The sequence below is a fragment of the Acidovorax sp. GW823-FHT02H02 genome (assembly GCF_058797075.1).
Genome location: NZ_JBXAJH010000016.1, coordinates 56842 through 113948, shown reverse-complemented (window position 1 = coordinate 113948; position 57107 = coordinate 56842). Strand labels below are relative to the sequence as shown.

Genomic DNA, 57107 nt, shown 5'->3' with positions numbered 1-57107 from the left:
CATCACCAAGGGCTCGCCGTTCGAGGCTTTCATGGTCAAGAACGGCATCGACGCAACAGCCGTCGAGGGCATGAAAGAGCCCTACGGCGTGCCCATGAAGCTGTCGGTGCACCACCCCGATGTGAACGTGCCCGTGCTCTGGTGGCGCAGCGTGGGCTCCACCCACACGGCCTACGCCATGGAGACGCTGATCGACGAAGTGGCCCGGGCGGCAAAGCAAGACCCCGTGGCCTACCGCCTGGCCCTGATGGGCGACAAGCACCCGCGCCACAAGGCAGCGCTGCAACTGGCCGTGGCCCAGTCGGGCTATGGCAAGAAAAAGCTGGCCGCCGGCCGCGCCTGGGGCGTGGCGGTGCACGAGTCGTTCAGTTCCGTGGTGGCCTATGTGGTCGAGGCCTCGGTGAAAGACGGCACACCCAAATTGCACAGCATTACCGCCGGCGTGCACTGCAACCTGGCGGTCAACCCGAAAAGCGTGGAAGCCCAGGTGCAAGGCGCCGCGCTGATGGGCCTGGGCATGTGCCTGCCGGGCGCCGCCATCACCCTCAAGGACGGTGTGGTGGAACAGAGCAACTTTGGCGACTACGCCGTGCCGCGCATCACCGACATGCCACAGGTGACCGTGCACATCGTGCCCAGCGCCGACCCACCCACCGGCATGGGTGAACCCGGCCTGCCACCGCTGGCGCCGGCGTTTGCCAACGCCATTGCCCAGATCACGGGCAAGACGCCGCGCGAGCTGCCGTTCAAGCTGGCGTGATGGCAGGAGAAAACCGCCCCCCCTCCGTTGCGCAGCCCGTGGTGCTGGTACTGGCCTCGGGTCGGGGCGAGCGCTTTGCCGCATCGGGCGGCGTCGTGCACAAGCTGCGCGCACCGCTGGCGGGGCGAACGGTGCTGGAGCACACGCTGGCCGCCGTGCACGCCAGTGGCTTGCCCTGGCATCTGGAGGATGCAGGCCACCCCGGCATGGGTGATTCGATTGCCGCAGCGGTGCGCGCCACGGCAGGTGCCCCCGGCTGGCTGGTGCTGCCCGGGGATCTGCCGCTGGTCCAGCCCGACACCCTGCGCGCAATCGCCGCCGCCCTGGCGGACTGCGCCGTGGCGGTGCCGGTGCACCAGGGTGAGCGCGGCCACCCCGTGGGTTTTGCGGCGCCATGCCTGTCCGGGCTGCTGGCCCTGGCGGGCGAGCAGGGCGCCGCGAGCGTGGTGCGCCAGCAGGCACAGCAGGGCATGGTGCGGTGGATGGATGTGGAAGACGTGGGCGCGGTGACCGACGTGGACACCGTGCAGGACTTGGAGCGCGCCGCGCAGTTGCTGGCAGCGCGCCCGTAGCGGTGCGTTTACTTTGCCGTGATCACGGCGCAGGCCAGGCGCGGACCTGCATTGCCGGTGGGCTGGGTCTGGTAGTCATCGGGGTCGCGGTGCACGATCAGGCCCTTGCCGACGATGTCGTTGGCGCTGCTGCCCACGCGTATCGTGCGCGATTCAAAGCGGAACGTCGCCACGCCATCGGCATCGGCCTTGAGGCTGGGCAGGTCACCCGTGTGGTGCTCGCCCATGCCATGGTGGCCGTGCGGCTTGCCGCCCGGGTTGAAGTGGCCGCCGGTGCCCATGCCGTCGCCGCTGGAGCAGTCGCCTTTTTCATGAATATGAAAACCATGTTCGGCGCCCGGCTTGAGGCCTTTGATGGTGCCCGACACTTTGACCACCTCGCCCGACTGGACAAACGTCACCGTGCCGGCTGCGGTGTTGCCGCGCGTGGGTTGGAGTTGGGCGGTGGCGCTCGGACCCGCGGAATAGGCGGCGCAGCCCGCCAAAGAGGCCACCAGGGCGGCCGATATAAAAACGGTTTGCAAGGACATGCCTGAGACTCCTGAAGAAGGTTGACGGTAAGCACCGGCACTCACAGGCTGGGGTACCTGCCACAGGCGCCGCCAGCCAGCGCCATCGTGCCCCGTGGCGCATTCTCCATCTGGCGGTAAAGAACTACAACTGCCATCCCCGGCGGATGCAACGGCGCCAGAGCCCCTTATCGAGGGAGGCCTGGGTTCAGCACCGACGGTGTGTCAGTGCAATCAGACGGGCCAGGGCCTGGTCCTGGATGCCATGCCGGAGCAACTCGTCATGGGTGGTCTGCGCATAGTCGCGCGTGGTGCCAAAGCGCCCGCTGGCCTGCTCGAAAATGCGGCGGTATTCGTGGTCGGGCAGCACGCCGGTGTGATTGGGGCTCTTGCGCGACAGGGTGAAGGCGAGGGCGCGCACAGGGCCGTGCGGGGTCTGGCAGGCCAGCCAGCGCGGGTCGTACACGGCGGTGACCATCTCGCGCTGCCACAGGTTGGTCAGGACCTGCGGGGCATGCGCCTTGTCCACACGGAATACCATGCCCCGGCAGCTACCGCCCGAGAGCATGCCAAACACCAGGCCCGGGCATTCGGGCGTGCCCCGGTTGACGCGGCTCCACATCTTGAGTGCGCGGTGCCAGCCGTGCACCTTGGCGGCTCTGCGCTCTGCGTAGTCAAAATCCGGGCGCCAGATGAGCGAGCCATAGCCAAACACCCACAGATCCTCGTGGCCACCCCAGTCCATCAGGGCGCGCTCCAGCATGGGTGCCGGATCTCGCAGGGGGGCGGGCAGATTCGTCATGCGTTCACTCTACAATTCAAGGCTTTGTTTCAACAGGCCGGGTGCGCCGCCTTGCGGGTTGCGCGCCACTGGCACCACCATTTTTACGAGGATTTCCCATGTCTGACGACGACAGCCAAGAACGTTTTGCCCTCGGTTTCCTGATTGCGCTGATTGCACTGCTGATTTCCGTGGTCGTGGGCACCGTGGTGGTCAAGCGCGTGGGCGGCTCGACAGCACCCAAGCCCGCTGCAACCGCAATAGCTAGCAACGCGCCAGCAGCACCTGCCGCTGACGCAGCGGCCACCGACGGCGCCAGCGTGCGCGTGGAAAACGGCGTGGTGAAGTTCTACTTTGCCAGCGCCAAGGCCGACCTGGCCACGGGTGCCAACGAAGCCCTGGCCGATGTGGTCAAGGGTGTGTCCGAAGGCAAGACGGCTGTGGTTTCGGGATTCCACGATGCCACGGGCGATGCCGCACTGAATGTCGAGCTGGCCAAGCAACGCGCCTTTGCCGTGCGCGACGCGCTCAAGGCCCTGGGCGTGGCGGAAGACAAGATCGAACTGAAGAAGCCCGAGGAAACCACCGCCAGCGGCAGCAACGCCGAAGCCCGTCGTGTGGAAGTGGCACTGAGCGCCCAGTGACCGAGCGCTTGCGTTGAAAAAAACCCGGCATTGCCGGGTTTTTTTATGGATAAAAATGCCGCTATCTTTTATGGGTAAAGCGCTACCAGCTATTTATTTGATAGTGAAGGATTAGCGCAAACCAGCGCCGCCCGTGCCCTCGGCGCGCTGGATCAGCTCAATCTTGTAGCCATCGGGGTCCGTTACAAACGCGATCACCGTGGTGCCGCCCTTGACCGGGCCTGCTTCGCGCGTCACGTTGCCGCCCGAGGCCTTGATCTTCTCGCACGCGGCATAGGCATCCGGAACGCCCAGTGCGATGTGGCCGTAGGCCGTACCCATCTCGTAGCTTTCCACGCCCCAGTTGTAGGTCAGCTCGATCTCGGCCTGGCCGGGATTGCCGCCCTCGAAGCCCAGAAACGCCAGCGAGTATTTGTACTCGGGGTTCTCGGACTGGCGCAGCAGTTGCATGCCCAGCACCTGGGTGTAGAAATCAATCGAGCGTTGAAGGTTGCCAACGCGCAGCATGGTGTGGAGGAATTTCATGCCTTCGATTGTGCCGGCAAGTCGAAAACGAGGCAGGTGGTGGTGGCGTGGGCGTAAAGCGTGCCGTCGGGCCCCACCAGGCGCGCTTCGGCCGTGGCCAACTGGCGGCCCGCGTGGATCACGCGGCCCTCGGCGCGCACGCGCTGCACCTTGGGTGTGATGGCCTTGACCAGGTTGATGCCCAGCTCGGCCGTGGTGTAGCCACGCCCGGGCTCCATGCGCGTGTGCACGGCGCAGCCCAGGGCCGAATCGAGCAGGGTGGCAAACCAGCCCCCGTGCACGGTGCCCATGGGGTTGAAGTGCTCCACGCGGGGCGTGCCCTGGAAGGTGGCCGTACCTTCGCCCACGTCCACGATCAAAAAGTCCAGCGTCTTGGCAATGGCGGCATAGGGCAGTTCGCCACGCAGCATGGCTTGCATTTGCTGCAGGCCGGTCAGGTGGGCAATCTGGTCACGGCGGGCCACACCCGGGCCGGGGCCTGCATCCAGTGTGGCAAGGATGTCGCGCTCCTGCGCGAGCCAGTGTTCAAGGTGGTTGTGCTGGGTCATGGGGTGTACGGGCCGGTGGTGTGGTTGAAACACATGAGTTGCATATGCAATTATTGCAGATACAATGAAATCCATGCAAGCCGAACCATCGCCCCTGGCCCCCGTGCTGCCGCAGGGCTGCACCAACTTCAAGCTGCGCCAGCTGATGCGCCGCGTGGCCAACCACTACGACGCCGAAATGGCCCAATGCGGGCTCAAGACCACGCAGTATTCGCTGCTGTCGCACGTGCTCAAGCTGGGCCCGATCCGCCCGGGCGACCTGGCGGTGGCTATGAAGATGGACGCCTCGACGTTGACGCGCAACCTGCGCCCGCTGGTGGATGCCGGTTGGGTCACGCTGGAAGCGGGCGCCGATGCCCGCAGCCGCCTGGCCCACATCACCGACACCGGCCGCGACAAACGCGCCGAGGCGCAGCGCCACTGGAAGGCCGCACAACTCGCGCTGAATGAAACACTGGGCGTGGAGCGCGTGATGGCATTGCATGCGCTGGTGGACGAATCCATGGATCTGCTGGCGGCGTTACCCGTACAAGCGCATGGCCATGCTGACTGATGCGTGCCAGGCCTGTTCTCCTGCAACGGGGTCTGTCCTGTGACTGACGGCCTCACCCCCCGCACCCGCATGCTGTTGGAGGCGCCAATTGCGCCCACGCTGCTGCGACTGGCGGCACCCAATGTGCTGGTGATGCTGGCACAGGCGGGCGTCGGGCTCATCGAAACCTACTTTGTCGGCCAACTGGGCACCGACGCACTGGCGGGCATGGCGCTGGTGTTTCCGGTGGTCATGCTGATGCAGATGACCTCCGCCGGGGCCATGGGCGGCGGCATTGCGTCGGCCATTGCCCGCGCTTTGGGCGCCCGGCGGCGTGACGATGCCGATGCGCTGGTGCTGCATGCGCTGGCCATAGCGGCGGTTTTCTCGCTGGTCTTCACGGTGGGCGTGGTGGGAGGAGGGCGCTGGCTCTACACCCGCATGGGCGGCACGGGTGGCGCGCTGGATGCGGCACTGGTCTATTCCAGCTGGGTGTTTGCCGGTGCGTTTCTGGTGTGGCTGTTCAACACGCTGTCTGCCGTGATCCGGGGCACGGGCAACATGGCCGTGCCTGCCTATGTCACGGTGCTGGGTGCCTTCGTGCTGGTGCCGCTGTCGCCGCTGTTCATCTTTGGCTGGGGCCCCATGCCCGGCCTGGGCATCGCCGGCGGGGCCATCGCGCTGATGGCGTACTACCTGGTCGGCAGCGTGGTGCTGGCGGTGTACCTGTGGTCGCCGCGCAGCCTGCTGCGGCCGTCGTTGGCGCACATCCGGTTTCGCTGGGTCTTGTTCAAGGACATCCTGCGGGTCGGGCTGGTGGGCATGGTCTCTACCGTCGCCACCAACCTGGCGATTGGCGTCACCACCGCGCTGGTGGGCGGCTTTGGCACGGTAGCCATTGCGGGCTACGGCACGGCGTCCCGGCTGGAATATCTCCTGGTGCCACTGGTCTTTGGCCTGGGTGCACCGCTGGTGGCCATGGTGGGTACCTGCATCGGCGCGGGCCAGCGCGAGCGGGCGCTACGCGCCACCTGGATCGGCGCAGCCATGGCGTTTGTGATGGCCGAGGCGATTGGCCTGTGGGCGGCAACGTTTCCCAACGCGTGGTTGTCGCTGTTTAACAACGAGCCGGCCATGCTGGAGGCGGGTGCGCTGTATCTGCGCACCGTGGGCCCTGTCTATGGATTTTTTGGCCTGGGCCTGGTTCTGTACTTTGCCTCGCAAGGGGCAGGGCGCCTCCTCTGGCCCGTCATCGGCAACATCGTGCGCCTGGCTGTTGCGGTGACCGGCGGCTGGCTGGCGCTGCACTGGGGCGGCGGTTTGGCGGCGGTGTTCGCCGCTCAAGCCGCAGCGCTGGTGCTGTACGGCGCGGTCAACGCCTGGGCGATTGCGGGCGGCGCATGGTTTGGCCCGGTGGGCTGGCCGCGCATTCAAACCGGAACGGTGTAGTTCAGCGTCATGCGCCCACCGTCCACGGTCACGATCTCGCCGGTCACATAGCTGGCGGCATCGCTGGCCAGCCAGGCCACCACATCGGCAATCTCCGATGGCTCGCCCAGCCGCTTCATGGGCGTGCGGCTCATGATCTTGTGTTTGGCCTCGTCGCTGGTCAGAACGGCCTTGGCGGCCAGCTCGGTGGCGATGGTGCCGGGCGCCACGGCGTTCACGCGGATGTTCTTGTCGGCCAGCGCCAGCGCCATCACGCGTGTGAGCTGGTTCACGCCGCCCTTGCTCACGTTGTAGCTGGCAATATTAGGAATGGTCAGCACACCGTTGACCGAGCTCATGTTGACGATGGAGCCACCGCCACAACCGTCATTTTGTGCCGCCATGGCCCGCGCCACCGCCTGACCGACCAGGAACGAGCCCTTGAGGTTGACCCGCAGCACGGCATCAAAGTCGGCCTCGGTCACGTCCAGGAAGTCCGCAGCGCGGAAGATACCCGCATTGTTCACCAGCACGTCGATGCGGCCATGGGCCGCCAGAGTCTGGGCCACCAGGGCGTGCACCTGGGCCTTGTCACCCACATCGCAATGTACATACAGCGCGCCCAGTTCCTGCGCCAGCGCCTGTCCGCGCGCATCGTCCACATCCACAATCACCGGCTTGGCGCCTTCGATCGCAAAACGGCGGACGCAGGCCTCGCCAATGCCTTGTGCGCCGCCAGTGACGATGCAAACCCGACCTTGGTGGCCGAAATGGATGGTGGATGCAGAGGGAGTTGCCGGTGCAGGAATGGTCATGGCTTGGATGGTAGCGGTTTGCGCTAGCCCAGCCCGCCAGGCCTCACCGGTAGCTCCATCCGGTTCAGCAGCCGCAGCAGCCGATAGGCCGTGTACGGGATGTCGTGCCGGCCGGTTTCCCAGTTATGTAATGTCCGCTGGCTGATGTGTGAAGATTCTTCGCGCAGGTGGCCTGATTCCAGCCGAGGTTTCTGTACAGGGTGACGAAGCGGGAGGCAAGCTGGGCGCGGGTGTCCGGGTCAAACCGCCTTGCCCCGATGCGCTGCGCGACTAGATACGATGTATATTATGTTAACTAACAAAATTCACATCCATCCAACTAATCCTGTCACCCGGCATCCGCTGAAGGGAAAATGTCACGTCGGCCGAGCCCTAGGCGGTAGCCGGGCGACAGAAAGTAGGTACGAAAAACGGCTGAAGTGCGACACCATCGAGGTGCAGGCGCCCTCTTTCATGTTTGGATCTCATTTCTATCGGGCCCGCCATCACCTCAGAACCATTTTTGCCTACCCGGATGCCACGGGCGAGTAGTTGCTTGTGCATGCGAGGCCTATTGCATCAAGCGCGCCTTCTTCGAAGTTCCACTTGCTTGACGATCGCGTAAAGCGCAGGGATCACGGCCAGCGTCAGTACGGTCGAGGAAATCATGCCACCGACCATCGGTGCGGCAATGCGGCTCATCACTTCCGAGCCGGTGCCAGTCCCCCACATGATGGGCAGCAGGCCCGCCATGATGGCAACGACTGTCATCATCTTGGGACGAACCCGCTCGACTGCGCCTTCCATGATGGCCTCATAGAGATCTGCCACGCCAGGCTCCTTGTTGTCGGCACGCCGCCGGGTCTGAATCTCTTCCCAAGCATGGTCGAGATAGATCAGCATGATGACACCCGTCTCCGCCGCCACCCCAGCCAACGCGATGAAACCCACCGCGACGGCCACCGACATGTTGTAGCCCAGCCACCACATGAGCCAGATACCGCCCACCAAGGCAAACGGCACCGACAACATGACGATCAAGGTTTCGGTCAACCGCTTGAAGTTCAGGTACAGGAGCAGGAAGATGATCAGCAAGGTGACCGGAATGACCACCTTCATTTTCTGCACCGCGCGCTCCATGGACTCGAACTGGCCGCTCCATGTGGCGTAGTAGCCGGGCGGGAATTTGACCTGCTCGTTCACTGCTTTGCGCGCCTCGGCGACGTAGCCACCGACGTCACGCTCTCGGATGTCCACAAAGATGTAGGCTGACAGCAATCCATTTTCGGTACGGATGCCCGGCGCGCCCTTGGCCACCTCCACGCGCGCGACCTGGCCCAGCGGCACCATGGCTCCATCCATGGTCGGCACCAGGACCTCGCGAGCGATCTGCTGCGGATCGGATCGCAGTTCGCGCGGGTAGCGCACCGTCACACCAAAACGCTCTCGCCCTTCCACCGTGGTAGTGACCATGTCCCCGCCGAGTGCCGTACCAATGACTTCCTGCAGATCACCCACTGCCAGCCCGTAGCGCGCCAGCTGCGTGCGGTCAGGCTCGATATTGAGATAGAAACCGCCTGTGATCCGCTCCGCGAATGCCGAGGTTGTGCCTGGCACCGCTTTCACTACGGTTTCGATCTCCCGCGCCAGGCGTTCCATTTCGTTCAAGTCCTTGCCGAAGACCTTGATGCCAATGGGCGTGCGGATACCGGTGGACAGCATGTCGATGCGCGCCTTGATGGGCATGGTCCAGGCATTGGAGACGCCCGGAAACTGCAGCGCCTTGTCCATCTCGGCGATCAATTTGTCGGTGGTCATGCCAGACCGCCAGGCTGACTCAGGCTTGAGATTGATGACCGTCTCGAACATTTCCGTCGGGGCGGGGTCGGTGGCCGTGTTGGCTCGCCCTGCCTTGCCGTAGACCGATTCCACCTCCGGAAAGCTTTTGATGATCTTGTTTTGCGTTTGCAGCAACTCGGCGGCTTTGGTGATCGACATTCCAGGCAGCGAAGCGGGCATGTAAAGCAAGGTGCCTTCATTGAGTGTAGGCATGAACTCCGACCCTAGCTTGCTGGCCGGATAGAACGACACCCCCAGCACCATCAGGGCAAGAGCAATGGTCACCTTCTTCCAGCGCATCACACCGCCGATGATGGGTCGGTAGGCCCAGATCAAGAATCGGTTCACCGGGTTACGTGACTCCGGCATGATGCGCCCGCGAATGAAAATCATCATGAGCACCGGTACCAGCGTCACCGACAGCAGCGCCGCGCCCGCCATCGAGAAGGTCTTGGTGAAAGCCAGCGGCGAGAACATGCGTCCCTCCTGTGATTCCAGCGTGAACACGGGAAGAAACGACACGGTGATGATGAGCAGCGAGAAGAACAGTGCCGGGCCGACCTCCTTGCAAGCGGTGATCATGGCTTGCGCTCGCTGCTTGTCGTCGTGCCCGGGCGGGAGTCTCTCCAAATGCTTATGGGCGTTCTCGATCATGACGATGGCCGCATCCACCATGGCACCGATCGCAATGGCGATACCGCCCAGGCTCATCAGGTTGGAATTCATGCCCAACAGGCGCATCGCGATGATGGAAATCAGCACACCCACGGGCAACATCAAGATAGCCACGAGGGCTGATCGAATGTGCATCAAAAAGACCATGCAGACCAAGGCAACGATCAGGCTTTCCTCCAGCAGCGTTCGCTTGAGCGTATCGATGGCCCGATAAATCAGGTCGGATCGGTCGTACACCGCCTGGATACTGACACCTTGCGGCAGCCCTGCCGAAATTTCTGTGATCTTCTCCTTCAGGTTATGAATGACCTCCAGGGCGTTCTGGCCATAGCGGGCCATGGCGATGCCCGAGACCACCTCACCCTCCCCATTGAGTTCGGTAAGACCGCGCCGTTCGTCGGGAGCGATTTCGACGCGGGCAATGTCTCGAATCAATACGGGCGTACCCTTTTCGGCCTTGATGACCAGATTTTCAATGTCCGCTACGCCACGCAAATAGCCTTTGCCGCGCACCATGTATTCCGTCTCGGCCATCTCAACGACGCGGCCGCCGACGTCACGATTGGAATCGCGAATAACCTGTGATACCTTGGCCAACGGAATGCCATAAGCCCGAAGCTTCACCGGATCGACGGTGACCTGGTAGGTTTGGACAAAACCACCAATGGATGCCACCTCGGCAACGCCATGTGCCTTGGTCAGCTGATAGCGCAGGTACCAATCTTGCAATGTGCGCAACTCGGCCAGGGTCTTGTCCTTGGCAAGCAACGCGTACTGGTAGACCCAACCCACGCCAGTGGCGTCAGGGCCGATTTGCGGCGTGACGCCCTTGGGCATTCGGCTGGATGCGAAGTTGAGGTATTCCAGCACGCGCGAACGTGCCCAATAGATGTCTGTGCCATCCTCGAAGATGATGTAAACGAAGGACGCTCCAAAGTACGAAAAACCTCGCACCACTTTGGACTTGGGTACCGACAGCATGGATGTGGTCAACGGATAGGTGACCTGGTCCTCGACCACCTGGGGCGCTTGTCCAGGGTATTCGGTGTAGACGATGACCTGCACGTCGGACAAGTCCGGCAGCGCGTCCAGCGGTGTTCGCAGTACCGCGAACACCCCCCCGGCAATGACAAAAAGGGTGGCCAGCAGTACCAGGAAGCGGTTGTTTCCCGACCAGTCAATGATCTTCGCGAGCATGGTGTTCCCTGACGGTCAGTTATGGCCGGTGTGCGCATTGGCCGCCGCGTTGCCCACGGGTTTCACGGAGGTGATCACCCATTCGCCCTGCCCACGCTCCACAAACTCGAAGGCGACCAATGCGCCAGGCTTCATGCCCGCCAGCAACCCGTTGTTGGAGACCTTGAACTCCATCGACATCGCGGGCCATTTGAGGGTAGGTATGGGGCCATGGGCAATGGTGACCATGCCGGCCTTGGTATCCAACTCATCCACCCTGCCCTCACCCTGGTGCCCGACGGAGGCAGCAGGCTTGCCCGCATCCGGGGTGCCTTGTGCGTCCGGCTTGGTCCCATGTGAGGAGTGCCCAAAGCCCCCCACGGCCGCCTTGAGGTTGCTTTCTGCATCGATCAGGAAATTGGCAGCGATTACCACCTGCTCTCCCTCGCGTACGCCTTCGATGACTTCAATGCGGTCGTCGCTGCGTGCGCCCACTTTGACATCGCGGGGTTCGAATCGGCCTTCCTTGAGCTGCACCAGGACGATCTGGCGCGTGCCGCTGTCAATCACGGCCGAAGTCGGCACTGTCAACACAGTGCCCTTGCTGGCGGTCGGAAGTTCCACCTGGGCAAACATGCCCGGTTTGAGCAAGCCACCCGTGTTCAACAAATCGACGCGCACCTGCACCGTTCGGGTTTCAGGCTTCAGGGTGGGGTACACATAACTGACTGCCCCCTGGAACACCTTGTCTGGGTAGGCATTGATCTGCACCCTGGCTTTGCCCCCCAACTTGACCAATCCGATGTCTTGCTCGAAAACATCCGCGATCACCCAGACCGAGGACAGGTTTGCAACCTGGTAGAGCATTTCACCCGGCATGAAACGCATGCCTTGGACGGCCTTCTTGTCGGTGATGATCCCAGCCACCGGGGAGCGGAATGTCAGCGTGCGGCGGGATTCGCCAGATTTGGCCAAGGCCTTGACTTGCTCGTCCGAAATGTCCCAATTGCGAAGCCGCGCCAGGCTGGAGTCAGCCAGCTCACGCATGCCACGCTGTGCCTCACCCGAGGCATCCTTCAACGCATCGACGCCCTGTGCTGCAATGGCGTACTCGCGTTGAGCGGACACCAGTTCGGGACTATAGACTTCGAACAGCGGCTGCCCCTTGCTCACAGCCTGTCCTGTGACGTTGACATGCAGACGCTCGACGTAACCCTCAAATTTGGCAGCGATGGTGAAGGTCTGGCGCTCGTCTGGTTCGATGCGTCCGGCAGATCGCACCACCTTGTCCAGTGAACGCAGAATGGCCTCCTCGGTGCGAACGCCGAGTTTCTGAATCTTTTCGGTACTGATGCGAATCTGGTTGGAACTGGTTTGGGCTTCTTCCTGCTCTCCCTCGTAGACCGGGATGTAATCCATCCCCATCGGATCTTTTTTCGGTGTGGGAGAAGTGTCGGGCAGCCCCATCGGGTTACGGTAGAAAAGCACCCTGCGCTCCTTCTTGGCGGAAACATCAGAAGCGCCCGGCGACGCAGTCTGGTCACCACTGCGGACTTCGGATGGGCGCTGCCCCATCCAATAGCCACCGCCCGCCGCCAACCCCGCGGCGACGATAGCCAAGAGCACGCCTGCCTTGAACCCTGTTGTCATTGTTCTTCCCCCACGATGCTTTCAATGCTGGCAAGCCGCTTCTGTGCGTCTACTCCGGCTTTGATCTGATTCAATTTGGTTTGGCGAATTTGGCGCTGCGCATCCAGCAAGGTTGCAAAATCCACCTTGCCCGTCTGGTATCCGGCCAGCGCCGAGCGGAAGGTCAACTCGGATTGCGGCAAGAGGCTGTCCGTCGTCAACGCCAGCGAACGCCGGGCAGACTCGAAACCTGCCACGTTGGCGTAAAGGTCTGCCAAGACCTGGTTCGTGACAACTTCCTGGCGTGAGCGCGCAGCGGCCAACATCGCCTCGGACTCCCGCTCCTGGGCGCGCCGCGCGTCTTGCTGCAGGGGAATGTTCACCTCGACCATCAATTCCCACTCTTTGACCGATCCCCGGTACTGAATCGGAGAGATGCCGACGTTGAAGTCGGGATAGCGGTTCTTGTAGGCCAACTCGCGGCTCTTCTCGGCAGCCCTGATCTGGGACTCTTCCGTGCGCAGCAGCGGATTGTTCATCCGGGCGCGCACCTCCAGGGCCGCGAAGCTGACTTGCTCCAGCGGCGGCAATGCACGGATCTGCTCGGGTGCCGCCAAAGACTCCGAAGTCGGACGCCCCACGAGAGCATTCAGTCGGGCCTGGAGCTGGCGGCGCTCCGCGTCCAGTGCAATCAGTTCGTTGCGCATGGTGGACTGCTCCACCTGCGCACGGATCACGTCCTGTTGCGCAGCAAGCCCGCCCGCGTAGCGGACCTGGGCAACCTTTTCCAGCCGCGCCATCAGGTCCAATATTTCGCGCGACAAACGTTCGTTCTGATCCAGGTAATAGAGCTCGGCATACGTTGTCTTGATCTTGCCGGCCAGTTCAATCCAGGTGCCTGCTGCACGGCTTCTCGCGGCTTCTGCTTGCGACTGAGCCACCTCGCGCTTCAGACCGCGTTTACCCATCCAGGGCAGATCCTGCATCAGCAGGTAGCGGGTACTTCCCACGCGCCCTGGCAGCAGGGTGGGGTTTTGTGCCCCCATGCGCGTGATGTCACGCAATTCGGTTCGGAACTTGGGGTCCGGCAAGGCGCCCGCAGGCACGACGCGTTCTGCTGCCGCATCCGCATCAAAACGCATACTGGCGACTTCGGGGTTTCGCTCCCTGGCCGCTTGCAGCAACCCTTCGACACTCGACCCCAGCTTGACCTCTTGCGCGTAAACCATCGGGCTCAGCACAAGAGACACCAGTACCACACCCAACGACAGGCGATTCCTCACAGGCATCATGACCGCCCCCTGGGTGCACGCAAGGCAACATTCAACCGGTCAATGACTTCGGCCCAGTCCGCATCTTCCAGAAGTTCTTCGCGCAAAAGCGTCGCCTGCGCTGGCGTCCAGAACGGCGCATCGGCCAGCAGCACATCGGTCGGAAGTGGTGAATGCGCCTTCAGGAACGCCCCAATGCCGGCCTCGCCCGTGCGCAAGCCGAGCTGGGCAAACAGTTCAGAGAAACGATGAAATGACTTTTCCATAGCGGTGATCCCTATTGTTCAAACACAAGAATTCGGAAAACGTGGCTGGTGAGGCTCACGAAAGCGTCACGCTCAACGCCAATACGACCGCTCCGCACGCCATCGCGCCCAGGTAGCCGAGAACAACCGATTTACCGACCTGCGCCCCACCCGTCGTCCAGGCGATGCCAGCCTTGGTCACCATGTTTGCCAACGTCGCGAGACCGAGCGCCGTGACGGTGGCCACCGTTGACAATCCCCCGGCACCATGCAGCCGAGCGAGCGAGATCAAGATCGCGTCCACGTCCGCCAGGCCAGAAACCGCCGACAACACATAGAGGCCGCTGGTGTCCAGCCACTGCTTTGCCGCGGGCACCAGGACACTCATGACAGCAAGCAACACACCAAAGCCGAGCGCAGTGCCAAGGTCGAATGGCGCCATCGCGCCGATAGCGCCCTCCCCCACTGCGGTACGGTCCAGTTTGCGCCACCGCCATAGCGCAATACACAGCAGCACCACGCCAGTGACTGCCAGGGCGCTGCCGAAGGTGGACACCAACTTCGGCTGGATGACGCCCAGCAGAACGACCATGCGAAAAAACATGACGCCGCACGAGGCCAACGTGCCAGCAGCCGCCGCGCCGGCCAGCGAAGGCTGCTCGCGTGCATAGCGGGCCAAGGCCAATGTGGCGGCCGTGGAAGAGGCCAGCCCTCCCAGAATCCCGGTCCACAGCACACCCCTTTGCGCGCCGGTGATCCGCATGGCAAAGTGGCCCGTCAGCGACAGGCCCGCAATCAGGATGACGGCCCACCACAGCTGGTACGGATTGAGCGCGCCATAGGGCCCCAGGACCGTATTGGGCAGGTAAGGCAGGATGACCATGGACAACACCAGCAGTTGTAGCGATGCCGTCAACTCGCGGTGATCGATCAAGCGCAACCAACCGTGCAAGGTCGGCTTAAGGTCCAGCAACACAGCGCCAATCACCGCTGCCGACAACGCCAAGGTGATGTGGCCGTGTGCCGCAAAGGCGCCCAGGACCAAAGTGAGCAGCATCGCCACCGGGGTGGTTGCGCTCAGGTTGCCAGTCAGTTTGGCATTTCGGGCGTAGGACACCGTCAGCAGCAAGGAGAGTCCGAGCAGCGCACCCAGCAAAGGCCAGGCGCCGAAAACTGGCTGCAGATGCCCAAGCACACCACCGAGCAGTCCGGTCAGGGCAAAGGTGCGCAGACCGGCAACCCGCCCTCCCTCCGGCAATTCGCGGTCGTGCCAGCCGCGTTCCAGGCCAATCACCAGACCGACAGCAAGCGCGGCGACCAGGCCTGAAGCGTCAGGTGGTAGTTCGTAGCCATTCATCGACGCTCTCCGTGGATGACCTGCATAGCCCCCTGCAGCATATTTCGCACGCCAGGCATCACGACCGCCCCACAGGGAAAGTGCAAGTCGACATTCAACTGATCCACCACTTCGGTCCAATCTGTGTCCAACATAATTTCCTCACGCAGCACCCTACCCTCGCCCACTGAAATCCAGGATGTTGCGCTTCCAATCTGAATCCGCCCGCCTTGTGCGAATGCACGTTGTGTATTTTGCGAGCCGACGGCTAACGGAAAGGTGTTTCAAAAATTACATTCCTGTCAGGAATTTCTGGGACGGGACCCAGGGGCCCATGATGAACATTGGCGCGTTTGAGGGCCCGATGGGTTGTTCCACCAACGGACAGGAGCACCCGTCAAGGCAACAAGGCCGGTGTCCGCAAGTCACCGGTTTCGCCACTGTTCTCCCCTGTGCCAAACGCAGTCGCATCAAGGGCGAACTCCACGTCGATTCGGGAAAGACGGTCAAAAAGCGCCATGTTCTGGTGGTTTTCAACACGCTCGAACAGGAGCACCTCGATCGGGCGCCACATCGCCACCCAGCCAACAATCAACAGGCCTTCGCTGATGGCAACAAGCACTTTGCTGTTGCCAGGATGAACCAACAAGGCACGTGCAAGCAGGGTCGTCCCCAGAACGGTGAGTCCCGTGAACAGAAAGCGCATGCCCTGTCGCATCCTTCGTCGATATCGGCGCCTGCACTGCGCATGCTGCGCCTGGAAATGTGTGTGGATCGCTCGCGTGATTTCGATTTCGTACTCTTTAATGGACACCGGGACATGAACCACAAGCCGAAGCGGTTCATCCGGACCGTGCTCACCCGCACAGTCGACGATATAGTTTTCAACGGCATGGCTCAGTGCCTTCTCATGGAGCGGCGAAGGGTCCAGAGAGTCGTAAAGCTGCGTGATTCGCTGAATTCGAATGTCGATGACCGTCATTCTTATGGGCTCCAAGGTTGGCTTGCGGGGAGCTTTCTCAGGCTGACTTCTCTAACCTGCTCCGGGCATCCGTACGCAGGTCGCAGTATCGGCAGTACCACAGATGCTCAGGGCTCAGTCCGCTTTGTTGCGCCCTGTACCACCGTCTCCGGTTTTGCCCATCGTCCCCGGGACGCTCAAGAACAAATCAGGACTTTGAAACATCAGACGAAACGCTTGCTCGATCGCAGCGTCGCGGCCTTCGCGAAGTCGTCCCAGCGCCTGGGTTACTTGTTCCGCAGCTTTACGCTCACGCTCGATCAATGGGTGATGCGGCGCCAGCGGTTGTCGGCTCCTGGCGAGCGGCTCGGCCAGCATGCTGACCGCTCTCATCCAGGGGTTGAATGCTTCTGAAAACACATACCTGCTGCTGCGCATCGGATGGAGCCACTTGAGCATTTCGGCTGTCCAGGGTGTAGCGAACGATTGCACCCAGGGACTGACGAATGCCCGGTAAAGCGCCTCGTTGAATGTCGAGATCTGTTTCACACGCTCAAAGGCTTCTTGCGGGTAGTCGGTTTTCAGGTCTTCCACATCACGGGTTTCGAAGCGGATGCGGTAGGACGGCTTATGACAGTCCGGGTCACCCGACGGGTTGTCTATCTTCATTTCGTAAAGGCCCGGTGCCAGCGCTTCAATGTCGGCCAGGCTCTCCAGGATGGCCCGGTGCTCCAGACGAGCGACTCCGGCCGACACAAAAATGCCGAGATGGCCGACGTGCGGGTTCGTGAGGTAGACAATGCGCTGCCCGGCCCGCTGGAGATCATCGGTGTCTTGGTAGACAGCCGGAATCCATCCAAGCGCCTGGCGCGGTGGCGTGATGTTGTCGCCGTAGGAAGCAAAGATGACGATGGGATTCCTGATCCGCCTCAGGTCCGCAGTGCAACCCTGGCAAATCTGGAAAAGGCCCGATTCCAGCTGGTTGCCGATGAACAGGTTCTCAACGATCGCGAGGATCTCTTCCCGGCTCAGGAAATAAAAACCGTTCCACCAGCGTTCAAAGTCCAGAAAGCGTCCCTGCTCAGTGTCAACGTTGGTGAAGAGTTGGGCGTACTTCTCCCAAATCGCCTTTTCTGGCTTGAGGTTCTCGAAATTCTGCGCCAGCCAAGCCCCGTCGAAACGGCCATTGCCCAGGTCAGCCGTCAGATGCGCCAACCAGCTGCCGCCCAGGAGCCCCCCGGAAAGACGCATCGGATTGACACCGGACTCGCCAGCCCAATACGACAAAGGCGAGCCATTGAGTACCACCGGTCCGACCAGACCAGCGCAGTCGGCGGACAGCAGTGTCACCGCCCACCCGGCCTGACAGTTGCCGTAGAGCACAGGAGGCTTGCCAGGATGGCGTTGGGCCACTTCTTCGACGAAACGCCGCAGCACATGCAACACATCTGCCAGGGTCTGCCCCAGGGCAGGCTCGGGAAAGAAGATGACGAAATAGACCGGATGGCCCTCACGCATGGCCATTCCGACTTCAGAGTCGCGCTTGAAGCCGCCAATACCGGGGCCATGGCCGGCGCGTGGATCGACAACAATGACCGGAGGTTTTTCAGGATCGACGCAGTCGTCCCAGCAATGCACGTCTATTTCGGTGATGCGCAGCAGTGCATAGTTGACCGGCCGCTCGAAGCTGCGCGCGTCCAGCAGCGTTTCATACTTGAAGTCCAAAAGCGGCGGCAACCCGGCTCGTTCGTGCTCCAGCATGTTGTTCGCGCGTTGGCGAAGCGTGTCCCAGAACATGATGGAGCGTTCAAAGAAGTCCCGCTGGTAGTCAAAAAAGTCCTGCGCCGACAGTGCTTCGGTTGCTCCTTTCATGCCACTGGACGCATTCTGTGCCGCAGGCTTCGTCAACTCCTCGGAATGGTCCAGGACGGCTGGTTGCAGATCCTCCGCCAGGCGTTGCTCCCTTTGTATCGCTGCTTTCCCCCTCCGCGGCCTGGCGCTTGGAGAGGCCTGAGGTTTTGGTGGTGGCGTGGGGGTTTTCATCATTCCTCCGGACTACGGCATCATTTCTTGCTCCGCCGCAAACGCAGCGCATTTCCAATCACCGACACCGAACTCATGCTCATGGCCAGTGCCGCGATCAGCGGGGACAACAACCACCCCGTGAACGGGTATAGAACACCTGCCGCAATCGGCACCCCAATGCCGTTGTAAACGAATGCGAACAGCAGGTTCTGGCGCATGTTGCGAACGGTGTCAGTGGAGATGTCGCGCGCCGCAGTGATTCCGCGCAAGTCGCCCTTGACCAGCGTGACCTGGCCGCTGTTCATGGCCACGTCGGTGCCCGTGCCCATCGCCACGCCGACATCGGCCTTGGCCAACGCAGGCGCATCGTTGATGCCATCGCCGGCCATGGCAACGATGTGGCCCTCTTTCTGCAGCCGTTCCACCAGCGCAAGCTTGTCGGCGGGCTTGACTTCGCCATGCACCTCGTCGATGCCAAGTTTGGCCCCCACGGCCTTGGCCGTGGTCAGGCCGTCTCCCGTCGCCATCACGATGCGCAAGCCGCTGGCGTGCAAAGCTTTGATCGCTTCCAGCGTAGTGGCCTTGATGGGGTCGGTCACGGCCAGGATGCCCGCCAGCTGTCTGTCCACGGCGAGATGCATCACGCTGGCGCCTTCACTGCGCAGGCGCTCAGCGTCGGTCTTGAGCGCATCCGTCGCCACGCCCTCCTGCGCCATCAATGCGGTGTTTCCCAGCACCAGGCGCTTGCCATCGACGAGGCCTCGCACGCCGATCCCGCTGCCTGACTCGAAATCCACCGGCTTGACCAGTTCCAGGCCTTTGGCGCGTGCGGCGCTGACGATGGCCTCTGCCAAAGGATGTTCGCTGCCTTGGTCCAGGCTGGCAGCCAGGCGCAATACTTCGTCCGCCGTATAGCCGGCGGCACCGACTGCGGTGTCAAAGGCGGGTTTGCCTTCGGTGAGCGTGCCGGTCTTGTCCACAATCAGCGTATCCACCTCGCGCATTTTTTCGATGGCACCCGCATCCCGGAACAGCACGCCTTGCGTGGCTGCCCGACCCGTGGCGACCATCACCGACATGGGCGTGGCCAGCCCCAGCGCACAGGGGCAGGCGATGATCAGCACGGCGACGGCATTGATCAGGCCAAACACCCAACTAGGCTCCGGACCGAACAAACCCCAGACAAAGAAGGTGGCAATGGCGATGAGCACCACCACGAGAACAAACTTCCCGGCAACCACATCCGCCATGCGCTGCATGGGCGCCTTCGAGCGCTGTGCATTGGCCACCATCTGAACAATCTGCGACAGCATGGTGGCCGCGCCGACTTTCTCGGAGCGCATCACCAAGGCCCCACTGGTGTTCATCGTGGCACCAATGACATTGTCACCAATGCGTTTGGTCACCGGCACAGGCTCACCGGTCAGCATGGACTCATCGACAGCGCTGCTGCCCTCGGTCACGATGCCATCGACCGGCACTTTCTCGCCGGGGCGAATGCGCAGCAGGTCTCCGACGTGCACATGGTTCAGGGGTACGTCTTCTTCGCTGCCGTCCGCATTGATGCGGCGTGCCGTCTTGGGCGCCAAACCGAGCAGCGCCTTGATCGCCGCAGAGGTTTGCGAGCGGGCCTTCAACTCGATGATCTGGCCCAGCATGGTCAGCGAGATGATGACCACGGCCGCCTCGTAGTACACAGCCACACGCCCCATGGAGACGAACGAATCCGGGAACACGCCCGGTGCCAGGGTGGCCACCAGGCTGTAGAGAAAGGCCGCGCCCGTACCCAGACCAATCAAGGTCCACATGTTGGGGCTGCGCAGGACGAGGGATTGCCAGCCGCGTACAAAAAATGGCCAGCCAGTCCACAAAACGACTGGCAGGGACAGCGCCAGTTCAAGCCAAGTCTGCACTTTCAGGTCAAACCATCCCAGGCGATGGCCGAACATTGCAAGAATGGTGACGATGAACGTGAAGGGCAGTGTCCACCAGAAGCGGCGCTGAAAATCCTTCAGTTCATGGTTGTCTTCCTCGTCCAGGGGAATGATGGGCTCCAATGTCATGCCGCACTTGGGACAGGTGCCTGGATGGTCTTGGCGCACCTCGGGGTGCATGGGGCAGGTGTAGATAGTGCCGGCCGGCTCTGGCGCGGTGTCCGCGGGCGCAACTGGCTGCGGCTTATGGGGAGGATTGTGGCCATGTTCGTGCGATGAGACGGCATCTCCCTCCGGAACCAGGCGCATCTGGCACTTCGGACAATTGCCTGGGTGATCTTGCCGCACCTCGGGGTGCATGGGGCAGGTGTAGATGGTGCCGGCCGGCTCTGGCGCGGTGTCCGCGGGCGCTGCAGATACCAGGTACTGCAGTGGGTTCGCCGCGAACTTGCCTTGGCACTTGGCGCTACAGAAATAGTAGGGCCGGCCTTCGTGCGTCGAATGGTGTTCAGACTGCTCCGTAACGGTCATGCCGCACACCGGATCCTTCAGATCCGTTGGCGGGGCTGGCTCGGCAAGGGGGTGGCTGCCGTGATGGTGGTGTGCATGCGTGTCCATTGCTTATTCCTTGTCGTTGTGGGTGCGCCGGGGCGGCTGCGCATGGTTGCCGTGCCCACCATGGCCGCCGTGGCCGTGCATCAGGTGCATGAGCGGGCAGGCGAGCAGCAGCAGGTAGGGCCAATAACCCAGAACATGGCCCCAGTGCTCTCGCAGCAGGAAAAAACCGGCGATCAAGGCCGCCGTTGCCAGCGCCATACCGGCGGGGCGGCGCCAAAACGATGGCGTATGGGCGTTGTGGTCAGGCTGATCCATGGCGTTGCTCCTTCAGAGTTGCTCGCAAGAGGTATGGGGCGCGGACGCGCCCGCCCGGTTGATCGGAAATGAATGCAGTGGCCGTTATCGGCAACCGCAGCCCCCCGCTCCGCCGTTGTGGCAACCCGAGGCTTTGGGCTGCGAGGTGGCAACGGGAGTGGACGCATCTGTGGCCAGCTTCGCGGGGTAGCCCGCATCCCTCAAGGCCACCAACAAAGGCGCGCTGCCCTGCGCCAGTTCCCCGCTCACCCGCACAAGGCCAGACGAGAGATCGACCTCCACCCCGCGGACCCCCGCCAGCGGCTGCAACGCCTGCGTGACGTGCTTGACACATGCGCCACAGCTCATGCCCTCGACTTGCAGATCCATCGTGCTCATATTTCAAACTCCTAGACAATGAAACGTGTACCGCCAGGGGAAAACTCTAGATCATCTGTTTGACACGGAGTCAGTTTTCGACTGGGCCTTGCCCATGCGGGGGAGAAACCGTGGTGTGCGCTGGGCGTAAGTGTCGTACTCAGCACCAAACTGTTTGCGCATTTCGTGCTCTTCGGTGATGGCCAGACGTCCGTACATCAGGAGCAAGACCGGGAACATGGCCAAGGTCAGCAACGTGGGCCACTGCAGCAGGAAGCCCAGCAAAATCATGACAAAAGCCACGTACTGCGGGTGGCGAATGCGTGCGTAGGGGCCTGCTGTAGCAAGCGACTGGCGACGCTGGGCGTGGTACAGCACATTCCACGCGGTGGACAACAGGTAGAAACCAAAGCCCAGAAAAACGTAGCTGGCGATGTGCAAAACGCCAAAATGCGGATCGCCCTTTTCGCCCAACAGGGTGGACCACAAGTGACCCGAGGTGTGGGAGAGCAGATCCAGGTTGGGGAACTTGGTTTGCAGCCAGCCCGACAGCAGATAGATCGTCAGCGGGAAGCCATACATCTCCACGAACAGAGCAACGATGAAGGCTGCGAATGCGCCAAACGTCCTCCAGTCACGGGCCGTCGCAGGCTTGAAAAAGCTGAAAGCGAACATGATGAAGATCGCTGAATTGATGATGACCAGCGACCACAGGCCGTACGCAGATTCGGTGTGGTTCATCGTGGATCCCCTTCCTTGCGTGATTCGGCAGTTTTCGACGCACCAGGCTTGCCCTGGCCATGGTGACCATGGTCACCATGGCCGCCGTGCATGAAGACATGCATCAGCGGGCAGGCGAGAAGCAGGAGAAAAGGCAGCGCCCCGACAACGTGCGCGAGGTGTTCTGTCCACAGGAAATACGCCGCCACGGCACCGATCACCACAAGGCCTATGGCATAGCGAGAACGCCAGAAGCTGGGGGGTGAATCGTGTCCGTCGTGTTGATGGTTCATGGTGTCCCCCCAATTCAGTGGATGCGTTATTTGGTTGGCGTGGTCGGCATGCGATCCATCATCATCTGCATCATCGACTCCATCATGGACATGCGCTTGTCCATCATCTGTGGATCGCGCTGCATGTTCGTCATGCCGGTGGATGGCTGGCCCGATGCCATCTGCCCTTGCATCGACTCCATCATGCGCATCCCGTCCTGCATGGTCTTCATGTGCTCAGCCATCAATGCCTGGCGCTCCTGGGGCGTCTTGGCGGCGGCCATCTTCTCGTGCATGACCTGCATGGCCTGCATTTGCCGGTCCATGGCGGCCATGTCACCCGAGCCCATGGCCCGGCCCGGCGATGGCAGTGCTGCGGCAGGTGCTGGCACCGCGGTTGCCGCAGGGGCGGCAGCGTCCGCCGGGTGGTGATCCTTGTGCTCGTCCGCACCTTGTGCCAATACGCCTGCGGAGGCGGCGGCGATACAGAGGCCGATCAGAGAGTGGCGAATGTGAATCATGATGCTTCCTTCCTGCTGTGAGAGTTGACTGGGGTTGCCGCGTCCGGCGGCACGGCGTGGTTGCTTCTTTGCTCAGCGCACGGGCTGGATGTCGGTGACGACCATCTTGCCGCCCTCCTGGATGACCACGAACTGCACCTTATCACCGGGCTTGAGCGTGGCAAGCTGGCCCTTGTCGCGGACTGTGAAGACCATGGTCATGCCGGGCATGTCCAGGTTCTTGATCTCGCCGTGCTTGAGGGTGACCTTGCCGTTGTCCGGATCGACTTTCTTCACCTCGCCGTCGGTCATGGAGTCCGATGCGTGGGACATCGCCATCTTGCCGTGATCCATCGTCGCTTGAGCAAAACTGCTGACGGGCATGGCTATGCCCATGGCAAGAGCGGAGATGGCAAGAATGTTCTTGATGGTGTGCATGGTGTCCTCTAAGTATGAATGGATGGATCTATTTATCTATGGGCGGGCGCGCTGTATCGAAGCCATCACTTGCGGCCCACCCGGACGACGCCCTTCATGCCTGCTTCGTAGTGGCCAGGCATCAGGCATGCAAAGTTCACGGACCCGGCCTTGGTGAACTGCCAAATGATGTCGCCCTGCTTGCCAGGCTGCAACGTCACCTTGTTGGGCTCGTCATGTTCCATGTCGGGGAATTTCTTCATCTGCTCCAGATGCTCCAGCAGTTCCTTCTCGGTGCCCAGGCTGAGTTCGTGCTTGACCTGGCCGACGTTCTTGACGATGAAGCGCACGGTTTCGCCCTGTTTGACCTGGATGTTCGACGGTGTGTAGCGCATGTTGTCGCTCATCTCGATGGTGATCGTGCGGCGGACCTTGGCGGTCAAACCGGGCTTGCCGATGGCCGTCTCATCCCCATTATGGTCATGGCCCCCCGTATGGCTGCCGCTGGCGAAGGCGGCCCCCGAAGTGGCAAACGCAAGCATGGCGAAGAGTCGGAAGGTATGGGACCAGGTGAATTTCATGGATGAACTCCAAATCAGAAATGAAAGACAAGCTCAATGCTCGCCATGTGATGTCGGCTTGCGTACGTTGACTTCGGTCGGTGCTGCAGGCTTGCGAACACGCGGCATGGACTGCCCGCCTTCGGCACTGAAGCGTGCAGGCTCAGCGATGGGGCCCGTGTACTTTCGCGCCACAGTGCCTTCGGGGTGTTTGAACCAACCCGGGTCTTTGTAGTCGCCGGGCTTCTGGTCACGGCGTACCTTGAGCACGCTGAACATGCCTCCCATTTCCACCGAACCGAATGGCCCCTGGCCAGTCATCATGGGAATGGTGTTGTCCGGGATGGGCATTTCCATCTCGGCCATGTCCGCCATGCCACGCTCGCCCATGGCCATGTAGTCCGGGATGAGGTTGTTGATCTTCCTGGCCAGGCCGCTGTGGTCCACGCCGATGAGTGTGGGAATGTTGTGCCCCATGGCGTTCATGGTGTGATGGCTCTTGTGGCAGTGGAAGGCCCAGTCACCCTCCTCGTCGGCCACGAACTCGATCTGGCGCATCTGGCCCACGGCCACGTCGGCGGTCACCTCGGGCCAGCGTGCGCTTTTGGGCGTGGGGCCGCCATCGGTACCCGTGACAACGAACTCGTGTCCGTGCACGTGCATCGGATGATTGGTCATGGTGAGGTTGCCGACGCGGATGCGGACCTTGTCATGGAGGCGAACATTCAAGGAGTCGATGCCCGGAAAGATGCGGCTGTTCCATGTCCACATATTGAAGTTGGTCATTTCCGCGACCTTGGGCGTCGCGGCCCCCGGCTCGATGTCGTAGCTACTCAGCAGGAAACAGAAATCCCGCTGCACTTCGTCGATCAAGGGGTGCCTGGCTTTCGGGTGTGTGACCCAGAAACCCATCATGCCCATGGCCATCTGCACCATCTCGTCCGCATGCGGGTGGTACATGAACGTGCCGGGCCGGCGCGCTACAAACTCATAGACAAAGGTGTCGCCCGGCTGGATTGCCGGTTGCGTCAAGCCGGCAACACCATCCATGCCACTGGGCAGGCGCTGCCCATGCCAGTGGATGCTGGTGTGCTCAGGGAGTTTGTTGGTGACGAAGATGCGCACGCGGTCACCTTCCACCACCTCGATCGTGGGGCCAGGGCTCTGGCCGTTGTAGCCCCACAGGTGGGCTTTCATGCCAGGCGCCATCTCACGGACCACCGGCTCGGCCACCAGGTGGAACTCCTTGACGCCCTGGTTCATGCGCCACGGCAGGGTCCAGCCGTTGAGCGTGACCACAGGGTTGTACGGCCGACCGGAATTGGGCACGAGCGGAGCCATCGTGTTCGGGCTGGACTGAATGACCGGCTCGGGCAGGGCCGCCATGGCCACGCGGCTGACCGAACTGGCCGCCACAGCCCCACCGGCAATCCCGGCGAACTTGAAAAAATCTCTTCTGGATGTCATTGCAATCGTCTCTGCATCAATGGCCGGCATCGCCGCCGGTGGGCGCGCTGGATGTGGCGGATAAGCGGGTGCTGGTAGGGCGCCCGATCAGGGAAGCCTGCAAGGCCGCATCGGCCAGCCAGAACTGCTGCTGTGCATCCATGGCTGCGACAACGGCGCTGACCTGATCGCGCGCATCGGCCAGCAACTCGAATGTGCTGATCAGCATGCCGTTGTAGAGAAGCTGGTTCTCTTCCGAGATCACCTTGCGCAGCGGCACGACTTCATCGTGATAGTGGCGCGCCACGTCGTACGCGGTGCGGTAGGCGGAGTAGCTTTCGCGCAGGTTTGAACCTGCGGAGCGCACCGTGGCTTCGAGCTGGTTCGCCGCCGCCAGGGTGCGGGCGTTCATCGACGCGCGCTGCATCCCCCCCCAATCAAAGATGGGCAGGCGTAGCGCGATCTCCCAGCCCCGCGCGGTGGAGCGGGTGCCTTCGGCATTGTCGAACGTGGTGTTGCGCCGCCCGGTGAGCTCGATATCCGTGAAACTGGTCACGCTGTTCAAGCCCTGTGCCTTGGCAGCAGCATCCATTGCAGACTGCGCCAGGCGTATATCCAGACGCGCCCGAGTCGCCTGCGATCCGATCGCCTGCGGGTCCAGTGGCTGTTTGGGCAGATCGGGCAAGCGTTCGGGCAGCTTGAGCGTCTGCACCTGTCCTTCATCCAGCCCCAACAAACGAACCAGCTCTTCCCGGCTGGAGGTGACTTGGTGCTGGGCCGTGCTCAGCCGGGTGGCAGCGTCGGCGTAGAAGGCTTGCTCGCGTGCGCGGGTGATGCGGTTGAAGTTTCCCGCGGCTTGCATGCGCTTGGCCAGTTCCGCTCCAGCCTCCGCGCTGGCATAGACCTGCTTGGCATACTTGAACGATTGCTGTGCGACAACGGCACGCACCCACGCCTGGCGCACCAGGGTGACCTGATCCACGACTTCGCTGGTCAAACGCAGCTGGGATTGCTCCATCAGCCGGTTGGCGACACCGTACCGCGACGGCAGTGTCAGCAAATCCAACAAGCCAAAGGAAAGCGCGCGAGCCAGTTCCAGTTCTGGGCCGGCCGTCATGCGTTCAAAACTGAAAATAGGATTGGTAATCCGGCCCGCTTGCGCGGCGCCAGCGGATTCCGCCCAACCTTGAGCCAACAGCGCCTGCAGGGACGGGCTGTTCACCAACGCGACCTGTACCGCCTCCTTCTGCCCCAGAGGCTGGGCCAGCAGATTCCGCGCAACCTCCGCCCGCTGATCGCGCTCTTCCTGGGTGAGAGCCAAGGCGAGCTGGCCCTCCGTGAAGCTGCCCGCTTCGTCATTCACACGAGTGATGTTCTGGTCCAGGCTGACGCTGGCGCAGCCCGTCAGCACCGCCAGTCCGAGCGCGGACAACGCCAGTCTGGCATGTGTGGCACGCAAACGCATCATGGCTTACCTCCGCCGTGATGACCGGTGTGCGGGTCGTTCGCAGGAACCGCATCCCGGGCGGACGCGGGAACACCTGTCTGGACCTCCTTCGCATAGGCGCGCCAGCCGCCGATCGAGCCCACGCGGTCATTGACCTGCCGCCAGGACTGCACCGGCTGATCCTTATAGGCTTGGTAGTCGCTCATGGTCGACGAATACTGCAACTGCGTCGGCAAAACGGCCCTGGATGCCCCGGCATCCAGGGGGGTTTGCGCGAAGGCGGCTCCGGCAAGCAACGCCAATGTCCAAGGCGTGAGCGCCCTCAACGCTGGTGGTTGGTGGGAAATGGCCATGGGCTCCTCTTGATGAATCTCAAATCTCACGATGGAGAGATTCTGGAATACCTATCCTTTCATCCATGTGTTCTGAAAATTACATTTTTGTTATCTCCATGCCAGATGGCTTCAAGCTCGGCAAACTCTCACACCAGCACACCGAAGGAGCGCGCACGTGAAGATATTGATCGTCGAGGATGAGCCCAAGACCGGGGCCTACCTGCGCCAGGGATTGAGCGAGGCGGGCTACAGCTCGGACCTGGTGCCCAATGGTGCCGACGGACTACACATGGCCATCCATGGCCAGTACGACCTGGTGATCCTGGATGTCATGCTGCCGGGCCTGAACGGCTGGCAGGTGCTGCAATCCTTGCGTGACCGGGGCCTGGAAATGCCCGTGCTGTTCCTGACCGCCCGCGACCAGGTGGAGGACCGGGTCAAGGGCTTGGAGTTGGGGGCCGACGACTATCTCGTCAAGCCGTTCTCGTTTGCCGAGCTGCTGGCCAGGGTGCGCATCATCCTGCGGCGCGGCCATGCCGGCAGCGAAGGCACCACGCTGCGCGTGGCCGATCTGGAGCTCGATCTGCTGCGCCGCCGGGTATCCCGCAATGGCCGGCGCGTGGACCTGACGGCCAAGGAGTTTGGCCTGCTGGAGTTGCTGATGCGTCGCCATGGCGAGGTGCTGCCGCGCTCGCTCATCGCATCGCAGGTATGGGACATGAACTTCGACAGCGACACCAACGTCATCGAGGTTGCCATGCGCCGCCTGCGCGTGAAGATCGATGAAGGCCATCCCGTCAAGCTGATCCAGACCGTGCGCGGCATGGGCTATGTGCTGGATCTGCCCGAGGAGCCCTGAGTGCTGTCGCACGCCCGTTGGGGCAGGCTCCCGCTGACGCAGCGCCTGACGCTCTTTTTCACCGTGGTGGCCGCTGCGGTCGTGCTCGGCCTGGGCATCTTGTTCCTGGTCGCCACCGGGCGGCATTTCGTGACGCTCGATCAGATCGCGCTGCGGGACAAGCAGCATTTGATCGAGGATATCCTGCGCAATGCCCCTTCAGCACAGGATGCACGCAGGCGCCTGGACGAGGCCTTGGGCTACCACCACGGCCTCTATGCCCAGATCACGAATGCGCAGGGAGAGCTTCTCTTCCATTCAAAAGGATTCCCTGCGGATGCGCAAAGCGCACGGGCAGCGCCCAAGATGGAAGTTGAGCCGTTCGGCACCTGGAAGCGCAGCAACAGCATCTATCACACCTTGCGTTTCGAGGCCACGCCCGCCTATTCACAGGCGACATTGCGCGTTCTGATTGCGACCGATACGGATCATCATGCGCAGTTTCTACAGGACCTGCGGCGCGATCTGGCCCTCTATGTGGCCGCCGCCATCGTCCTGTGCGCTTTCTTGTCCTGGCTCGCTGCGCGCCAGGGGCTGGCCCCGCTGCGCGAGATGCGGTCCCGCGCGGCCGCGGTCACCAGCCAGAAGCTGGGCGAGCGCATGCCAGTAGAAGCCGTTCCCGTAGAGATGGCTGATTTGGCGCAAGAACTCAACCGCATGCTGGACCGGCTGCAAGAGGATTTCCAGCGCCTGACCGATTTCTCATCGGACCTGGCGCATGAGCTGCGCACCCCTATCAGCAATTTGCTGACGCAAACCCAGGTGGCCCTGTCCAGCAAGCGCGACGCCGCCACCTACCGGGACATCCTGGCCTCCAATGCAGAGGAATTTCAGCGCCTGGCACGCATGGTGGCCGACATGCTCTTCCTGGCCAAGACCGAGCGCGGTGTGGATCTTCCGCACCAGGAGCGGTTTTCGGCCCGCCAGGACGCCCTGGCCTTGCTGGAGTTCTATGAAGCCGTCGCGGAGGAAAAGCGCATCCGGTTGCGGCTGGAGGGCGATGGCGCCATGGAGGGCGACCGCCTGATGTTTCGCCGCGCCGCCAGCAATCTGCTGTCCAACGCACTGCGCCACACGCCTGAAGGCGGGACCATCACGGTCCGCATCACGGACACCGCGGATTCCACGGTGGTGTCCGTGGAAAACACGGGCTCCGAGATCGACCCCAAGATGCTGCCGCGGCTGTTCGACCGCTTCTACCGGGCCGATCCCGCCAGGGCGCATCCCGATTCCGAGGGCAGCGGGCTGGGCCTGGCCATCACCCGTGCCATCGCCGAAGCCCACGGAGGAAGCGTCACCGCCACATCGTCCAAGGGGCATACATGCTTTGCCCTGGTGTTTCCGCATCGCGTGACGCAAACGTGACGCTTGCCACGGTCCCGCGAGATGCAGAAGCATCCTGCGGATGGCCTGGAAAGAACCCGCAAAACCTGGCCAGCTTTGCGCTTGCCCCTGCGCAGCTCGCTATTCTGAATCCGTTGCCACGGTGAACAGCGCCCTGCTGGCGGCCGATCGTTCCAGCTGCCGGGCAATGTTGTCGCATACCAGATCACACAGCGCATACACCGATTCGTCTGCAAAGCGGTAGTACACGCTGGTGCCCCGCCCTTCGCGTGCGACGAGGCCTTGTTTGGTCATCAGGGACAGATGGCGCGACACATTGGCCGCCGTGTAGCCACACATTTGCGCCAGATCACCCACGTTGCGCTCCCCGTCTCGCAGGATATTGAGGATGCGCAGGCGCGTGGGCTCGGCCAGCACCTGAAAGTAACCGGCCACCGCTTCCAGCGCTTGGGGGGGCATGTCTTTCATAAATAAGTCACTCCTGGGTCTGAACGGCCGGAGATTCCAGCAACGCAAGGATCAGACTGGCGGTTATGATACATCAATTGACTAATTAGCTATTTAGTTAAATAATGAACGTACTGCAAGATACATCCCACACGGAGCGGAGAACCGAATGCTGATACCTCGACTCGCTACGGCTGCTTTTCTGTCCAGCCTGATGGCCGTGCAAGGCGCTTGGGCCGCAGATGCCGCGCCGCTCAAAGCCTATGTGGTGCAGGCCGTTGGCGCAGGCCAGCATGCCAGCGTGGATGGTGTGGTGGAGGCCGTGCGCGATACGACGCTGTCGGCCCAGGTGCAGGGTGCGATTGTTTCGCTCGGCGTGAAGGTCGGCGACACGGTCCAAGCGGGGCAGGAAATCCTGCGCATCGATGCCCGGGCGGCCACGCAGAACGCCGCCGCCAGCGCAGCGCAGGTCGATGCCGCCCGCGCCAGCATGCAGGTGGCCAGCAAGGAATTCGAGCGGCAGAAACAGCTCTACCAGAAGCAATACATCAGCCAGGCGGCGCTGGACCGCGCCCAGGCACAACTGCAGGCCAGCCAGGCCCAGGTGCAGGCACTGCAGGCGCAGGCAGGGGCCGCGATGACGCAATCAGGCTTCTACGCCGTAAAGGCCCCTTATTCCGGCGTGGTGAGCGAGGTGCCCGTGGCCCTGGGCGACATGGCGATGCCCGGGCGCCCACTGGTCAGGCTGCATGACCCTGTTGCATTGCGTGTAACCGCCATGGTGCCGCAAATGGCTGCCGCAGCCTTGGCTGGTACGCAGACCCTGCAAGTCGAACTTCCCGCGCTCGCGGCGGCGCGCATCACCGTGCAGCCCAGCCAGATCCAGCTGCTGCCCACGGTGGATGCCGCCACGCACACCGTGCAATTGCGCGTGGCACTGCCGCCAGATCTGAAGGGTGCGGCGCCCGGCATGTTTGCCCGGCTGTGGTTGCCAGCAGTGCCCGCGGCGGCGGGCGTGCAACGCGTGCAGATTCCGGCCAGCGCCGTGGTGCGCCGCGCGGAAATGACGGGGGTCTATGTGCTCAATGCCCAGGGCAGGCCACTGCTGCGCCAGGTGCGCCTGGGCCGCGTTGACGGCGAAAAGATCGAGGTGCTCAGCGGCCTGCGCCAGGGCGACAAGGTAGCCACCGATCCGCAGGCAGCCGCCAAGGTGCGCTGAGATGGCCGACATGAATACTCCCACACCGAAAGCCCTGGGCATTTCAGGCCGCATCGCGGCCTTGTTCCAGAGCGCCCAGATCACCCCCTTGCTGGCGCTGGTGGCATTTTTGCTGGGCGTTTTTGCCGTGCTGGTGACACCGCGCGAAGAAGAGCCGCAGATCAACGTCACCATGGCCAACGTGCTGATTCCGTTCCCCGGCGCCTCGGTGGCCGATGTGGAGCAGATGGTGGCCACGCCGGCCGAGCAGGTGCTTTCGCAGATGGCGGGCACCGAGCATGTGATGTCGGTTTCGCGCCCTGGCGTGGCCGTTCTCACCGTGCAGTTCAAGGTGGGCGTGGCCCGTACCGAGGCCCTGGTGCAGCTGCATGACACCCTGCGCAGCCACACCGACTGGCTGCCGCGCGACCTGGGGGTGCAGGAGCCACTCATCAAGCCCAAGGGCATCGACGATGTCCCCATCGTCACGCTCACGCTTTTCAGCAAGGATGCGGACACCGGCGCCTTTGCCCTGGAGCGCGTGGCGCACAGCATGGAGTCTGAAATCAAGCGTGTGCCCGGCACGCGCGAAGTACAGACGGTAGGCGGCCCCGGCCGGGCCGTGATGGTGCGCCTGGACCCTGCCCGCATGGCCAGCACCGGCACCACCGTGCAAGACCTGCGCAGCGCGCTGCAATCGGCCAACATGGGCATGCCCGTGGGCGATTTGATCGCCGGCAACCAGGCGGTGGCGGTAGAGGCCGGCCCGTTTCTCACGCAGGCCAGTGACGTGGCCGAGCTGATGGTGGGCGTGCGCGGAGGCAAGCCACTGTTCCTGAAAGACGTGGCCGAAGTCAGCGACGGCCCCCTGCCCGCGAGCCGCTACGTGTGGCACGGCAAGGCCGAAGTCAGCGGTGGCGGCGAATATCCCGCCGTCACCTTGCTGGTGACCAAGAAGCCGGGTGAAAACGCCATCGACGTGGCCAACGCCGTCATGCAGCGGGTGGAGCAGCTGCGCAACACCGTCATTCCGGATGGCGTTGAGGTGGCCGAAACGCGCAATTACGGCGCCACGGCCAACGACAAGGCGCAAAAGCTGATCCAGAAACTGCTGTTTGCCACGGCATCGGTGGTGGCGCTGGTGTTCATCGCGCTGGGCCGGCGCGAGGCCGCCATCGTGGGCACGGCGGTGGTGCTGACGCTCACGGTGACCCTGTTCGCCTCCTGGGCCTGGGGGTTCACGCTCAACCGGGTATCGCTGTTTGCGCTCATCTTTTCCATAGGCATCCTGGTGGACGATGCCATCGTGGTGGTCGAGAACATCCACCGCCACCAGCAGCTCTTTCCGGGCAAGACGCTCGCACAGATCATCCCGGGCGCGGTGGACGAAGTGGGCGGCCCCACCATCCTGGCCACGTTCACCGTGATTGCCGCCCTGCTGCCCATGGCCTTTGTCTCGGGCCTGATGGGCCCCTACATGAGCCCGATCCCCATCAACGCCAGCATGGGCATGCTGCTGTCGCTGGCGATTGCCTTTGTGGTCACGCCCTGGCTGGCGCGCCTTTGGATGAAGGCGCACCAAGCCGGCGCGGCGGCGCATGCCGCGCCTTCGGGCATGGCGGCCCGCATCACCCCCCTGTTCACCCGCATCTTCACGCCGCTGCTCGATGACCAGCGCGGCAGCCGCAACCGCCGCCTGCTGGGCCTGGGGGTGGCCGTGCTGATTGCGCTGTCGGTGGCCCTGCCCGCCACGGGGCTGGTGCTGCTCAAGATGCTGCCGTTCGACAACAAATCGGAGTTCCAGGTGGTGGTGGACATGCCTGCCGGCACCCCGGTGGAGCAGACCGCTGCGGTGCTGCACGAACTGGGTACGTATCTCGCCACGGTGCCCGAGGTGACCGATTACCAGGCCTACGCAGGCACGACAGCCCCCATCAATTTCAATGGCCTGGTGCGCCAGTACTACCTGCGCGCTGGCGGTGACGTTGGCGACATCCAGGTGAACCTGGTGGACAAATCGCACCGCAAGGACCAGAGCCATGCCATTGCCACGCGCGTGCGCCCTGCCCTGCAGCAGATCGGGCAGCGCCTGGGTGCCAACGTGAAGGTGGTCGAAGTACCGCCGGGTCCGCCGGTGCTGTCTCCCATCGTGGCCGAAATCTATGGCCCCGAGGCCGAAGGGCGCCGCCAGGTGGCGAAGTCCGTGCGCACCGTTTTCAGCCAGACCGCCGGTCTGGTGGATGTGGACGACAACAGCATCGCCAGCGCTCCGCGCAAGCTGCTGCTGATCGACCGGCGCAAGGCCGCCCTGCTGGGCATACCGCAGCAGGCCATCGTAGGCACGCTGCGCGCGGGCCTGGCGGGCGAAGCCACCACCTACCTGCACGACGCCAGCAAATACCCCGCGCCCGTGGTGCTGCAGCTGCCCGAAGAAAGCCATGGCGACCTGGCCGCGCTGCTGCAGCTGACGGTGCGCGGCGCCTCGGGCAAGCAGGTGCCCATCAGCGAGCTGGTAACGGTGAGCGACACCGTGCGCGAGCAGCCCGTGTACCACAAGGACCTGCTGCCCGTGAACTTTGTGGTGGCCGACATGGCGGGCAAGGTGGACAGCCCGCTGTACGGCATGTTCCAGATGCGCGGCGACATCGCAAAGATCCCGACCCCGGGCGGCGGCCCGCTGGTGGAATACTTTGTGCGCCAGCCCTCGGACGCACTGCGCGACTACGCCATCAAGTGGGACGGCGAGTGGCAGATCACCTACGAAACCTTCCGCGACATGGGCGCCGCCTATGCCGTGGGCCTGATTCTCATCTATCTGCTGGTGGTGGCGCAGTTCGGCTCGTACCTCACGCCGCTGATCATCATGGCGCCCATACCGCTGACCATCATCGGCGTGATGCCGGGCCATGCCCTGCTGGGCGCGCAGTACACGGCCACCAGCATGATCGGCATGATCGCGCTGGCCGGCATCATCGTGCGCAATTCCATCCTGCTGGTGGATTTCATCAACCTGCAGGTGCGCGAGGGCGCGCCACTCAAGGAAGCCATCGTGCACTCGGCCATCACCCGGGCCCAGCCCATCGTGCTGACGGGGCTGGCGGCCATGATTGGCGCGTTCTTCATCCTCGATGACCCGATCTTCAATGGCCTGGCCATTTCGCTGATCTTTGGCATCTTTGTCTCCACCGTGCTCACGCTGGTGGTCATTCCCACGCTGTATTACGCGGCCTATCGCAAGCAGGTGCGCCACCCCGGTGACGGCCAGGACGCTGCACCTGTTTCTTCCGTTCCCCCCGCTGGCAGCAGCCCGACAGAGGCTGCGCCGCATTGATCTGCACGGATTTTCACCCAGGCACCACAGGAGACAGACCATGGCCCACATCGTCGTTATCGGAGCAGGCATAGGCGGCATGCCCGCCGCCTATGAGTTGCGCAGCAAGCTGCCCGCGCAGCATCGCGTCACCGTGATCAGCGCGGTGGACTATTTCCATTTCGTGCCGTCCAATCCCTGGATCGCGGTGGGCTGGCGGCAGAGGGAAGACATCGTGCTGCAGCTCGCCCCCCTGCTGCAGCGCAAGGGCATCGATTTCATTGCCAGCCCTGTTCAGACAATCGATGCGGCGGGCAATAGCCTGGCGCTCGCCAATGGCCAGACCGTGGCCTATGACTACCTGGTCATCACCACCGGCCCCCGGCTGGCCTTCGAAGAAGTTCCGGGCGCAGGCCCGATCGATGGCCACACGCACTCCATCTGCACGGTCGACCATGCCCAGCATTTCTGGGCCGACTACGAAAAGTTCCTCGAAAACCCCGGCCCCATGGTGATCGGTGCCATGCCCGGCGCCAGCTGCTTTGGCCCGGCGTATGAGTTTGCCTTCATCGTGTCTGCCGACCTGCGCAAGCGCAAGCTGCGCCACAAGGTGCCCCTGACCTATGTGACCAGCGAGCCCTATATCGGCCACCTGGGCCTGGGCGGCGTGGGTGACAGCAAGAGCATGCTGGAGAGCGAGCTGCGCGGCCAGGACATCAAATGGATCACCAACGCCAAGACCACGCGCGTGGAAGACGGCAAGATGATGGTGGACCAGCTCGACGACCAGGGCAAGCTGCTCAAGCAGCACGAGCTGCCTTTCAAGCTTTCGATGATGCTGCCCGCTTTCAAGGGCGTGGATGCCGTGGCCGCCGTCCCCAGTCTGTGCAATCCGCGCGGTTTTGTGCTGATCGACGCACACCAGCGCAGCAAGGCCTACCCCAACATCTTCGCGGCGGGCGTGTGCGTGGCGATTCCGCCCGTGGAGGTGACCCCCGTGCCCACCGGCGCCCCCAAGACGGGCTACATGATCGAGACCATGGTCTCGGCCATCGTGCACAACATCGCCGCCGACCTGGAGGGCAAGCCTGCCACGGCCACCGCCACCTGGAACGCCATCTGCCTGGCCGACATGGGCGATACCGGCGCGGCCTTTGTGGCTCTGCCGCAGATTCCGCCGCGCAACGTCAACTGGTTCAAGAAGGGCAAATGGGTGCACCTGGGCAAGATCGCCTTCGAGAAATATTTCCTTGGCAAGATCAAGTCCGGCAACACCGACCCGATCTACGAAAAATACGTGCTCAAGATCCTGGGCATCGAGCGCCTGCAGGAGCCCTCCGGCCCGAGGTAGCCCCTTCTTGCTGTTTTACCCATCGTTCAACTACGGAGCTTCATCATGACTTCCTGGCAACTCGTTCGCATCATCGGCGGCTCTTTCATCCTGCTGTCGCTGGCCCTGGGCGTGGCCGGCAGCCCGATCTTCCACAGCGCCAACTGGCTGTGGTTCACGGCCTTTGTCGGCGCCAACCTGCTGCAAAGCGGTTTCACCCGGTGGTGTCTGATGGAAACCATCATGCGCAAGCTGGGCGCGGTGGCAGGCAACTGAACGGAGATCGCACCATGCGCATCAAGCCCCTGTGGGCCGCCTTGCTGGCACTGGGCATCACGGGCGCCCAGGCGGGCGACCTGCTGCAAGCCTGGCAGGCCGCGCGCCAGCACGACCCCGACATGGCCGTGGCGCAGGCCGCGCTGCGGGCCGGCCAGACGCGGCGCGACCAGGCCAGCGCGCTGTGGCGCCCCACGGTGGCCGCCACGGCAACGGGCGGCGCCATGGGCTCGCAGACCTCTGCCGGCGGTGCCTCGTTCTCCGCGCCGGGCCTGGGTACCTCGTCCCATGTGGGGTTCAATACCTCGGTGGACAACAGCCTGGGCGGGCGCTGGAGCGTGGGAGCGCGCATGCCGCTGTACAGCCCTGAACGCACGACCCAGGGCCGCAAGCTTGGGCTGTCGGCCGACCTGGCCGATGTGCAATGGCAGGCCACAGAACAGGCCCTGATGCTGCAGACCGCCGAACGCTACTTTGCCGTGGCCCTGGCCCAGGATGGCCTTCGCCTGCTGCAGCGCCAGCAAGTGGCAGTGAACAAGGCGCTGGTAGAGGCGCAAGACCGCTTCCAGCTGGGCGACGCCCCCGTGACCGACACCCACGAAGCGGCTGCCCGCGCCCGCGCCATCGACGCACAGGTGCTGGCCGCCGAAGTGGATCTGCAGATTGCCCAGCGCGCCCTGGCCGACACCACCGGCTGGCCGGCCGACGCATTGCAGGTGGCGCCCGCCCCTGCCCTCGCTGCCACCCCGGCCGTGCCGGACCTGCCGCAATGGCTGGATCAGGCGCAAGCCCGCAACCCCGGCCTGCACCAGCAGGCCCTGGCAGTGGAGGTTGCGCGCCAGGATGTCGCCCAATATGCCCGCGGGGCAGGCACCACGGTGGACCTGGTGGCACAGGCCAGCCGCGAGCACCTGAGCGGCTCGGGCCGCTACGGCCAGGGCAGCAACACCGCCCAGCAGCACCTGGTGGGCGTGCAGATCACGGTGCCGCTGTACACCGGCGGCCAGCGCGGGGCACGCGAGCAAGAGCTGCTGCACCTGCAGGCCAAGGCCGAGGCCGAACTCGACCGCACCCGCCAGCAGGTGGCGCAGCAAACCCGCGCAGCGTGGCTGCGCCTGCAGGCGGGACAGGCGCGCACCGGCGCACAGGACGCCGCCCTGCGCGCCAGCCAGGCCCGCCTGGACGCCACCCAGCTGGGGCGACAGGTGGGTGACCGCACCACGCTCGATCTGCTCAACGCCCAGAACGATGCCGCAGGCGCCGAGCTGGCCCTGGCGCAGCTGCGCACCTCCCTCACGCTGGAGCGCCTGCGCCTGCTGGCGCTGGCCGGGCAACTGGACGAGCGCGCCCTGCACGACGCCACCGTGGACGCTGCGGCCACCAAGTAACACCCTTCCCCCCAAGACACCATGGAACTCAACCCATTTCCACAGCCGGCCCATTGCCTGGTGGTCGATGTCCGCTCGCCCGGCGAGTTTGCCGCCGGCCATGTGGACGGCGCCATCAACCTGCCGCTGGACCGCCTGGGCGCCGATTGCGCGCAGGCCTTGCCCGACAAATCCACGCCCCTCGTGCTGTGCTGCCTATCGGGCACGCGCTCGGGCATGGCGACGCAGTGGCTGCGCCAACAGGGTTACGAGCAGGTGCTCAATGGCGGCTCGGTGGGCAGCGTGTCGCTGCAGCTGCAGCGGCCTATCCGCCGCGGCTGAGGTTTACTATTTTCCTTTTCAACTCCCATGCACTACAAGGAACTGCCATGAAAACCGCCCACGACCTGGTGACCGCAGCCAAGACCCGCGTCCAGGAAATCTCCATGGACCAGGCCGAGCAGGCCATCCGCAACGCCGACGTGCTGATCGACGTACGCGAGGCCGACGAATTCCAGGCCGGGCATCTGCCTGGCGCCATCCATGCCTCGCGCGGCATGCTGGAGTTCAAGCTCAGCAGCACGCCGGCGCTCACATCGCGCGATCTCAAGGTGGTGCTGTATTGCAAGACCAGTGGCCGCGCTGCGCTGGCCGCATGCGCCATGCAGGACATGGGTTATCTGCAGGTGCAGTCGATTGCCGGCGGGTTTGATGCCTGGCTGGCCGCTGGCAAACCCGTGGTGAAGCCCGTGACACCCTCGTTCGAGTAACCCGGTGAAGCGGTTTTTCGCCGCGTCGCCTTTTCGCAAAACGGCCCGCAGAGGGGGCTGCAGCAACCCCAAGCAAAGGAAAAAATCATGAAGATCAACGTTGGAAGCCTTGACCGCGTCTTGCGCATCGTGGCCGGCCTGGTGCTGATCGCCCTGGCAGCCACCGGCACCGTTGGCTGGTGGGGCTGGCTGGGCGTGGTGCTCCTGGCCACCGGCCTGTTCCGTTTCTGCCCTGCCTACACCCTGCTGGGCACCAACACCTGTCCCGTGAAGAAATAACAGCGCGGACACAGCACAGGGGCAAGGCCCCGGCAGCGCTGTTTCCGATCCGTGGGCATTGCCCCTTTTTTGATGGAAATTCCTTCATGAGCACGTTTGACCATGCCGGCCTGATACACAACATCAATGAAAACCTGGCACCCTTCCGCAAGGACCAGCCCGACGCCATGCGCGGGTTTGCGCAGCTGGCGCAGGCCTCCATGGCCGAAGGCGCGATCAGCGCCAAACACAAGGAACTGATCGCCCTGGCCATTGGCGTGAGCCAGCATTGCTCGGGCTGCATCGGCTTTCATGTCAAAGCCCTGCTCAAGCTGGGCGCCACACGCGCCGAACTTGAAGAGATGCTGGCCGTGAGTGTTTACATGGGCGGCGGTCCGTCGCTGATGTACGCCGCCGAAGCCCTCAAGGCCTGGGACACCATGGCCGAAGGCCATGCCGCCTGAGTGCGCAGATGCTCGCGCATCGCGATGGGTGCGCGGGGTTCAGGCGCAAGCGCCCTGGGGTTGCGCATGTGCCCGCAGGTCATCCGTCTCGGTGGTGGTGGTGCGGTGGCCATTCAGGCCCAGCTTGGCCAGCAGTTGCACATCGGCATCCACATCGGGGTTGCCCGTCACCAGTAGCTTGTCGCCATAAAAAATCGAGTTCGCCCCGGCCATGAAACACAGGGCCTGCACGGCTTCACCCATCTGCTGGCGTCCCGCCGACAGGCGCACGCGCGCCTTGGGCATGGTGATGCGGGCCACGGCAATCACGCGCACGAAGTCGAACGGATCGACGGGCTCGCTGTCGGCCAGCGGCGTACCGGGCACGCGCACCAGGCTGTTGATCGGCACTGATTCGGGGTACGGCTGCAGGTTGGCCAGCTGCGCAATCAGCCCTGCGCGGTGCACCGGCGCCTCGCCCATGCCCACAATGCCGCCACAGCACACGCTGATGCCCGCGCTGCGCACATGCTGCAGGGTATCGAGCCGGTCCTGGTAGGCGCGGGTGCTGACCACGTCGGTGTAGTACTCGGGGGCGGTATCGAGGTTGTGGTTGTAATAATCGAGCCCCGCATCCTTGAGCGCCTGCGCCTGGTGCGATTCGAGCATGCCCAGCGTGGCGCAGGTCTGCAGGCCCAGGCCCTTCACGGCGCCGATCAGGGCGCTGACTTTTTCAATATCGCGGTCCTTGGGCGCACGCCAAGCGGCGCCCATGCAAAAGCGCGTGGCGCCTGCATCCTTGGCGGCCTGGGCAGCGCGCACCACTTCGTCCACTTCCATCAGCTTCTCGGCCTTCACGCCGGTATCGAACTCGGCGGCCTGCGGGCAGTAGCCGCAGTTTTCGGGACAGCCACCGGTTTTCACCGACAGCAGCGTCGCCAGTTCGATGTCGCCCGCGGGCCAGTGCTGGCGGTGCACCGTCTGCGCCTCAAACAGCAAGTCCATCAAGGGCTTGTCAAGCAGGTCCTGGATGGCATCGACCGTCCAGGGGCCCTGGGCTGCAGCAGGGACTACGCGGCGGTGCAGCTGCAGGGGCTGGCTGGTGGAGGTGTTGGCGGTTGAGGGCATGTAGGGTCTTTCAGGGGCGAGGCAAATCAATGCGCGCGAAGAAGAAAAAATGTCTGCCAGTACCACTGGCATAACGGGCTTGGCTTGGGCGGACTTTACTTGGGCTGGCTGGGCTGGCTGGGCTGGTCGGGCGAGGCGGGAATGAAGCCCAGGGCTTTCAATTCTTCGTCGCTCAGCTCCAGCTCGGTCAATTCGGGCTGGCGTGGCTCGACCCCGCGGCGCCGCTCATAGCTGGTCGGTGGGCCTTGCTCTTGCTGCCTTCTGTCTTGTCCGCTGCGTCGGTCGATATTCTGCCGTCGATCCATTTTCCCAATCCATCCAAAGGTGTTTCACGAACCCGGGCACATGCGCTCGGCAGTGCTGCCGGGCCATACCTTAACCCAGTACGGTAATCACATCCGCCGGCGCCTGCACCAGCTCGATCAGCACACCCTCACCCGCAATCGGGAACTCGTCGTTGCTCTTGGGGTGCAAAAAACAGATGTCGTAGCCTGCCGCGCCCTTGCGCACGCCACCTGGCGCAAAGCGCACGCCCTGCGCGGTGAGCCACTCGACGGCGGCAGCCAGGTCGTCGATCCACAGGCCGATGTGGTTGAGCGGCGTGGTGTGCACGGCGGGTTTCCTGTCGATATCGAGCGGCTGCATGATATCCACCTCGACCTTGAAAGCGCCCTGCCCCATGGCCAGGATATCTTCGTCCACGTTTTCGCGCTCGCTCTGGAAAGTGCCGGTCTGGGTGAGGCCCAGCATGTCCACCCAGAGGGTTTTCATGCGCTGCTTGTCGGTGCCGCCAATGGCGACCTGCTGGATGCCCAGCACCCTGAAGGGGCGGGGTGTGATTGTGCTTGCCATGGAGAAATGCCCTTGAATACTCTGTTTTTGATAGCTTTCAGCGCTTTCCCATCAAGCGCCAGCAGCATATTTCACTGAAACTCCAGGATCACCTGGTCCACCGCGAGCGACTCGCCCTTGCCCGCCATGATCTTGCCCACCACGCCATCCTGCGCGGCAAAGAGGATGTTCTCCATCTTCATGGCTTCGATTACGGCCAGCTTTTCGCCGGCCTGCACTTTCTGGCCCGGCTGCACCGCCACATCGACCAGCAGGCCAGGCATGGGCGAGAGCAGGAACCGGGACAGATCGGGCGGCGCCTTGAACGGCATGAGCTGGTGCAGCCGTGCGCCCAGCTGCGACAGCACCAGCGCTTCGATCTGCGTGCCATTGTGTGCAATGCGCAGCGCCAGCGGGTTCTTGCCCACACCACGCTCCACCTGGGCCGTGAAGCCCATGCCATTGCACTGGCCCTGAACGCGGATTTGCCCCAGGGTTGCCGTGCTGCTGATCTGATAGCTTTTACCGCCCACCGCAACTGCACTGGAGCGCAATTTGCCTTCCATTTCGAAGTCGGTCACCGCCACGTCGTGGTGCTGGTTCTGGCCCTCGGCACCCAGCGTCACCACCACAAACTCCTCACCCACCTTCACCTCGTGCCCGGCCAGCTGGCCGCTGATGCCCGAGGCGCGTGCACGGTAGCGGCGGTGCATGTAGGCGGCCAGCGCCACCAGGAACAGCGGGTCGCTGTGCGGCACGTCTTCGGCCGCAAAGCCCTTGCCGTAGTTTTCGGCGATGAAGCCGGTGTTGAAATCGCCCGTCACGAACTTCGGATGCGCCAGCAGCGCCGCCTGGAACGGAATGTTGCTGCTGATGCCCCGGATGACGAAGCCGTTGAGCGCGGCGCGCATCTTGGTGATGGCATCGTCGCGGTCGGTGCCATGCACGATGAGCTTGGCGATCATCGAGTCGTAATACATCGGGATCTCGCCGCCCTCGTACACGCCCGTGTCCACGCGCACGCCCAGCTTCTTGCTGGTGTCGGACTGGAACATGCTCTCTTCGGGTGGCTGAAAGCGCACCAGGCGGCCCGTGGACGGCAGGAAGTTGCGGAACGGGTCTTCGGCGTTGATGCGGCACTCGATGGCCCAGCCGTCGCGCTTCACGTCGGCTTGCGTAAGGGGCAGCTTCTCGCCGGCGGCCACGCGGATCATCAGCTCCACCAGGTCCAGGCCGGTGATGCACTCCGTCACCGGGTGCTCCACCTGCAGGCGGGTGTTCATCTCCAGAAAATAGAAGTCCTGGTCCTTGCCGACCACGAACTCCACCGTGCCGGCGCTCTGGTACTTCACCGCCTTGGCCAGCTGCACGGCCTGCTCGCCCATGGCCTTGCGGGTGGCATCAGAGATGAAGGGTGACGGCGCCTCTTCGATCACCTTCTGGTGGCGGCGCTGGATGGAGCACTCGCGCTCGTTCAGGTAGATCACATTGCCGTGGCTGTCGCCCAGCACCTGGATCTCGATGTGGCGCGGCTCCTGCACGAATTTCTCGATGAAGATGCGGTCGTCGCCAAAGCTGTTGCGGGCTTCGTTCTGGCAGCTGGCAAAGCCTTCAAAGGCTTCCTTGTCATTGAACGCCACGCGCAAGCCCTTGCCGCCGCCGCCAGCGCTGGCCTTGATCATCACGGGGTAGCCAATGCCCTTGGCAATTTCCACCGCCTGCTCGGGGCCAGCAATCGCGTCGTTGTATCCAGGAATGGTGCTGACCTTGGCCTCGTTGGCGAGCTTCTTGGACGCGATCTTGTCGCCCATGGCGGCAATCGAATGCGCCTTGGGGCCGATGAAGGCAATGCCCTCGTCCTCGCAGCGCTTGGCAAAGGCTTCGTTTTCCGAGAGGAAGCCATAGCCAGGGTGCACGGCCTGCGCGCCGGTCTGCTTGCAGGCGGCAATGATCTTGTCGGCCAGCAGATACGACTCGCGGCTGGGCGCGGCACCGATGTGCACGGCCTCGTCGGCCAGCTTGACATGGCGCGCTTCCTTGTCGGCGTCGGAGTAGACGGCGACGGTGGCAATGCCCATTTTTTTTGCCGTAGCAATCACTCGGCATGCGATTTCGCCACGGTTGGCGATCAGAATTTTGGTGAACATGTGTGATCTCCTGGATTCTTGTTCTTCTTAGAGCGGAATGTTCCCGTGCTTGCGCCACGGATTTTCGAGTTTCTTGTCACGCAGCATGACCAGGCTGCGGCAAATGCGCTTGCGCGTCTCATGCGGCAGGATCACGTCGTCGATAAAGCCGCGCGCGCCGGCAACAAACGGGTTGGCAAAGCGCTCCTTGTATTCCGCCTCACGGGCGGCGAGCTTGACCGGGTCGTTCTTGTCCTCGCGGAAGATGATCTCCACCGCGCCCTTGGCGCCCATCACCGCAATCTCGGCGTTGGGCCAGGCGAAGTTGACGTCGCCACGCAGGTGCTTGGAGCTCATCACGTCGTACGCGCCGCCGTAGGCCTTGCGGGTGATGACGGTGATCTTGGGCACGGTGCACTCGGCGTACGCGTAGAGCAGCTTGGCGCCGTGCTTGATGATGCCGCCGTACTCCTGGCTGGTGCCGGGCATGAAGCCGGGCACGTCCACAAACGTGACGACCGGGATGTTGAAGGCGTCGCAGAAGCGCACAAAACGCGCGGCCTTGATGCTCGACTTGATATCCAGGCAGCCCGCCAGCACCAGCGGCTGGTTGGCCACGATGCCCACGGTCTGGCCTTCCATGCGGGCGAAACCGATGATGATGTTCTTGGCGTATTCGGGCTGCAGCTCGAAGAAGTCGCCGTCGTCCACCGTCTTGACGATCAGCTCCTTCATGTCGTAAGGCTTGTTGGCGTTGTCGGGCACCAGGGTGTCCAGGCTCAGGTCCATGCGGTCGGCCGGGTCGTTGCTGGGGCGCACCGGGGCCTTTTCGCGGTTGTTGAGCGGCAGGTAGTTGTACAGGCGGCGCAGCATCATCAGCGCCTCCACGTCGTTCTCGAACGCCATGTCGGCCACACCGCTCTTGGTGGTGTGCGTCACGGCGCCGCCCAGCTCTTCGGCCGTCACTTCTTCGTGGGTCACGGTCTTCACCACGTCGGGGCCGGTCACGAACATGTACGAGCTGTCTTTCACCATGAAGATGAAGTCCGTCATGGCGGGCGAGTACACGGCGCCGCCGGCGCTCGGGCCCATGATCATGCTGATCTGCGGAATCACGCCGCTGGCGAGCACGTTCTTCTGGAACACGTCGGCATAACCACCCAAGCTGGCCACGCCTTCCTGGATGCGCGCGCCGCCCGAGTCGTTGAGGCCGATGACTGGCGCGCCCACCTTCATGGCCTGGTCCATCACCTTGCAGATCTTCTCGGCGTGCGTTTCGGAGAGTGCCCCGCCGAACACGGTGAAGTCCTGGCTGAACACGAACACCAGGCGGCCGTTGATCATGCCGTAGCCCGTCACCACGCCATCGCCCGGAATCTTGTTGCCTTCCATGCCGAAATCGGTGCAGCGGTGCTCGACGAACATGTCCCATTCCTCGAACGTGCCGTCGTCCAGCAGCAGCTCGATGCGCTCGCGCGCTGTGAGCTTGCCCTTGGCGTGCTGCGCATCAATGCGCTTTTGCCCGCCGCCCAGTCGTGCCAGCGCACGCTTTTTCTCCAGTTGATCCAGGATGTCTTGCATGGTCGTCCTTTGGTGAATTCGGTTGTTTACTACTTATTTGAGGCCGCTGGCGCTTGTCCTGATTGCGCCAGCAGCAGATGCCTTGCCGCGGTGGAGGCCGCGATGCGCCCCGCTGCCACATCGGCCTGCAGCTGGGGCAGCAGCTCCTTGACCTGGGGGTGCTGGCGAAACGCGAGCTTGAGGCCGGCGTCGATGCGCTCCCACATCCAGGCCAGCGCCTGCTTTTCGCGCCGCGCGGCCAGGCGGCCGTTGGCGGTTTGCAGCTGGCGGAACTGCGTGACAGCGGCCCAGAAGGCGTCCACGCCCTGCCCCAGCAGCGCGCTGATCTGCACGACCCTGGGGTGCCACAGGGTTTCGTTGTGGTGGGCGTTTTCGGGGTTGCCGTGCTGGCCCAAGAGGCGCAGCGAAGACGTGATCTGCGCCTCGGCGCGCGTGGCGGCGTTCTTGTCGATGTCGGCCTTGTTGATGACCACCAGGTCGGCGATCTCCATCACGCCCTTCTTGATGGCCTGCAGGTCGTCGCCCGCGTTGGGCAGCTGCAGCAGCACGAACATGTCGGTCATGCCGTTCACCGCGATCTCGCTCTGGCCCACGCCCACGGTTTCGACAATCACCACGTCGTAGCCGGCCGCCTCGCAGACCAGCATGGCCTCGCGCGTTTTCTCGGCCACGCCGCCCAGCGTGCCGCTGCTGGGGCTGGGGCGGATGTAGGCGCGCTCGTCCATCGACAGGTGCTCCATGCGCGTCTTGTCGCCCAGGATGGAGCCGCCCGAGACGGTGCTGGACGGGTCGATGGTAAGCACCGCCACGCGATGGCCTTGCCCAATCAGGTACAGGCCCAGCGCTTCGATGAAGGTGGATTTGCCCACGCCGGGCACACCGCTGATGCCGAGGCGAAACGCCTTGCCGGTGTGGGGCAGCAGCTGCGTGAGCAGCGCGTCGCCCTGCGCGCGGTGGTCTGGCCGCGTGGATTCGAGCAGGGTGATGGCCTTAGACATGGCGCGGCGCTGCACCGCAGCCGTGCCATGCACCACTCCATCGAGAAGCGCCGCAGGGGTCACGCCACCGCCTTGCGAATCTGCTCCAGCACGTCCTTCGCGCTGGCCGGAATCGGTGTGCCAGGGCCGTAGATGCCCTTCACGCCCGCTTCGTACAGATGTTCATAGTCCTGGGCCGGAATCACCCCGCCCACAAACACGATGATGTCGTCGGCGCCCTGGTCCTTGAGCGACTGGATGATGGCGGGCACCAGCGTTTTGTGGCCGGCGGCCAGCGTGCTCACGCCCACGGCGTGCACGTCGTTTTCAATCGCCTGGCGGGCGCATTCCTCGGGCGTCTGAAACAGCGGGCCCATGTCCACGTCAAAGCCCAGGTCGGCAAAGGCCGTGGCCACCACCTTGGCGCCCCGGTCGTGGCCGTCCTGGCCCAGCTTGGCGATCATCACGCGCGGGCGGCGGCCTTCCTTCTCGGCGAACTCGTTGATTTCGGTCTTGAGTTTGTCCCAGCCTTCGGCCGAGTCGTAAGCGGCAGCGTACACACCGGTCACCTTTTGCGTATCGGCGCGGTGGCGCCCAAAAACCTTCTCCAGGGCATCGCTCACCTCGCCCACCGTGGCACGCAGGCGCACGGCCTGAATGGACAGATCGAGCAGGTTTCCCTCCCCGCTTTCGGCCGCAGAAGTGAGAGCATCCAGCGCTTGCTGCACCTTGGCAGCATCGCGATTTGCCTTGATTTTCTCCAGGCGGGCAATCTGGCCCTCGCGGACCTTCATGTTGTCGATCTGCAGGATATCGACCGGGTCTTCCTTGGCCAGCTTGTATTTGTTCACGCCGACGATCACGTCGCGGCCAGAGTCGATGCGCGCCTGCTTCTCGGCGGCGGCGGCCTCGATCTTGAGCTTGGCCCAGCCGCTGTCCACGGCCTGCGTCATGCCGCCCATGGCCTCGACTTCCTCGATGATCTTCCAGGCTGCGTCCATCATGTCCTGGGTCAGCTTTTCCATCATGTAGCTGCCGGCCCAGGGGTCGATCACGTTGGTGATGTGGGTTTCTTCCTGGATGATGAGCTGCGTATTGCGCGCGATGCGGGCCGAGAACTCGGTGGGCAGTGCAATGGCTTCATCGAGCGCGTTGGTGTGCAGGCTCTGCGTGCCGCCAAACACCGCCGCCATGGCCTCGATGGTGGTGCGCACCACGTTGTTGTAGGGGTCCTGCTCGGTGAGCGACCAGCCCGAGGTCTGGCAGTGCGTGCGCAGCATCAGGCTCTTGGGGTTCTTGGCGCCGGTTTCCTTCATGATGCGGCACCACAGCAGGCGCGCCGCGCGCATCTTGGCCACTTCGAGGTAGAAGTTCATGCCGATGGCCCAGAAGAAACTCAGGCGCCCGGCGAACTCGTCCACGTCCAGGCCCGAGGCGATGGCGGTCTTGACGTATTCCTTGCCGTCGGCCAGCGTGAAAGCGAGTTCGAGCGCCTGGTTGGCCCCGGCTTCCTGCATGTGGTAGCCCGAGATCGAGATCGAGTTGAACTTGGGCATGTTCCTGGCCGTGTAGCCAATGATGTCGCCGATGATGCGCATCGAGGGCTTGGGCGGGTAGATGTAGGTGTTGCGCACCATGAACTCTTTCAGAATGTCGTTCTGAATCGTTCCGCTCAGTTTGTCTTGCGAGACACCCTGCTCTTCCGCCGCCACCACGTAGCCCGCCAGCACGGGCAGCACGGCGCCGTTCATGGTCATGGAGACGCTCACCTTGTCCAGCGGGATCTGGTCGAACAGGATCTTCATGTCCTCGACCGAATCAATCGCCACGCCGGCCTTGCCCACGTCGCCGGTCACGCGCGGGTGATCACTGTCATAACCCCGGTGGGTGGCTAGGTCAAACGCGACCGACACGCCCTGGCCGCCAGCGGCCAGGGCCTTGCGGTAGAAGGCATTGGATTCTTCAGCGGTGGAAAAGCCCGCGTACTGGCGGATCGTCCAGGGGCGCACGGCATACATGGTGGCCTGCGGGCCGCGCAGATAGGGCTCAAAGCCGGGCAAGGTGTTGGCATACGGCAGGCCGGCCGTGTCTTCGGCGGTGTACAGCGGCTTGACGGTGATGCCATCGGGCGTGACCCAGTTCAGGGCATTCACATCGCCACCGGGGGCCGACTTTGCGGCGGCCTTGGCCCAGGCCTGCAGCGAAGCAGCGGCGAACTCGGACGCGTTGTTGTGGGGTTTGTCACTCATGGCGAAGGCTTCTCCGAAGATGGCGTTGGACGGTCTCAGGGCATGCCCCGATGTGGCGGCGAGTTTACATCATTCATAATTATTCATTCAAAATATTCTTGTCCGCTTACAATCCACCCCATGTCTGCCCTCACCCTCACGCCCCGCGCACTGTATGTTGAAGTGGCGGAGCAATTGCGCCAGCGCATCTTCCGCCGCGAGCTGGAGCCCGGCAGCTGGATCGACGAGCTCAAGATTGCCGAGGAATTTGGCATCAGCCGCACGCCGCTGCGCGAAGCGCTGAAGGTGCTGGCCGCCGAAGGCCTGGTCACGATGAAGGTGCGCCGTGGCGCCTATGTGACGGAGATGAGCGAAAAAGACCTGCGCGACGTGTACCACCTGCTCAGCCTGCTGGAGAGCGACGCGGCCGGCGTGGTGGCCACCACCGCCACCCCGGCACAACTGCAGGAGTTGCAGGATCTGCATGCCGAGCTAGAGGCCGCCGCCGGTGAGCGCGAGCGATTTTTTGCCGTGAACGAGCGCTTCCACATGCTGCTGCTGGAGCTGGCCGACAACCGCTGGCGCAGCCAGATGGTGGCCGACCTGCGCAAGGTGATGAAGCTCAACCGCCACAACTCGCTGCTCAAGCAGGGGCGCATCGAGGATTCGCTGAACGAGCACCGCGCCATCCTGGCCGCCATGGTGGCGCGCGATGCGCAGAAAACCATCCAGGCCATGCAGGCGCACTTTGCCCAGGGGCTGGAAGCCGCAGCCTGAGCATGGCCATCGCCGCGCCTGCAGAGGCGGGGGTCACCGCATCTGAAACAGCTCCTGGTGGAAGCGGGATTCGGGCAGACCCATGGCGATCAGGTCTTTTTTCAGCGACCGGCCGAAAGGCGCAGGGCCGCAAAACCAGACATCGGCATCGCGCCATTCGGGCACCAGCCCGGTCAGGCGCGCCGCGTTGAGCAGGCCGTCCCTCTCGCTCCACAGCACATGCAGGCGCACCCCGGCGGCCTCGGCATCGCGGGTCATCAGGCCGATGGCGTGATCGTCGTACACCGCCGTGGGGTGGAACAGGTCGATGCTTTTGCCATCGGGTTGTGCCGCCAGCGCCTTCATGCGGGCAATGAAGGGCGTGATGCCAATGCCGGCGCCCACCCAGATCTGCCGCTTGTGCGCGCCCTGAAAATTGAACTGGCCGTAAGGCCCTTCGATCTTGACCACGTCGCCGATGTGGAGCCGTTCGCTCAGCGTGCGGGTGTAGTCGCCCAGCGCCTTGATGATGAAGGTGATGTGCCCGTCGCCCGTCCAAGCCGATGAGATGGTGTAAGGGTGCGGCCCCTCGTCGTCGTGCAGGGTGACGAAGGCGAACTGGCCAGACTCGTGCCCCGCCCAGCGGCCTTTGCACAGAATGTCCACCGCCACCACGTTCAGCGATTCATGGCGCCGGATGGCGGCCACCTCGCCCACCACCTGCCGGCCCACCGCCACGCGCCGAAATAGTACCATCAGGGCCGCCACCGTGCCCGCGGCCATCAGCACCGCCATCACCGGGCCGAGCACGCCGCCCCAGTAGTCAAACTTGAGCAAGACCACCGAGTGCCACACCAGCGCCAGATAAGCCACGGCCAGCAGGCGGTGCGTCTTGAAGAAATACCGGCACGGAAACCGCTTGACCAGCGCCAACACCATCAGCAGCGCGGCCGCATAGAAGGCCCACTCGCCAATGCTCTCGGCCAGGCCGCGCTGGCTCAGAAAGAACTGCTGGATGGGCGCATCCAGCAGTTCGGGGCGCGGGCCGCGTCGGGGGCGCTGCAGCCAGCCCCAGCCCACGGCCCACTTGGTGCCCTGGGCCAGCAGCCAGTGGGCCACCGAAATCACCAGGCCCGAGATACCCAGCCACTTGTGCAGGCGGTACATCTTGTCCAGGCCGCCCAGGTAGGGCTCGAACACCACCGGGCGCACGGCCAGCACCATGGCCACACTCATGACACCAATGCCCAGCACCCCGCTGTACTGCATCAGTATCGCCCGCCAGGCGAAGAAATTGGCAGGCGCCGACCAGGTCATCAGTTCGGCCAACAGCCATAGCCCCGTCAGGATGCAAAGAAAGGCCCCGAAAAAGCGTTGAATATTGCGCATTGACCCTCTCCGAAATATGTTTTCACTGTAGGCGCTCTGCGTGAAGCGGTGTTGATGCAGACGTATCTACCCCGTAAATGCACGCACTGGGCACAGCCGCGCACCGGCAAGCTCTGGCCCGTGGCGCGCTACCCGCACCACGGTGGCGCACCGCGAAGCAGCCTCTGCACCGCAGTCGGTATGATGATTCGGGTTTTCCCGCAGCCATGCGCCCCGGCGGCATGCCCGCGCACCAATCCACGCCTGATGACCTCTTCTTCGCCCGATCTCGCCAGCGTCGAAACGCTACCCCAGCTTCTTGCTTACCGCACTGCCCGCACCCCCGACGCCGAAGCCTACCGCGCGTTCGACCCCGCCACGCATGCCTGGACCCGCCTGACCTGGGGGCAAACCGCACAGCGTGTGGCGCAGTGGTCACGGGCCCTGGCGGCCCTGCAGCTACCCGCCGCCGCCCGCGTGGCCATCCTGCTGCCCAACGGCCTGAACGCCATGTGCGCCGACCAGTCCACGCTGGCCACGGGCTGCGTGCCGGTGCCCCTGCACGCCATCGACAACCCCGGCAGCATTGCCTACATCGTGGCCGACTGCGAGGCCTCGCTGCTCATCGTGGGCCAGGCGGCGCAGTGGGAGAAGATCCGGGACGTTGGCACCGCGTTTCCGGCGCTGCGCGCCGTGGTGGTGACCGACGAAGATGCCAAGTTCGCACCGTCTGCCGCCACCACCGATGGCCCCGCCGTCGGCTCGCTGGCGCAATGGCTGGCCGGCGCGGCACAGGCCGCCGAGGCGCCAGCACCCACACCGCCCGGCCCCGATGACTTGGCCGCCCTGGTCTATACCTCGGGCACCACCGGCAAACCCAAGGGCGTGATGCTCACGCACCGCAACGTGGTCAGCGACGTGAAGGCGGTGCTGGAACGCATCGCCCCCACGGTGGACGACGTTTTTCTGTCATTCCTGCCGCTCTCGCACACCTTCGAGCGCACGGGCGGTTACTACCTGCCGTTGGCCGCGGGCAGCTGCGTGGCCTATGCGCGCTCGGTGCCCCTGCTGGCCGAAGACCTGAAAACCGTGCGCCCCACGGTGCTGGTGTCGGTGCCGCGCATCTATGAACGCATCCACGCCAGGCTGCTCGAAAAGCTGTCGCCCACGCCCTGGAAGATGCAGCTGTTTGAGGCCGCGCAGCACAAGGGCTGGGCACGGTTTTGTGCCGCCCAGGGCCTGCCCGCGCCGCAGCCGGACGCCAGTAGCCAGGCCGCCGGATGGATGGCCGCCCTGCCCTGGCCGCTGCTGCGCGCCCTGGTGGCCAAGCCCCTGCTGGCGCAGTTTGGCGGCCGCGTGCGCGTGGCCGTGAGTGGCGGCGCTCCGCTGTCACCCACCATTGCCAAATGCTTTCTGGGCCTGGGCCTGCCCCTGGTGCAAGGCTACGGCATGACCGAGACCGCACCCGTGGTGTCGGTCAATGCGCTCGACGACAACGACCCCGCCTGCGTGGGCCGCGCCCTGCCCGGCGTGGAGGTGCGCATTGGCGACAACCGCGAGCTGCAGGTGCGCGGCCCCATCGTCATGCAAGGCTACTGGAAACGCCCCGAAGACACCGCCAGGGTTTTGAGCCCCGATGGTTGGCTGGGCACAGGTGACCAGGCCGAGATCGTGGAGGGCCGCATCACCATCAAGGGCCGCATCAAGGAAATCATCGTCACCTCCACCGGCGAAAAAGTGCCTCCGGCCGACCTGGAGCTGGCGCTGCTGGCCGACCCGCTGCTGGAACAGGCCTTTGTGGTGGGCGAGAACCGCCCCTTCATCGCCTGCGTGGCGGTGCTCAAGCAAGATGAATGGCAGCGCCTTGCGGCCGACCTGGGACTGAACCCGCAAGACACCGGCAGCCTGAACCATGCCAGCGTGCACCGGGCCGTGCTGGCGCGCATGGAGAAAAACACCGCCAGCTTCCCCCGCTACGCCGTGCCGCGCGCGGTGCACCTGACGCTCACGCCCTGGACGATTGAAAACACCTTCCTGACGCCAACGCTCAAGCTCAAGCGCAACAACCTGATGCTGCATTTCGCCGAAGCCATCGAGGGCATGTACCAGAAATTCGGATCGCGCTGACAGCAGCTATCAAATTTGATAGCTACCAGTGCTCATGGATGAAGCGCTGGCGACCGTTCTGATACATAACCCTCATCGGGCACCCGCGCGGCACCGGTGGGATAATCACGGCTTTTCATCTGCAGCTTTGCCAGGGCACGGTGTCCTGCCAAGCGCCGCTGCAACCCCCCTTCCCCTGCTGTCTTGACTGTGGAACCCACACTGAGCCCCTGGCGCATGTCCGTCGCCCCGATGATGGACTGGACTGACCGCCACTGCCGCTATCTGCACCGGCTGCTGAGCCGGCACACGCTGCTGTACACCGAGATGGTGACCACGGGCGCGCTGGTGCATGGCGATGTGCAGCGCCATCTGCGCTTCAACGCTGAAGAGCACCCCGTGGCGCTGCAGTTGGGCGGCAGCGAGCCCGCCGATCTGGCGCATTGCGCGCGGCTGGGCGAGCAGTGGGGCTATGACGAGATCAACCTCAACTGCGGCTGCCCCAGCGAGCGCGTGCAGCGCGGTGCCTTTGGCGCCTGCCTGATGAATGAACCCCAGCTGGTGGCCGACTGCGTGAAGGCCATGGTGGACGTGGTGCAGGTGCCCGTCACGGTCAAGCACCGCATCGGCATCGACAAGGATGAGAGCTACGGCTTCGTGCGCGACTTCGTGGGCACCGTGGCTGCTGCGGGGTGCACGGTGTTCATCGTGCACGCGCGCAATGCCTGGCTCAAGGGCCTGTCGCCCAAGGAGAACCGCGAAGTGCCACCGCTGCGCTACGAGGTGGTGCGCCAGCTCAAGGCCGATTTTCCGCACCTGACCTTTGCCATCAACGGCGGCCTGAACACCGATGCAGCAGTGCAGGAGCAGCTGGCGGGGCTTGATGGCGTGATGGTGGGCCGCGAGGCGTATCACAACCCCTGGTGGCTGGCGCGCTGGGATGCGCTGTACTACGGCACCCAGCAAAGCACGCTCACCCGCGAGGACGTGGAGGCCGCCATGGTGGACTACATGGCGCGCGAGGCCGCTGCGCACGGCACGCCCTGGGCCAGCATCGCCCGGCACATGCTGGGCCTGCGCCATGGGTTGGCAGGCTCGCGCCGCTGGCGCCAGGTCTGGAGCGACCACCGCCTCAAGGGCCTGCCGCCGCACGAAGTGATGGCCCTGGCGCACGCCAGCCCGGTAGAGGCCTGATCCCGCGAACCTGGAACCTGTTCCTACACGCCGCCCAGCTGGCGCGCAAGCCATCCAGGCAGTGGCTCGGGACGGGAAAACAGGTAACCCTGCAGGCAGTCGCAATGGCTGCTGACCAGAAAGTCGGCCTGGGCGCGGGTTTCCACACCCTCGGCCACCACGCGCAGCTTGAGGTGCCTTGCCACCGAAATGATGGACTGCACGATGGCGGTGTCGCTCGGGTCGTCGGGTGTGTCCTGCACAAAGCTCTTGTCGATCTTCAGCTCGAACAGGGGCAGGCGCTTGAGGTAGGCCAGGCTGGAATAGCCGGTGCCAAAGTCGTCGATCGAGAAGCGCACGCCGAGCTGCCCCAGCTCGGTCATGCGGGCAATGGTGTCGTCGAGGTTTTCGATCAGCAGGCTTTCGGTGACTTCCAGGATAAGCTGGGCCGCCGAGGCCCCGGTCTGCGCGAGCAGGTCGCGCACGCGTTCAACGAAGTCGTCCTGGCGGAACTGGCGCTCGCTCACGTTGACCGATATTGAAAGATCCTGCCCCGCTGCGTGCAGGCGCGCCAGCGTCTCGCAGGCTTGCAGGATCATCCAGTCGCCCAGGCGCAGTATCAGCCCCGAGGATTCCGCCACCGGAATGAAGCGGCTGGGCGGCACATTGCCGCGCACCGGGTGGTTCCAGCGCATGAGCAGCTCGCCGCCGACCACCGCGCCAAACGCATCTACCTGCGACTGCACGAAGGCTGCCAGCTGGCCGTCGGTGCTGGCTTTTTTCAGGTCCTGCTCCAGCGCCAGGCGCTCCTGCACGTCGGCCTGCATGTCGGCTTCATAAAAGCGGATGCGGTTGCGCCCCAGGTCCTTGGCACGGTACATGGCGGTGTCGGCCTCGCGCAGCAGGTCTTCGACCTCCTCGCCGCGCTTGGGAAAAAGGGTGATGCCAATGCTGCCCGTGCTGCTGTACAGGTGGGTGTCTATGGTGTAGGGCGCCTCCAGCGCCGTGCGCACGGCCTCGGCCGCCAGCAGGGCACTGCGCCCGGCGGATTCCATGTCGGTTGCCATGCCGTTGACGAGCATCACGAACTCGTCACCCCCTGTGCGCGCGACGGTGTCGCCAGGACGCAGCAACTGCGTGAGGCGCTGCGCCACCTGCTTGAGCAGCTCGTCCCCCAGCGAATGTCCGCGGGCGTCGTTGATCTGCTTGAAGTCGTCCAGATCGATGAACAACAAGGCCCCCACCTGCCCCGACTTGCGTGCCGAGGCCAGGGCATGGTCCATGCGGTCCAGCAGCATGCGGCGGTTGGGAAGGCCGGTCAGTGCGTCAAAGTAAGCGAGCTGGTGCGTGCGGGCTTCGGCCAGCTTGCGTTGCGTGATGTCGCGGGACAAGGCGATGAAACGTGGTTCCTGCCCCGGTGTGGTGCTTTCCTTGCGGGCGATGGACAGCTCGAACCAGTGGGTCTGTTGCCCCAGTTCGAGGTGGTACTGGTGGCCGCTCGAATAGCCCGTGTCGTGGGCCGCCTGCAGTGCCACCCGCCACCCTGCAGCGGCTTCGGGCGGCAGGATCTCCTCCATCTTCCGGCCCAGAAACATCTCGGGCGGTGCAAGCAATTGCGCCGAACGCGCCGCGCGGTAGTGGTGGATGTGCCCATCCAGCCCCACCTCGAACAGCAGGTCGGGAACAGCGTTGAGGATGCTTTCCAGGTCGTCGCGGGTGCTGCGCAGCGCCTGCGTCATGCGGCGGGCCAGCCCCATGGCACGCTCGCGGCCCGTGGCCGTCACCCAGATCAGCCCGCCCGCCAGCAGGCTCAGGGCAGCGCCCATGGCGGCAAACAGGCCGTTGTCCGGGTCTTCGAAGCGTTGCTCGAAAGCCGGCAACGGCTGCATCACCAGCGTCCAGGTGCGCCCACCCAGCTCCATTGGGCGGCTAGCGCGCAGGCCCGGCGGCGCGCCTTCCGGGGCGGCAGGAAGGTTCGCGCGCCCGTGCAGAAGGCCGCCCCCGGCCTGCGGGTCGCCGTCGTAGATGGCAAGGTCGATGTCCGAGTCCAGCTGCTGCGCCATCCCCCGCAGCAGCTCGGGCACGCGAAAAGGGGCCGACACCCAGCCCACAATGCCGCGCCGGCGGCCTTCGACCGAGGCCAGGTCGGCATTCCGCTGGTAGATGGGCAGGTACATGACCAGCCCGCTGACGGCATCGCGGCCCACATCCTGCCGCAGCTGGAGCCGGGAGGTCAGCGCCAGTTGTCCGGTGTCGCGTGCACGGTCCAGCGCCTCGCGGGCGGCCGGCACGGTGGAGATATCAAACCCCAGCACCTTGAGGTTGTCGCTGGACTGGGGCTCGATGTGGGTGATGGGCGTGTAGCGTGCGCGTGCGCCCGCCGGATGCACGGTGTAGGAAGAAGAGCCGCGCGCGCGGATGTGTGCCGTATGGACGCCCAACTGGTCGGCCGGCAAGTCCAGGGCATACGCCAGGCCCTGCAAACCGGGTCGGCTTTCCGACAGGCGCAGCGCCCCCACATAAGCCTGGAACTCGTCGCGATCGATGTCATTGGAGCCGTCGTAGTAGCCCTTGACACCACGCAACAGCAACTCGTAGGTGGCCATCCGGTCCTTGAGGCTGTCCACGATGCGGGCCACCGAGGCGGTGAACGCCTGCTGCCTTTTGGCCCCCGCCTCCCGCTCGGCGGCCTGCCAATACAGGAACGTGAGCCCCAGCAAAAAAATCGCCAGCACCGGGCCCAACAGTGCAAGCAGATGCCAGCGGCCTTCGGTGTCGGGCAGCTTGCCGGGCTGGTGGGGCTGGCTCATGGATCTAAAAAATGGGTGGTTGTAATGCACGACAGGCCGTCCGTTGATTCCCGTGGCGCGCACACGCCCGGACTGCTTGGCGCCATTATGGGCAAGCTGACAGTTCGCGATCCTAAGTATTTGTATGCGTCCCCGCGAACTGCCCCTGCCCTGTGGCGATATGCAAACACGGCAACAGACCTGCCCCCGACAGCCACACAGGGCCATGCCGGCCTTACGATCCGGGGTACAGGTGCATTCGAAAGCCCCCTATGCCATCGCTTGACTTTGAACGGGAAGAAACCCGCTTCCATGCCTTCCATGCGCAGAATCTGCCCCGTTTGCAGGAGGCCTGCGCGTCCTTCGTCGCCCTGCTCACTTCCTTGCTGACCCCTTCAGGGCAGGTGGATGTATCCAAGATCGAGGGGCGCGTGAAGGACAAGGAAGAGTCGATCCGTAAATTCACCCGCAAGTACCGGCCGATGCTGGAAGAAGCCAACCAGCCCTATGAGATTGCCCCCTACATCACCGACCTGATCGGGGTGCGCGTGGTTTGCCTGTATGAAGACGAGCTCGACAAGGTGGCCCGCCTGGTGCGCTCGCACTTTGACGTGATGGATGTCACCGACAAGGTAGCGGCCGTGGAAGGCACCGAGGCCTCGTTTGGCTACAAGGGCCTGCACCTGGACCTGCGGCTCAACGCTGCCCGGCGGGCATTGCCTGAGCATGCCGCCTGCGCGGACCATGCTTTCGAGTTGCAGGTGCGCACCATCATCCAGGACTCGTGGAGCGTGCTGGACCACAAGATCAAGTACAAGAAATCGATTCCTGGCCAGCTCAAGCGCCGCATCAATGTGCTGTCGGCACTGTTCGAGCTGGCAGACCGCGAGTTTCGCCAGATCCGCGACGCCACCGCAGCCGAGTTGCTGGAGGCGCCCGACGAAACCGCCGAAATCCTGCCGGAAGCCGGAGCACCGATGGCAGACAAGCTAGCGCCCCCCGGCAGCGAGCTCAACGCCTTCACCTTCCTCAAGATTGCCAACCACTTCTTCAAGGATTTCGAGTTCGAACCCTACAAGGTGGACAGTTTCGTGGACGACATCCAGAGCTGGTCGCCCGGCATGACGCGCGCGCGTTTCAATGCGCTGCTGCGTGAAACCATCGCCGTGGTCAAACGCTACAAGCTGCACTTTGAAGAACAGAACCCGCAGGGCAGCTTCAACCCCTACACCGTGATCCGCCATTGCCTGTACCTCAGTAACAGCACCGCGTTCCGCCCGGCCCTGCGCAAC

At 63.7% G+C, this 57107-nt stretch carries 53 protein-coding genes (2 of these 53 only partly in view); 20 read left to right on the top strand and 33 right to left on the bottom strand.

Annotated features, from left to right (window positions below; genetic code table 11):
• Both AC1RDS_RS16760 and AC1RDS_RS16755 read left to right on the top strand, forming a co-directional pair.
• A protein-coding gene (locus AC1RDS_RS16760; protein ID WP_092699065.1) for a xanthine dehydrogenase family protein molybdopterin-binding subunit crosses the window boundary here: on the top strand, positions 1-760 show its end. The gene continues 1520 nt to the left of window position 1, outside the view; only the last 760 of its 2280 coding nucleotides appear in the window; its start codon lies off the left edge, out of view; it ends in the stop codon at positions 758-760.
• Positions 760-1332 (top strand): nucleotidyltransferase family protein, encoded by a 573-nt coding sequence (locus AC1RDS_RS16755; RefSeq protein ID WP_092699063.1) that lies wholly within the window; start codon positions 760-762, stop codon positions 1330-1332. The genes AC1RDS_RS16760 and AC1RDS_RS16755 overlap by 1 nt, the downstream gene beginning before the upstream one ends.
• An 8-nt stretch (positions 1333-1340) precedes the next feature.
• Here the strand turns inward: AC1RDS_RS16755 and AC1RDS_RS16750 are convergent, their stop codons facing one another.
• Together AC1RDS_RS16750 and AC1RDS_RS16745 are read right to left on the bottom strand one after the other, a co-directional pair.
• The gene (locus AC1RDS_RS16750; RefSeq protein ID WP_092699061.1) at positions 1341-1862 is read right to left on the bottom strand and encodes a superoxide dismutase family protein; all 522 of its coding nucleotides are present in this window, start codon (positions 1860-1862) and stop codon (positions 1341-1343) included.
• Positions 1863-2049: 187 nt separating this feature from the next.
• Positions 2050-2643, bottom strand: coding sequence for a gamma-glutamylcyclotransferase (locus AC1RDS_RS16745; protein WP_092699059.1), 594 nt, complete (start codon positions 2641-2643; stop codon positions 2050-2052).
• Between the two features lie 98 nt (positions 2644-2741).
• Between AC1RDS_RS16745 and AC1RDS_RS16740 the strand changes: the two genes are divergently transcribed.
• Positions 2742-3266 carry an OmpA family protein gene (locus tag AC1RDS_RS16740; protein WP_348682333.1) on the top strand — a complete coding sequence of 175 codons (525 nt, stop codon included), beginning with the start codon at positions 2742-2744 and terminating at the stop codon, positions 3264-3266.
• Positions 3267-3377: 111 nt separating this feature from the next.
• On the opposite strand, the gene gloA is transcribed toward AC1RDS_RS16740, so the two are convergent.
• Together gloA and AC1RDS_RS16730 are read right to left on the bottom strand one after the other, a co-directional pair.
• Positions 3378-3791, bottom strand: coding sequence for a lactoylglutathione lyase (gene gloA, locus AC1RDS_RS16735; RefSeq protein WP_026437733.1), 414 nt, complete (start codon positions 3789-3791; stop codon positions 3378-3380).
• Positions 3788-4339: a PaaI family thioesterase gene (locus tag AC1RDS_RS16730; RefSeq protein ID WP_092699055.1), complete on the bottom strand. Its 552-nt coding sequence runs from the start codon at positions 4337-4339 to the stop codon at positions 3788-3790. The genes gloA and AC1RDS_RS16730 overlap by 4 nt, the downstream gene beginning before the upstream one ends.
• A 73-nt stretch (positions 4340-4412) precedes the next feature.
• Between AC1RDS_RS16730 and AC1RDS_RS16725 the strand changes: the two genes are divergently transcribed.
• On the top strand, positions 4413-4892 hold the full coding sequence (locus tag AC1RDS_RS16725; protein WP_348682334.1) for a MarR family winged helix-turn-helix transcriptional regulator: 480 nt from the start codon (positions 4413-4415) through the stop codon (positions 4890-4892).
• A gap of 69 nt (positions 4893-4961) precedes the next feature.
• Positions 4962-6320, top strand: a complete 1359-nt coding sequence (locus tag AC1RDS_RS16720; RefSeq protein WP_092699053.1) for an MATE family efflux transporter — start codon at positions 4962-4964, stop codon at positions 6318-6320.
• On the opposite strand, the gene AC1RDS_RS16715 is transcribed toward AC1RDS_RS16720, so the two are convergent.
• From AC1RDS_RS16715 to AC1RDS_RS16625, 19 genes are all read right to left on the bottom strand, one after another.
• Positions 6302-7114 carry an SDR family NAD(P)-dependent oxidoreductase gene (locus AC1RDS_RS16715; RefSeq protein WP_092699051.1) on the bottom strand — a complete coding sequence of 271 codons (813 nt, stop codon included), beginning with the start codon at positions 7112-7114 and terminating at the stop codon, positions 6302-6304. The genes AC1RDS_RS16720 and AC1RDS_RS16715 overlap by 19 nt on opposite strands.
• Positions 7115-7672: 558 nt before the next feature.
• Positions 7673-10804 carry an efflux RND transporter permease subunit gene (locus AC1RDS_RS16710; RefSeq protein ID WP_348683833.1) on the bottom strand — a complete coding sequence of 1044 codons (3132 nt, stop codon included), beginning with the start codon at positions 10802-10804 and terminating at the stop codon, positions 7673-7675.
• 15 nt (positions 10805-10819) lie between these two features.
• A complete protein-coding gene (locus AC1RDS_RS16705; RefSeq protein ID WP_348683831.1) occupies positions 10820-12433 on the bottom strand; it encodes an efflux RND transporter periplasmic adaptor subunit in 1614 nt (537 codons plus the stop codon).
• Entirely contained in the window at positions 12430-13704 is a 1275-nt protein-coding gene (locus AC1RDS_RS16700) for a TolC family protein (RefSeq protein ID WP_348683829.1), read from the bottom strand. The genes AC1RDS_RS16705 and AC1RDS_RS16700 overlap by 4 nt, the downstream gene beginning before the upstream one ends.
• Positions 13701-13949 carry a DUF2789 domain-containing protein gene (locus AC1RDS_RS16695; protein WP_348683827.1) on the bottom strand — a complete coding sequence of 83 codons (249 nt, stop codon included), beginning with the start codon at positions 13947-13949 and terminating at the stop codon, positions 13701-13703. The genes AC1RDS_RS16700 and AC1RDS_RS16695 overlap by 4 nt, the downstream gene beginning before the upstream one ends.
• Positions 13950-14004: 55 nt before the next feature.
• On the bottom strand, positions 14005-15285 hold the full coding sequence (locus tag AC1RDS_RS16690) for an MgtC/SapB family protein (protein WP_348683825.1): 1281 nt from the start codon (positions 15283-15285) through the stop codon (positions 14005-14007).
• Between the two features lie 376 nt (positions 15286-15661).
• The gene (locus tag AC1RDS_RS16685) at positions 15662-16246 is read right to left on the bottom strand and encodes a hypothetical protein (RefSeq protein WP_092699040.1); all 585 of its coding nucleotides are present in this window, start codon (positions 16244-16246) and stop codon (positions 15662-15664) included.
• Positions 16247-16360: 114 nt separating this feature from the next.
• Positions 16361-18268 carry a DUF3141 domain-containing protein gene (locus AC1RDS_RS16680; RefSeq protein WP_287877804.1) on the bottom strand — a complete coding sequence of 636 codons (1908 nt, stop codon included), beginning with the start codon at positions 18266-18268 and terminating at the stop codon, positions 16361-16363.
• A gap of 20 nt (positions 18269-18288) precedes the next feature.
• Positions 18289-20802: a heavy metal translocating P-type ATPase gene (locus AC1RDS_RS16675; protein WP_092699038.1), complete on the bottom strand. Its 2514-nt coding sequence runs from the start codon at positions 20800-20802 to the stop codon at positions 18289-18291.
• 3 nt (positions 20803-20805) lie between these two features.
• Positions 20806-21057, bottom strand: a complete 252-nt coding sequence (locus tag AC1RDS_RS16670; protein WP_092699036.1) for a DUF2933 domain-containing protein — start codon at positions 21055-21057, stop codon at positions 20806-20808.
• An 84-nt stretch (positions 21058-21141) separates the two neighbouring features.
• Positions 21142-21435, bottom strand: a complete 294-nt coding sequence (locus AC1RDS_RS16665) for a heavy-metal-associated domain-containing protein (protein ID WP_092699033.1) — start codon at positions 21433-21435, stop codon at positions 21142-21144.
• A 51-nt stretch (positions 21436-21486) separates the two neighbouring features.
• Positions 21487-22155, bottom strand: coding sequence for a methyltransferase family protein (locus AC1RDS_RS16660; protein WP_092699031.1), 669 nt, complete (start codon positions 22153-22155; stop codon positions 21487-21489).
• Positions 22152-22427, bottom strand: coding sequence for a DUF2933 domain-containing protein (locus tag AC1RDS_RS16655; protein ID WP_092699029.1), 276 nt, complete (start codon positions 22425-22427; stop codon positions 22152-22154). Before AC1RDS_RS16655 ends, AC1RDS_RS16660 begins: the two co-directional genes overlap by 4 nt.
• A 26-nt stretch (positions 22428-22453) precedes the next feature.
• Positions 22454-22927 (bottom strand): hypothetical protein, encoded by a 474-nt coding sequence (locus AC1RDS_RS16650; RefSeq protein ID WP_092699027.1) that lies wholly within the window; start codon positions 22925-22927, stop codon positions 22454-22456.
• A gap of 72 nt (positions 22928-22999) precedes the next feature.
• Positions 23000-23344: a copper-binding protein gene (locus tag AC1RDS_RS16645; RefSeq protein ID WP_348683820.1), complete on the bottom strand. Its 345-nt coding sequence runs from the start codon at positions 23342-23344 to the stop codon at positions 23000-23002.
• A 65-nt stretch (positions 23345-23409) separates the two neighbouring features.
• Positions 23410-23904, bottom strand: a complete 495-nt coding sequence (locus AC1RDS_RS16640) for a cupredoxin domain-containing protein (protein ID WP_287877809.1) — start codon at positions 23902-23904, stop codon at positions 23410-23412.
• Between the two features lie 33 nt (positions 23905-23937).
• On the bottom strand, positions 23938-25350 hold the full coding sequence (locus AC1RDS_RS16635) for a multicopper oxidase family protein (RefSeq protein ID WP_348683818.1): 1413 nt from the start codon (positions 25348-25350) through the stop codon (positions 23938-23940).
• Between the two features lie 16 nt (positions 25351-25366).
• Positions 25367-26797, bottom strand: a complete 1431-nt coding sequence (locus AC1RDS_RS16630; protein ID WP_348683816.1) for a TolC family protein — start codon at positions 26795-26797, stop codon at positions 25367-25369.
• Positions 26794-27129, bottom strand: a complete 336-nt coding sequence (locus AC1RDS_RS16625; protein WP_348683814.1) for a hypothetical protein — start codon at positions 27127-27129, stop codon at positions 26794-26796. The genes AC1RDS_RS16630 and AC1RDS_RS16625 overlap by 4 nt, the downstream gene beginning before the upstream one ends.
• Positions 27130-27286: 157 nt before the next feature.
• On the opposite strand from AC1RDS_RS16625, the gene AC1RDS_RS16620 reads away from it, so the two are divergent.
• Both AC1RDS_RS16620 and AC1RDS_RS16615 read left to right on the top strand, forming a co-directional pair.
• Complete coding sequence (locus AC1RDS_RS16620) at positions 27287-27970, top strand: heavy metal response regulator transcription factor (protein ID WP_348683812.1); 684 nt, start codon at positions 27287-27289, stop codon at positions 27968-27970.
• Positions 27971-29374 carry a heavy metal sensor histidine kinase gene (locus tag AC1RDS_RS16615; protein ID WP_348683810.1) on the top strand — a complete coding sequence of 468 codons (1404 nt, stop codon included), beginning with the start codon at positions 27971-27973 and terminating at the stop codon, positions 29372-29374.
• A 99-nt stretch (positions 29375-29473) separates the two neighbouring features.
• Here the strand turns inward: AC1RDS_RS16615 and AC1RDS_RS16610 are convergent, their stop codons facing one another.
• Positions 29474-29821 carry an ArsR/SmtB family transcription factor gene (locus AC1RDS_RS16610; RefSeq protein ID WP_092699018.1) on the bottom strand — a complete coding sequence of 116 codons (348 nt, stop codon included), beginning with the start codon at positions 29819-29821 and terminating at the stop codon, positions 29474-29476.
• A 148-nt stretch (positions 29822-29969) separates the two neighbouring features.
• Between AC1RDS_RS16610 and AC1RDS_RS16605 the strand changes: the two genes are divergently transcribed.
• The 9 genes from AC1RDS_RS16605 to AC1RDS_RS16565 all read left to right on the top strand — a co-directional run bounded on the left by AC1RDS_RS16605 (position 29970) and on the right by AC1RDS_RS16565 (position 38773).
• Positions 29970-31019 (top strand): efflux RND transporter periplasmic adaptor subunit, encoded by a 1050-nt coding sequence (locus tag AC1RDS_RS16605; RefSeq protein WP_348683808.1) that lies wholly within the window; start codon positions 29970-29972, stop codon positions 31017-31019.
• 1 nt (position 31020) lies between these two features.
• Positions 31021-34329 carry an efflux RND transporter permease subunit gene (locus AC1RDS_RS16600; RefSeq protein WP_348683806.1) on the top strand — a complete coding sequence of 1103 codons (3309 nt, stop codon included), beginning with the start codon at positions 31021-31023 and terminating at the stop codon, positions 34327-34329.
• Positions 34330-34369: 40 nt separating this feature from the next.
• The gene (locus AC1RDS_RS16595) at positions 34370-35659 is read left to right on the top strand and encodes an NAD(P)/FAD-dependent oxidoreductase (protein WP_348683805.1); all 1290 of its coding nucleotides are present in this window, start codon (positions 34370-34372) and stop codon (positions 35657-35659) included.
• 45 nt (positions 35660-35704) lie between these two features.
• The gene (locus AC1RDS_RS16590; RefSeq protein WP_026436572.1) at positions 35705-35914 is read left to right on the top strand and encodes a YgaP family membrane protein; all 210 of its coding nucleotides are present in this window, start codon (positions 35705-35707) and stop codon (positions 35912-35914) included.
• 14 nt (positions 35915-35928) lie between these two features.
• Positions 35929-37302 (top strand): TolC family protein, encoded by a 1374-nt coding sequence (locus AC1RDS_RS16585; protein ID WP_348683803.1) that lies wholly within the window; start codon positions 35929-35931, stop codon positions 37300-37302.
• 21 nt (positions 37303-37323) lie between these two features.
• Complete coding sequence (locus tag AC1RDS_RS16580) at positions 37324-37623, top strand: rhodanese-like domain-containing protein (protein WP_348683802.1); 300 nt, start codon at positions 37324-37326, stop codon at positions 37621-37623.
• A 47-nt stretch (positions 37624-37670) separates the two neighbouring features.
• Positions 37671-38051: a rhodanese-like domain-containing protein gene (locus AC1RDS_RS16575; RefSeq protein WP_348683801.1), complete on the top strand. Its 381-nt coding sequence runs from the start codon at positions 37671-37673 to the stop codon at positions 38049-38051.
• An 87-nt stretch (positions 38052-38138) separates the two neighbouring features.
• Positions 38139-38330, top strand: a complete 192-nt coding sequence (locus tag AC1RDS_RS16570; protein WP_287877828.1) for a YgaP family membrane protein — start codon at positions 38139-38141, stop codon at positions 38328-38330.
• Positions 38331-38416: 86 nt separating this feature from the next.
• Complete coding sequence (locus AC1RDS_RS16565; RefSeq protein ID WP_287877830.1) at positions 38417-38773, top strand: carboxymuconolactone decarboxylase family protein; 357 nt, start codon at positions 38417-38419, stop codon at positions 38771-38773.
• Positions 38774-38812: 39 nt separating this feature from the next.
• Here the strand turns inward: AC1RDS_RS16565 and bioB are convergent, their stop codons facing one another.
• The 7 genes from bioB to scpA form a co-directional block, all read right to left on the bottom strand.
• A complete protein-coding gene (gene bioB, locus AC1RDS_RS16560; protein ID WP_287877832.1) occupies positions 38813-39880 on the bottom strand; it encodes a biotin synthase BioB in 1068 nt (355 codons plus the stop codon).
• Between the two features lie 95 nt (positions 39881-39975).
• Positions 39976-40185, bottom strand: a complete 210-nt coding sequence (locus tag AC1RDS_RS16555) for a hypothetical protein (RefSeq protein WP_492227189.1) — start codon at positions 40183-40185, stop codon at positions 39976-39978.
• Positions 40186-40255: 70 nt separating this feature from the next.
• Complete coding sequence (locus tag AC1RDS_RS16550; RefSeq protein ID WP_092698996.1) at positions 40256-40732, bottom strand: VOC family protein; 477 nt, start codon at positions 40730-40732, stop codon at positions 40256-40258.
• A 71-nt stretch (positions 40733-40803) separates the two neighbouring features.
• Positions 40804-42858, bottom strand: a complete 2055-nt coding sequence (locus AC1RDS_RS16545; RefSeq protein WP_092698994.1) for an acetyl-CoA carboxylase biotin carboxylase subunit — start codon at positions 42856-42858, stop codon at positions 40804-40806.
• Positions 42859-42885: 27 nt separating this feature from the next.
• Positions 42886-44418, bottom strand: a complete 1533-nt coding sequence (locus tag AC1RDS_RS16540; protein WP_287877837.1) for an acyl-CoA carboxylase subunit beta — start codon at positions 44416-44418, stop codon at positions 42886-42888.
• Between the two features lie 29 nt (positions 44419-44447).
• The gene (meaB, locus tag AC1RDS_RS16535; RefSeq protein WP_287877839.1) at positions 44448-45479 is read right to left on the bottom strand and encodes a methylmalonyl Co-A mutase-associated GTPase MeaB; all 1032 of its coding nucleotides are present in this window, start codon (positions 45477-45479) and stop codon (positions 44448-44450) included.
• Positions 45476-47644 (bottom strand): methylmalonyl-CoA mutase, encoded by a 2169-nt coding sequence (scpA, locus tag AC1RDS_RS16530; RefSeq protein ID WP_287877841.1) that lies wholly within the window; start codon positions 47642-47644, stop codon positions 45476-45478. Before scpA ends, meaB begins: the two co-directional genes overlap by 4 nt.
• A gap of 120 nt (positions 47645-47764) precedes the next feature.
• On the opposite strand from scpA, the gene AC1RDS_RS16525 reads away from it, so the two are divergent.
• A complete protein-coding gene (locus AC1RDS_RS16525) occupies positions 47765-48400 on the top strand; it encodes a GntR family transcriptional regulator (protein WP_092698986.1) in 636 nt (211 codons plus the stop codon).
• A 33-nt stretch (positions 48401-48433) separates the two neighbouring features.
• Here the strand turns inward: AC1RDS_RS16525 and AC1RDS_RS16520 are convergent, their stop codons facing one another.
• A complete protein-coding gene (locus AC1RDS_RS16520; RefSeq protein ID WP_287877843.1) occupies positions 48434-49768 on the bottom strand; it encodes a ferredoxin reductase family protein in 1335 nt (444 codons plus the stop codon).
• 246 nt (positions 49769-50014) lie between these two features.
• On the opposite strand from AC1RDS_RS16520, the gene AC1RDS_RS16515 reads away from it, so the two are divergent.
• Both AC1RDS_RS16515 and dusA read left to right on the top strand, forming a co-directional pair.
• Positions 50015-51874 (top strand): AMP-dependent synthetase/ligase, encoded by a 1860-nt coding sequence (locus AC1RDS_RS16515; RefSeq protein ID WP_348683796.1) that lies wholly within the window; start codon positions 50015-50017, stop codon positions 51872-51874.
• Positions 51875-52057: 183 nt separating this feature from the next.
• Positions 52058-53047: a tRNA dihydrouridine(20/20a) synthase DusA gene (dusA, locus tag AC1RDS_RS16510; protein WP_092698980.1), complete on the top strand. Its 990-nt coding sequence runs from the start codon at positions 52058-52060 to the stop codon at positions 53045-53047.
• 23 nt (positions 53048-53070) lie between these two features.
• Here dusA and AC1RDS_RS16505 read toward each other — a convergent pair whose 3' ends face one another.
• Positions 53071-55836, bottom strand: a complete 2766-nt coding sequence (locus AC1RDS_RS16505; RefSeq protein WP_287877879.1) for a bifunctional diguanylate cyclase/phosphodiesterase — start codon at positions 55834-55836, stop codon at positions 53071-53073.
• 251 nt (positions 55837-56087) lie between these two features.
• Here AC1RDS_RS16505 and AC1RDS_RS16500 point away from each other — a divergent pair, with 251 nt between their 5' ends.
• Positions 56088-57107 carry the 5' portion of a GTP pyrophosphokinase gene (locus tag AC1RDS_RS16500; protein WP_348683794.1) on the top strand. The gene runs 51 nt beyond the window's last position, so the window shows 1020 of its 1071 coding nt (coding positions 1-1020); the start codon lies at positions 56088-56090; the stop codon falls past the right edge of the window.

Coding starts and splice junctions, on each gene's coding strand:
- AC1RDS_RS16755 (WP_092699063.1), top strand. CDS start 760: ATGGCAGGAGAAAACCGCCCCCCCTCCGTTGCGCAGCCCGTGGTGCTG.
- AC1RDS_RS16750 (WP_092699061.1), bottom strand. CDS start 1,862: ATGTCCTTGCAAACCGTTTTTATATCGGCCGCCCTGGTGGCCTCTTTG.
- AC1RDS_RS16745 (WP_092699059.1), bottom strand. CDS start 2,643: ATGACGAATCTGCCCGCCCCCCTGCGAGATCCGGCACCCATGCTGGAG.
- AC1RDS_RS16740 (WP_348682333.1), top strand. CDS start 2,742: ATGTCTGACGACGACAGCCAAGAACGTTTTGCCCTCGGTTTCCTGATT.
- gloA (WP_026437733.1), bottom strand. CDS start 3,791: ATGAAATTCCTCCACACCATGCTGCGCGTTGGCAACCTTCAACGCTCG.
- AC1RDS_RS16730 (WP_092699055.1), bottom strand. CDS start 4,339: ATGACCCAGCACAACCACCTTGAACACTGGCTCGCGCAGGAGCGCGAC.
- AC1RDS_RS16725 (WP_348682334.1), top strand. CDS start 4,413: ATGCAAGCCGAACCATCGCCCCTGGCCCCCGTGCTGCCGCAGGGCTGC.
- AC1RDS_RS16720 (WP_092699053.1), top strand. CDS start 4,962: ATGCTGTTGGAGGCGCCAATTGCGCCCACGCTGCTGCGACTGGCGGCA.
- AC1RDS_RS16715 (WP_092699051.1), bottom strand. CDS start 7,114: ATGACCATTCCTGCACCGGCAACTCCCTCTGCATCCACCATCCATTTC.
- AC1RDS_RS16710 (WP_348683833.1), bottom strand. CDS start 10,804: ATGCTCGCGAAGATCATTGACTGGTCGGGAAACAACCGCTTCCTGGTA.
- AC1RDS_RS16705 (WP_348683831.1), bottom strand. CDS start 12,433: ATGACAACAGGGTTCAAGGCAGGCGTGCTCTTGGCTATCGTCGCCGCG.
- AC1RDS_RS16700 (WP_348683829.1), bottom strand. CDS start 13,704: ATGATGCCTGTGAGGAATCGCCTGTCGTTGGGTGTGGTACTGGTGTCT.
- AC1RDS_RS16695 (WP_348683827.1), bottom strand. CDS start 13,949: ATGGAAAAGTCATTTCATCGTTTCTCTGAACTGTTTGCCCAGCTCGGC.
- AC1RDS_RS16690 (WP_348683825.1), bottom strand. CDS start 15,285: ATGAATGGCTACGAACTACCACCTGACGCTTCAGGCCTGGTCGCCGCG.
- AC1RDS_RS16685 (WP_092699040.1), bottom strand. CDS start 16,246: ATGACGGTCATCGACATTCGAATTCAGCGAATCACGCAGCTTTACGAC.
- AC1RDS_RS16680 (WP_287877804.1), bottom strand. CDS start 18,268: ATGAAAACCCCCACGCCACCACCAAAACCTCAGGCCTCTCCAAGCGCC.
- AC1RDS_RS16675 (WP_092699038.1), bottom strand. CDS start 20,802: ATGGACACGCATGCACACCACCATCACGGCAGCCACCCCCTTGCCGAG.
- AC1RDS_RS16670 (WP_092699036.1), bottom strand. CDS start 21,057: ATGGATCAGCCTGACCACAACGCCCATACGCCATCGTTTTGGCGCCGC.
- AC1RDS_RS16665 (WP_092699033.1), bottom strand. CDS start 21,435: ATGAGCACGATGGATCTGCAAGTCGAGGGCATGAGCTGTGGCGCATGT.
- AC1RDS_RS16660 (WP_092699031.1), bottom strand. CDS start 22,155: ATGAACCACACCGAATCTGCGTACGGCCTGTGGTCGCTGGTCATCATC.
- AC1RDS_RS16655 (WP_092699029.1), bottom strand. CDS start 22,427: ATGAACCATCAACACGACGGACACGATTCACCCCCCAGCTTCTGGCGT.
- AC1RDS_RS16650 (WP_092699027.1), bottom strand. CDS start 22,927: ATGATTCACATTCGCCACTCTCTGATCGGCCTCTGTATCGCCGCCGCC.
- AC1RDS_RS16645 (WP_348683820.1), bottom strand. CDS start 23,344: ATGCACACCATCAAGAACATTCTTGCCATCTCCGCTCTTGCCATGGGC.
- AC1RDS_RS16640 (WP_287877809.1), bottom strand. CDS start 23,904: ATGAAATTCACCTGGTCCCATACCTTCCGACTCTTCGCCATGCTTGCG.
- AC1RDS_RS16635 (WP_348683818.1), bottom strand. CDS start 25,350: ATGACATCCAGAAGAGATTTTTTCAAGTTCGCCGGGATTGCCGGTGGG.
- AC1RDS_RS16630 (WP_348683816.1), bottom strand. CDS start 26,797: ATGATGCGTTTGCGTGCCACACATGCCAGACTGGCGTTGTCCGCGCTC.
- AC1RDS_RS16625 (WP_348683814.1), bottom strand. CDS start 27,129: ATGGCCATTTCCCACCAACCACCAGCGTTGAGGGCGCTCACGCCTTGG.
- AC1RDS_RS16610 (WP_092699018.1), bottom strand. CDS start 29,821: ATGAAAGACATGCCCCCCCAAGCGCTGGAAGCGGTGGCCGGTTACTTT.
- AC1RDS_RS16605 (WP_348683808.1), top strand. CDS start 29,970: ATGCTGATACCTCGACTCGCTACGGCTGCTTTTCTGTCCAGCCTGATG.
- AC1RDS_RS16600 (WP_348683806.1), top strand. CDS start 31,021: ATGGCCGACATGAATACTCCCACACCGAAAGCCCTGGGCATTTCAGGC.
- AC1RDS_RS16595 (WP_348683805.1), top strand. CDS start 34,370: ATGGCCCACATCGTCGTTATCGGAGCAGGCATAGGCGGCATGCCCGCC.
- AC1RDS_RS16590 (WP_026436572.1), top strand. CDS start 35,705: ATGACTTCCTGGCAACTCGTTCGCATCATCGGCGGCTCTTTCATCCTG.
- AC1RDS_RS16585 (WP_348683803.1), top strand. CDS start 35,929: ATGCGCATCAAGCCCCTGTGGGCCGCCTTGCTGGCACTGGGCATCACG.
- AC1RDS_RS16580 (WP_348683802.1), top strand. CDS start 37,324: ATGGAACTCAACCCATTTCCACAGCCGGCCCATTGCCTGGTGGTCGAT.
- AC1RDS_RS16575 (WP_348683801.1), top strand. CDS start 37,671: ATGAAAACCGCCCACGACCTGGTGACCGCAGCCAAGACCCGCGTCCAG.
- AC1RDS_RS16570 (WP_287877828.1), top strand. CDS start 38,139: ATGAAGATCAACGTTGGAAGCCTTGACCGCGTCTTGCGCATCGTGGCC.
- AC1RDS_RS16565 (WP_287877830.1), top strand. CDS start 38,417: ATGAGCACGTTTGACCATGCCGGCCTGATACACAACATCAATGAAAAC.
- bioB (WP_287877832.1), bottom strand. CDS start 39,880: ATGCCCTCAACCGCCAACACCTCCACCAGCCAGCCCCTGCAGCTGCAC.
- AC1RDS_RS16555 (WP_492227189.1), bottom strand. CDS start 40,185: ATGGATCGACGGCAGAATATCGACCGACGCAGCGGACAAGACAGAAGG.
- AC1RDS_RS16550 (WP_092698996.1), bottom strand. CDS start 40,732: ATGGCAAGCACAATCACACCCCGCCCCTTCAGGGTGCTGGGCATCCAG.
- AC1RDS_RS16545 (WP_092698994.1), bottom strand. CDS start 42,858: ATGTTCACCAAAATTCTGATCGCCAACCGTGGCGAAATCGCATGCCGA.
- AC1RDS_RS16540 (WP_287877837.1), bottom strand. CDS start 44,418: ATGCAAGACATCCTGGATCAACTGGAGAAAAAGCGTGCGCTGGCACGA.
- scpA (WP_287877841.1), bottom strand. CDS start 47,644: ATGAGTGACAAACCCCACAACAACGCGTCCGAGTTCGCCGCTGCTTCG.
- AC1RDS_RS16525 (WP_092698986.1), top strand. CDS start 47,765: ATGTCTGCCCTCACCCTCACGCCCCGCGCACTGTATGTTGAAGTGGCG.
- AC1RDS_RS16520 (WP_287877843.1), bottom strand. CDS start 49,768: ATGCGCAATATTCAACGCTTTTTCGGGGCCTTTCTTTGCATCCTGACG.
- AC1RDS_RS16515 (WP_348683796.1), top strand. CDS start 50,015: ATGACCTCTTCTTCGCCCGATCTCGCCAGCGTCGAAACGCTACCCCAG.
- AC1RDS_RS16505 (WP_287877879.1), bottom strand. CDS start 55,836: ATGAGCCAGCCCCACCAGCCCGGCAAGCTGCCCGACACCGAAGGCCGC.